The 56,310-nt window shown below is 62.5% G+C and carries 52 protein-coding genes (2 of these 52 only partly in view); 19 read left to right on the top strand and 33 right to left on the bottom strand.

Annotated features, from left to right (window positions below):
* Both cysS and LQ249_RS19800 read left to right on the top strand, forming a co-directional pair.
* On the top strand, positions 1-1,318 hold the 3' portion of the coding sequence (gene cysS / locus LQ249_RS19805) for a cysteine--tRNA ligase (RefSeq protein ID WP_017848094.1). Its footprint begins 71 nt before the window's first position; the window shows 1,318 of its 1,389 coding nt (coding positions 72-1,389); its start codon lies off the left edge, out of view; its stop codon occupies positions 1,316-1,318.
* A gap of 229 nt (positions 1,319-1,547) precedes the next feature.
* The gene (locus LQ249_RS19800; protein WP_046385231.1) at positions 1,548-2,006 is read left to right on the top strand and encodes an HIT family protein; all 459 of its coding nucleotides are present in this window, start codon (positions 1,548-1,550) and stop codon (positions 2,004-2,006) included.
* Positions 2,007-2,133: 127 nt separating this feature from the next.
* On the opposite strand, the gene LQ249_RS19795 is transcribed toward LQ249_RS19800, so the two are convergent.
* The 7 genes from LQ249_RS19795 to LQ249_RS19765 form a co-directional block, all read right to left on the bottom strand.
* Entirely contained in the window at positions 2,134-2,472 is a 339-nt protein-coding gene (locus LQ249_RS19795; RefSeq protein WP_108525079.1) for a Na+/H+ antiporter subunit G, read from the bottom strand.
* Entirely contained in the window at positions 2,469-2,747 is a 279-nt protein-coding gene (locus LQ249_RS19790) for a K+/H+ antiporter subunit F (protein WP_017848091.1), read from the bottom strand. Before LQ249_RS19790 ends, LQ249_RS19795 begins: the two co-directional genes overlap by 4 nt.
* A complete protein-coding gene (locus LQ249_RS19785) occupies positions 2,744-3,232 on the bottom strand; it encodes a Na+/H+ antiporter subunit E (RefSeq protein ID WP_017848090.1) in 489 nt (162 codons plus the stop codon). The genes LQ249_RS19790 and LQ249_RS19785 overlap by 4 nt, the downstream gene beginning before the upstream one ends.
* Positions 3,229-4,911, bottom strand: coding sequence for a monovalent cation/H+ antiporter subunit D (locus LQ249_RS19780; RefSeq protein ID WP_201021185.1), 1,683 nt, complete (start codon positions 4,909-4,911; stop codon positions 3,229-3,231). Before LQ249_RS19780 ends, LQ249_RS19785 begins: the two co-directional genes overlap by 4 nt.
* The gene (locus tag LQ249_RS19775; RefSeq protein WP_007986256.1) at positions 4,908-5,252 is read right to left on the bottom strand and encodes a Na+/H+ antiporter subunit C; all 345 of its coding nucleotides are present in this window, start codon (positions 5,250-5,252) and stop codon (positions 4,908-4,910) included. The genes LQ249_RS19780 and LQ249_RS19775 overlap by 4 nt, the downstream gene beginning before the upstream one ends.
* The gene (locus LQ249_RS19770; RefSeq protein ID WP_169864367.1) at positions 5,252-8,173 is read right to left on the bottom strand and encodes a monovalent cation/H+ antiporter subunit A; all 2,922 of its coding nucleotides are present in this window, start codon (positions 8,171-8,173) and stop codon (positions 5,252-5,254) included. Before LQ249_RS19770 ends, LQ249_RS19775 begins: the two co-directional genes overlap by 1 nt.
* 211 nt (positions 8,174-8,384) lie before the next feature.
* Entirely contained in the window at positions 8,385-9,314 is a 930-nt protein-coding gene (locus LQ249_RS19765) for a DMT family transporter (RefSeq protein WP_017848087.1), read from the bottom strand.
* 92 nt (positions 9,315-9,406) lie between these two features.
* On the opposite strand from LQ249_RS19765, the gene LQ249_RS19760 reads away from it, so the two are divergent.
* From LQ249_RS19760 to LQ249_RS19745, 4 genes are all read left to right on the top strand, one after another.
* Positions 9,407-9,970 carry a helix-turn-helix domain-containing protein gene (locus tag LQ249_RS19760; RefSeq protein ID WP_017848086.1) on the top strand — a complete coding sequence of 188 codons (564 nt, stop codon included), beginning with the start codon at positions 9,407-9,409 and terminating at the stop codon, positions 9,968-9,970.
* 155 nt (positions 9,971-10,125) lie between these two features.
* Positions 10,126-11,322 (top strand): SfnB family sulfur acquisition oxidoreductase, encoded by a 1,197-nt coding sequence (locus tag LQ249_RS19755; protein WP_046382884.1) that lies wholly within the window; start codon positions 10,126-10,128, stop codon positions 11,320-11,322.
* 12 nt (positions 11,323-11,334) lie between these two features.
* Positions 11,335-11,694 (top strand): acyl-CoA dehydrogenase, encoded by a 360-nt coding sequence (locus LQ249_RS19750; protein WP_046382885.1) that lies wholly within the window; start codon positions 11,335-11,337, stop codon positions 11,692-11,694.
* Positions 11,694-13,094, top strand: a complete 1,401-nt coding sequence (locus tag LQ249_RS19745; RefSeq protein ID WP_057004437.1) for an LLM class flavin-dependent oxidoreductase — start codon at positions 11,694-11,696, stop codon at positions 13,092-13,094. Before LQ249_RS19750 ends, LQ249_RS19745 begins: the two co-directional genes overlap by 1 nt.
* A 71-nt stretch (positions 13,095-13,165) precedes the next feature.
* Here the strand turns inward: LQ249_RS19745 and LQ249_RS19740 are convergent, their stop codons facing one another.
* The gene (locus LQ249_RS19740; RefSeq protein ID WP_057004436.1) at positions 13,166-14,065 is read right to left on the bottom strand and encodes a hypothetical protein; all 900 of its coding nucleotides are present in this window, start codon (positions 14,063-14,065) and stop codon (positions 13,166-13,168) included.
* A 380-nt stretch (positions 14,066-14,445) separates the two neighbouring features.
* Between LQ249_RS19740 and LQ249_RS19735 the strand changes: the two genes are divergently transcribed.
* Genes LQ249_RS19735 through LQ249_RS19705 form a run of 7 tightly spaced genes read left to right on the top strand, consistent with a single transcriptional unit; the run spans position 14,446 to position 21,595 of the window.
* Positions 14,446-15,357, top strand: coding sequence for an AMP-binding protein (locus LQ249_RS19735; RefSeq protein ID WP_232565824.1), 912 nt, complete (start codon positions 14,446-14,448; stop codon positions 15,355-15,357).
* Complete coding sequence (locus LQ249_RS19730) at positions 15,354-16,124, top strand: ABC transporter ATP-binding protein (RefSeq protein WP_046382889.1); 771 nt, start codon at positions 15,354-15,356, stop codon at positions 16,122-16,124. Before LQ249_RS19735 ends, LQ249_RS19730 begins: the two co-directional genes overlap by 4 nt.
* On the top strand, positions 16,124-17,005 hold the full coding sequence (locus LQ249_RS19725) for a branched-chain amino acid ABC transporter permease (protein WP_079444202.1): 882 nt from the start codon (positions 16,124-16,126) through the stop codon (positions 17,003-17,005). The genes LQ249_RS19730 and LQ249_RS19725 overlap by 1 nt, the downstream gene beginning before the upstream one ends.
* Positions 17,006-17,009: 4 nt before the next feature.
* Positions 17,010-18,059 (top strand): branched-chain amino acid ABC transporter permease, encoded by a 1,050-nt coding sequence (locus LQ249_RS19720; protein WP_108525093.1) that lies wholly within the window; start codon positions 17,010-17,012, stop codon positions 18,057-18,059.
* A gap of 17 nt (positions 18,060-18,076) precedes the next feature.
* Positions 18,077-19,417: an ABC transporter substrate-binding protein gene (locus LQ249_RS19715; RefSeq protein ID WP_046382892.1), complete on the top strand. Its 1,341-nt coding sequence runs from the start codon at positions 18,077-18,079 to the stop codon at positions 19,415-19,417.
* Between the two features lie 3 nt (positions 19,418-19,420).
* Positions 19,421-20,188, top strand: a complete 768-nt coding sequence (locus LQ249_RS19710) for an ABC transporter ATP-binding protein (protein WP_046382893.1) — start codon at positions 19,421-19,423, stop codon at positions 20,186-20,188.
* Between the two features lie 12 nt (positions 20,189-20,200).
* Positions 20,201-21,595: an FAD/NAD(P)-binding protein gene (locus LQ249_RS19705; protein WP_201021183.1), complete on the top strand. Its 1,395-nt coding sequence runs from the start codon at positions 20,201-20,203 to the stop codon at positions 21,593-21,595.
* A 22-nt stretch (positions 21,596-21,617) separates the two neighbouring features.
* On the opposite strand, the gene LQ249_RS19700 is transcribed toward LQ249_RS19705, so the two are convergent.
* From LQ249_RS19700 to LQ249_RS19685, 4 genes are read right to left on the bottom strand one after another with little or no spacing between them, the layout of a single operon-like run.
* Entirely contained in the window at positions 21,618-22,871 is a 1,254-nt protein-coding gene (locus LQ249_RS19700; RefSeq protein ID WP_079444198.1) for an efflux RND transporter periplasmic adaptor subunit, read from the bottom strand.
* Complete coding sequence (locus LQ249_RS19695; protein WP_046382896.1) at positions 22,861-24,342, bottom strand: TolC family protein; 1,482 nt, start codon at positions 24,340-24,342, stop codon at positions 22,861-22,863. The genes LQ249_RS19700 and LQ249_RS19695 overlap by 11 nt, the downstream gene beginning before the upstream one ends.
* Positions 24,335-25,534 (bottom strand): ABC transporter permease, encoded by a 1,200-nt coding sequence (locus LQ249_RS19690; RefSeq protein WP_232565823.1) that lies wholly within the window; start codon positions 25,532-25,534, stop codon positions 24,335-24,337. The genes LQ249_RS19695 and LQ249_RS19690 overlap by 8 nt, the downstream gene beginning before the upstream one ends.
* On the bottom strand, positions 25,531-26,238 hold the full coding sequence (locus LQ249_RS19685) for an ABC transporter ATP-binding protein (protein ID WP_057004427.1): 708 nt from the start codon (positions 26,236-26,238) through the stop codon (positions 25,531-25,533). The genes LQ249_RS19690 and LQ249_RS19685 overlap by 4 nt, the downstream gene beginning before the upstream one ends.
* A gap of 356 nt (positions 26,239-26,594) precedes the next feature.
* Here LQ249_RS19685 and LQ249_RS19680 point away from each other — a divergent pair, with 356 nt between their 5' ends.
* Positions 26,595-27,347: a TetR/AcrR family transcriptional regulator gene (locus LQ249_RS19680; protein ID WP_017848076.1), complete on the top strand. Its 753-nt coding sequence runs from the start codon at positions 26,595-26,597 to the stop codon at positions 27,345-27,347.
* 168 nt (positions 27,348-27,515) lie between these two features.
* Here LQ249_RS19680 and LQ249_RS19675 read toward each other — a convergent pair whose 3' ends face one another.
* Positions 27,516-28,577, bottom strand: a complete 1,062-nt coding sequence (locus tag LQ249_RS19675) for an FUSC family protein (protein ID WP_057004491.1) — start codon at positions 28,575-28,577, stop codon at positions 27,516-27,518.
* A 23-nt stretch (positions 28,578-28,600) separates the two neighbouring features.
* On the bottom strand, positions 28,601-30,217 hold the full coding sequence (locus LQ249_RS19670) for an NADP-dependent glyceraldehyde-3-phosphate dehydrogenase (protein ID WP_017848074.1): 1,617 nt from the start codon (positions 30,215-30,217) through the stop codon (positions 28,601-28,603).
* 138 nt (positions 30,218-30,355) lie between these two features.
* Between LQ249_RS19670 and LQ249_RS19665 the strand changes: the two genes are divergently transcribed.
* From LQ249_RS19665 to LQ249_RS19650, 4 genes are all read left to right on the top strand, one after another.
* Positions 30,356-31,219, top strand: coding sequence for a Dyp-type peroxidase (locus LQ249_RS19665; protein WP_017848073.1), 864 nt, complete (start codon positions 30,356-30,358; stop codon positions 31,217-31,219).
* Between the two features lie 176 nt (positions 31,220-31,395).
* A complete protein-coding gene (locus tag LQ249_RS19660) occupies positions 31,396-32,760 on the top strand; it encodes an MFS transporter (protein WP_232565822.1) in 1,365 nt (454 codons plus the stop codon).
* Positions 32,761-32,830: 70 nt separating this feature from the next.
* Positions 32,831-33,961 carry an MFS transporter gene (locus tag LQ249_RS19655; RefSeq protein WP_057004425.1) on the top strand — a complete coding sequence of 377 codons (1,131 nt, stop codon included), beginning with the start codon at positions 32,831-32,833 and terminating at the stop codon, positions 33,959-33,961.
* A 43-nt stretch (positions 33,962-34,004) separates the two neighbouring features.
* On the top strand, positions 34,005-34,445 hold the full coding sequence (locus LQ249_RS19650) for an MEKHLA domain-containing protein (protein ID WP_232566618.1): 441 nt from the start codon (positions 34,005-34,007) through the stop codon (positions 34,443-34,445).
* Here the strand turns inward: LQ249_RS19650 and LQ249_RS19645 are convergent.
* Both LQ249_RS19645 and LQ249_RS19640 read right to left on the bottom strand, forming a co-directional pair.
* Positions 34,442-34,963: a DUF3087 domain-containing protein gene (locus LQ249_RS19645; protein ID WP_046382904.1), complete on the bottom strand. Its 522-nt coding sequence runs from the start codon at positions 34,961-34,963 to the stop codon at positions 34,442-34,444. The two genes, LQ249_RS19650 and LQ249_RS19645, sit on opposite strands and share 4 nt — an antisense overlap.
* A gap of 224 nt (positions 34,964-35,187) precedes the next feature.
* Positions 35,188-35,424, bottom strand: coding sequence for a DUF6555 family protein (locus LQ249_RS19640; RefSeq protein ID WP_046382905.1), 237 nt, complete (start codon positions 35,422-35,424; stop codon positions 35,188-35,190).
* Between the two features lie 120 nt (positions 35,425-35,544).
* Here LQ249_RS19640 and LQ249_RS19635 point away from each other — a divergent pair, with 120 nt between their 5' ends.
* Positions 35,545-36,369, top strand: coding sequence for an arylamine N-acetyltransferase family protein (locus LQ249_RS19635; RefSeq protein WP_108525103.1), 825 nt, complete (start codon positions 35,545-35,547; stop codon positions 36,367-36,369).
* A gap of 88 nt (positions 36,370-36,457) precedes the next feature.
* Here LQ249_RS19635 and nuoN read toward each other — a convergent pair whose 3' ends face one another.
* The 17 genes from nuoN to LQ249_RS19550 form a co-directional block, all read right to left on the bottom strand.
* Positions 36,458-37,921, bottom strand: coding sequence for an NADH-quinone oxidoreductase subunit NuoN (gene nuoN, locus LQ249_RS19630; protein WP_017848066.1), 1,464 nt, complete (start codon positions 37,919-37,921; stop codon positions 36,458-36,460).
* 7 nt (positions 37,922-37,928) lie between these two features.
* Positions 37,929-39,461, bottom strand: a complete 1,533-nt coding sequence (gene nuoM / locus LQ249_RS19625; protein WP_010566880.1) for an NADH-quinone oxidoreductase subunit M — start codon at positions 39,459-39,461, stop codon at positions 37,929-37,931.
* A 55-nt stretch (positions 39,462-39,516) separates the two neighbouring features.
* Entirely contained in the window at positions 39,517-41,370 is a 1,854-nt protein-coding gene (nuoL, locus tag LQ249_RS19620) for an NADH-quinone oxidoreductase subunit L (protein ID WP_232565821.1), read from the bottom strand.
* The gene (gene nuoK / locus LQ249_RS19615; protein ID WP_026140165.1) at positions 41,367-41,675 is read right to left on the bottom strand and encodes an NADH-quinone oxidoreductase subunit NuoK; all 309 of its coding nucleotides are present in this window, start codon (positions 41,673-41,675) and stop codon (positions 41,367-41,369) included. Before nuoK ends, nuoL begins: the two co-directional genes overlap by 4 nt.
* Positions 41,676-41,677: 2 nt before the next feature.
* Positions 41,678-42,181: an NADH-quinone oxidoreductase subunit J gene (gene nuoJ / locus LQ249_RS19610; RefSeq protein WP_017848063.1), complete on the bottom strand. Its 504-nt coding sequence runs from the start codon at positions 42,179-42,181 to the stop codon at positions 41,678-41,680.
* Between the two features lie 9 nt (positions 42,182-42,190).
* Positions 42,191-42,739 carry an NADH-quinone oxidoreductase subunit NuoI gene (nuoI, locus tag LQ249_RS19605; protein ID WP_003174725.1) on the bottom strand — a complete coding sequence of 183 codons (549 nt, stop codon included), beginning with the start codon at positions 42,737-42,739 and terminating at the stop codon, positions 42,191-42,193.
* 11 nt (positions 42,740-42,750) lie between these two features.
* On the bottom strand, positions 42,751-43,758 hold the full coding sequence (gene nuoH, locus LQ249_RS19600; RefSeq protein ID WP_017848062.1) for an NADH-quinone oxidoreductase subunit NuoH: 1,008 nt from the start codon (positions 43,756-43,758) through the stop codon (positions 42,751-42,753).
* Positions 43,755-46,469 carry an NADH-quinone oxidoreductase subunit NuoG gene (nuoG, locus tag LQ249_RS19595; RefSeq protein WP_108525105.1) on the bottom strand — a complete coding sequence of 905 codons (2,715 nt, stop codon included), beginning with the start codon at positions 46,467-46,469 and terminating at the stop codon, positions 43,755-43,757. The genes nuoH and nuoG overlap by 4 nt, the downstream gene beginning before the upstream one ends.
* A 135-nt stretch (positions 46,470-46,604) precedes the next feature.
* Positions 46,605-47,960, bottom strand: a complete 1,356-nt coding sequence (gene nuoF, locus LQ249_RS19590) for an NADH-quinone oxidoreductase subunit NuoF (protein ID WP_017848060.1) — start codon at positions 47,958-47,960, stop codon at positions 46,605-46,607.
* Complete coding sequence (gene nuoE / locus LQ249_RS19585) at positions 47,957-48,454, bottom strand: NADH-quinone oxidoreductase subunit NuoE (protein WP_017848059.1); 498 nt, start codon at positions 48,452-48,454, stop codon at positions 47,957-47,959. The genes nuoF and nuoE overlap by 4 nt, the downstream gene beginning before the upstream one ends.
* Positions 48,455-48,456: 2 nt before the next feature.
* The gene (nuoC, locus tag LQ249_RS19580; RefSeq protein ID WP_017848058.1) at positions 48,457-50,241 is read right to left on the bottom strand and encodes an NADH-quinone oxidoreductase subunit C/D; all 1,785 of its coding nucleotides are present in this window, start codon (positions 50,239-50,241) and stop codon (positions 48,457-48,459) included.
* A gap of 72 nt (positions 50,242-50,313) precedes the next feature.
* Positions 50,314-50,988: a NuoB/complex I 20 kDa subunit family protein gene (locus LQ249_RS19575; protein WP_003219572.1), complete on the bottom strand. Its 675-nt coding sequence runs from the start codon at positions 50,986-50,988 to the stop codon at positions 50,314-50,316.
* Between the two features lie 10 nt (positions 50,989-50,998).
* Positions 50,999-51,412 (bottom strand): NADH-quinone oxidoreductase subunit A, encoded by a 414-nt coding sequence (locus tag LQ249_RS19570; protein ID WP_003219575.1) that lies wholly within the window; start codon positions 51,410-51,412, stop codon positions 50,999-51,001.
* Between the two features lie 658 nt (positions 51,413-52,070).
* Complete coding sequence (aceA, locus tag LQ249_RS19565; protein ID WP_024076175.1) at positions 52,071-53,396, bottom strand: isocitrate lyase; 1,326 nt, start codon at positions 53,394-53,396, stop codon at positions 52,071-52,073.
* A gap of 492 nt (positions 53,397-53,888) precedes the next feature.
* Positions 53,889-54,626 carry a secretin N-terminal domain-containing protein gene (locus tag LQ249_RS19560; RefSeq protein WP_017848056.1) on the bottom strand — a complete coding sequence of 246 codons (738 nt, stop codon included), beginning with the start codon at positions 54,624-54,626 and terminating at the stop codon, positions 53,889-53,891.
* Positions 54,627-54,865: 239 nt separating this feature from the next.
* Positions 54,866-55,288, bottom strand: a complete 423-nt coding sequence (locus LQ249_RS19555; protein ID WP_017848055.1) for a GNAT family N-acetyltransferase — start codon at positions 55,286-55,288, stop codon at positions 54,866-54,868.
* Positions 55,281-56,310: the 3' portion of a ribosomal protein uL16 3-hydroxylase gene (locus LQ249_RS19550; RefSeq protein WP_017848054.1), read on the bottom strand. Its footprint extends 140 nt past the window's final position; only the last 1,030 of its 1,170 coding nucleotides appear in the window; its start codon lies beyond the right edge, outside the window — the gene reads right to left on this strand; its stop codon occupies positions 55,281-55,283. Before LQ249_RS19550 ends, LQ249_RS19555 begins: the two co-directional genes overlap by 8 nt.

Here is a 56,310-nt window from a genome sequence, read left to right as displayed (position 1 = left end):
CATGTACGTGTGCGGCATGACCGTGTACGACTACTGCCACATCGGCCACGGCCGCAGCATGGTCGCCTTTGACCTGGTGACCCGCTGGTTGCGTTTCAGCGGCTACGACTTGACCTATGTGCGCAACATCACCGACATCGACGACAAGATCATCAACCGCGCCAAGGAAAACGGCGAGCCGTTCGACGTCCTGACCGCGCGCATGATCGCCGCCATGCACGAGGACGAGGCGCGCCTCAACATCCTTAAGCCGGACATGGAACCGCGTGCCACGGACCATATCCCGGGCATGCACGCGATGATCCAGACCTTGATCGACAAGGGCTACGCCTACGCTCCAGGCAATGGCGACGTGTACTACCGCGTCGCCAAGTTCATGGGCTACGGCAAGCTGTCGCGCAAGAAAATCGAAGACCTGCGCATCGGCGCGCGCATCGAAGTCGACGAAGCCAAGCAAGACCCGCTCGACTTCGTGCTGTGGAAAGGCACCAAGCCCGGCGAGCCAAGCTGGGAATCGCCTTGGGGCGCCGGGCGTCCGGGCTGGCACATCGAATGCTCGGTGATGTCCACCTGCTGCCTGGGCGAGACCTTCGACATTCATGGCGGCGGCAGCGACCTCGAGTTCCCGCACCACGAAAACGAAATCGCCCAAAGCGAAGCCGCCACCGGCAAGACCTACGCCAACGCCTGGATGCACTGCGGCATGATCCGCATCAATGGCGAGAAGATGTCCAAGTCCTTGAACAACTTCTTCACCATCCGCGACGTGCTGGAAAAGTACCACCCGGAGGTGGTGCGCTACCTGCTGGTGTCCAGCCACTACCGCAGCGCGATCAACTACTCGGAAGACAACCTCAAGGACGCCAAAGGCGCCCTGGAGCGTTTCTACCACGCGTTGAAAGGCCTGCCCTCCGTGGCCCCGGCCGGCGGCGAAGCGTTCGTGGCCCGGTTCACCGAAGTAATGAACGACGACTTCGGCACACCGGAAGCCTGCGCGGTGCTGTTCGAGATGGTGCGCGAGATCAACCGCCTGCGTGAGAGCGATCTCGACGCAGCGGCCGGTCTGGCTGCACGCCTGAAAGAACTGGCCAGCGTGCTGGGCGTGTTGCAGATGGAAGCCGACGACTTCCTGCAAGCCGGCGCCGAAGGGCGTGTGGATGCGGCTGAAGTGGACGCGCTGATCCAGGCGCGCTTGACGGCGCGGGCCAACAAGGACTGGGCGGAGTCCGACCGGATCCGTGACCAACTGACCGCGATGGGTGTGGTGTTGGAAGACGGCAAGGGTGGGACGACGTGGCGCTTGGCTGATCAGGCTTGATAAGTAAACGCTGAATGAAAAACGCCCCGACTGGTTCGGGGCGTTTTTCATTTTGGGTTCAGCGAAACATGCGCGAAGGGCCGGTCTTCGTAACGCTGTCGGAACACGGCTTCGAGCGGTAGCCAACCTGCGACGTTCTGGAAAAAGCCCATTTGCTTTGACGCCCGCCCAATCCTGGCTTTAGATGGTCGACCAGACCAAGCCCATGATGAAACTGACGGTGATTCAAATGGATTGTATTTTCTGCAGCATTGTCCGAAAAACCTCCCCGGCCCATATTCTGTGGGAAGACCAACAGCATATGGCCTTCCTGTCTATTTTCCCCAACACACCCGGTTTCAGCGTGGTGATCCCCAAGCAGCACTACGGAAGCTACGCCTTCGCCCAGTCGGATGAGGTGCTGGCAGGTCTGGTGGTGGCGGCGAAGAAAACCGCGCAGCAGATCGACCGGGCGTTTCCCGATGTGGCGCGCACGGGGATGATTCTGGAAGGCTACGGGGTGGATCACCTGCATGCGAAGCTGTTTCCCATGCATGGGACGGGGCAGGACAGTGACTTCAAGCCCATCAGTTCCAGGGTCGACAAGTTCTTTGATCGCTACGAGGGGTACATCTCGTCCCACGATTTTGTGCGGGCGGATGATGCCGAATTAGCGGAGTTGGCGGCACACATCCGATCCTTCGCCTAGCCTCGATCCAAATGTGGGAGGGGGCTTGCCCCCGATAGCGGTGTGTCAGCGACAGCTGCATTCACTGACACCCTGCTATCGGGGGCAAGCCCCCTCCCACATTTTTTTGACCGTGTCGCATCAGAACTCAGCGACGGCTGCTGACCTCGGCGGGCACATCGTCACCGGCCATGCGCTTGCGGAACAGCGCGGTGCGCGCCAGCAGCAGCGTCGTCACCGGCACGGTGATCGACAGCAAAATCGGGATCAACCACCCGTGCAACACCGGCCCGGACTTGAGCACCGAAAAGTAGATAATCGACGCCAACGCCACGCTCCACGCACCCAACGTCGAGGCCAGTGCCGGCGGGTGCATGCGCTGGAAGAAATCCTTCATGCGCAGCAACCCGATTGCGCCAATCAGGGCAAACGCGCTGCTCAGCACCAGCAACACGGCCACGCACACTTCAACCCATAACGGCATCATTCGATCACCTCGCCACGCAGCAGGAATTTGGCCAGGGCAAATGACCCGACAAAGCCAAACAGCGCAATCAACAGCGCCGCTTCGAAGTAGGTATCACTGGCATACCGAATGCCCAGCACCAGCATCATCAGCATCGCCAGGATGTACAGGTAGTCCAACGCCAGGACCCGGTCCTGGGCCGATGGGCCTTTGAACAGGCGGACCAGTGTCAGCGCCATGGCCAGCGAGAACAGGAACAGGCTGAACAGGATCGCATTGGAGAGCAGGGCGCTCATTCGAAGATCTCCATCAAGGGCCGTTCGTAGTCGTGTTTGAAGTGCTGGATAAACTGCGCTTCATCGTCCAGGTCGAAGACGTGCAGCAGCAGGATGCTGCGGTCCAGGGCGAGTTCCGACCAGACGGTGCCGGGGGTCACGCTGGTGATCATCGACAACACGGCCAGGCCGTTGGCGTCGCGCAGGTCCAGGGGGATTTTGATAAAGCGCGAACGCGGTGGCCGCGAGCCGCACACCAGCACGCCCCAGGCGACTTGCAGGTTGGAGATGATCACGTCACGCCCCACCCGGAAGAACAGGCGGATGATCACCCCAGGGCGGCGGATGCGGATCGGCAGCGGGCGCAGCGGCGCCATCAGCAGCGGCGCGAGCAAACCCAGTAGCGCGCCCAGTAACAGGTTGCCGGGGCTGATCGACAGGTTCAGCAGCAGCCACAACACCCACAACGCCAGCGATAACCACGGGGCCGGGAACAGGCGCTTCATGGCTGCACCTCCAGCGCTGCGGTCTTGGCTTCAGGGCTGGGCACCGGGCGCGTGGCCATGACCGCCATCACATACTGTTCCGGGTTGTTCAGGCTCTTGGCGGTGTCCAGGGTGTAGCGCATCAGCGGCTCGGCCTTGAAGGTCAGCAGGATGCTCAGGCCGAGCAGGAAGAAGATCGGCACGCACTCATAACGGCGCAGCAGCGGTGACGGGCGTTCTTCCGGGGTCCAGAAGCGTTGGATGCCCAGGCGGGCGAAGGCGATCAGCGAGGCCAGGCCGGACAGGATCAGCAACGTCACCAGGCCCCACGCGGCAGGGCGGACAGGCTCATCCAGCGCATGGCCCAAGCCCGGCGGATTGACCAGCGCGCTCAACAGGCTGAGCTTGCCGATAAACCCCGACAGCGGCGGCATGCCGATGATCAGCAGGGCGCAGGCGACAAAGCTCAAGCCGAGGAAGGCCATGGTCCAGGGAATCACCTGGCCGACCACGGCTTTCTGTTCGTCATCGAGGTTCACGCCGGGGCGCGGATGCAGGGATTCCATGGCTTTGGGCAGCGCATCGATCTCTTCATCCAGCGGCAGGTCGTTGGCCGAGCGCGAGCGTTCGATCAATTCGGCCAGCAGGAACAGCGCACTCAACGCCAGCGTGGAACTGACCAGATAGAACAGTGCTCCGGCTGTCAGGCTCGGCTGGGCGAACCCCGCCGACGAGAGCAGGATGCCGGCCGAGACCAGGATGCTCAAGCTGGCCATGCGCTCCAGGCGCTGCGCCGCCAGCATCGCCAGCGCCGCGCAGATGATGGTCGCCATGCCGCCGTACACCAGCCAGTCGCCGCCGAACAGCGCCGACGCCCCGGCCTGGCCGGAGAACAGCAGGGTCCACAGGCGCAGCACGGTGTACACGCCGACCTTGGTCATGATCGCGAACATCGCTGCCACCGGCGCGCTGGCCGATGAGTACGCCGGCGCCAGCCAGAAGTTCAGCGGCCACATGCCGGCCTTGGCCAGGAATGCGGTGGCGAGGATCGCCGCACCCGCGTGCAACAGGCCGCGATCGGCCTCTGGCACCAGCGGGATTTTCAGCGCCAGGTCCGCGAAGTTCAGTGTGCCGGTGACGCCATAGATCATCGCCGCGCCAATCAGGAACAGCGACGAGGCCAGCAGGTTGATCGCGATGTAATGCAGCCCCGACGACACCCGCGCCCGGCCGGAACCGTGCAGCATCAAGCCATAGGAGGCCGCCAGCAACACCTCGAAGAACACGAACAGGTTGAACAGGTCGGCGGTGAGAAAGGCACCGTAGAGGCCCATCATCTGGATCTGGAACAACGCATGGAAACTGGTGCCCGCACGGTCCCAGCGCGCCATAGCGAACAGCAACGCACTCACGCCGATGATCCCGGTGAGCACCAGCATCAGCGCCGACAGTTGGTCCACCACCAGCACGATGCCGAACGGCACTTGCCAGTTGCCGGGCAAGTACACGCCGATCGAACCGGGGCCGCCTTGTTGCGTCCAGTACAACAGCAAGATGGCGATAGCGAGGCCGAGCATGCTCGAGAACAGGTTGATACGCGCCTTGAGCGGGCGGTGCTTCTCGCCGAGCATCAGCATCAGCGCGGCGGTCAGCAACGGCAGCAGGATTGGCGCGACGATCAGTTGGTTGACCCAGGTCATTCCTTGGGCTCCCGGCCGTCCACATGGTCGGTGCCGGTCAGGCCCCGCGACGCCAGCAGTACCACGAGGAACAGCGCGGTCATGGCGAAGCTGATCACGATCGCCGTCAGCACCAGCGCCTGGGGCAGCGGGTCGGTGTAGTGCAGCAGGTCTTGCGGCACGCCGTCCTTGATGATCGGCTCCTTACCGATAAACAGGCTGCCCATGCTGAAAATGAACAGGTTGACCCCATACGACAACAGGCACAGACCCATCACCACCTGGAACGTCCGTGGCCGCAGGATCAACCAGACGCCGGAGGCCGCCAGGACCCCAATGGCAATTGCGATGACTTCTTCCATCAGGCGGCTCCTTCCGGTGTGGCAACGGTTTTCGGCTGGTTGCTCGGTTTATGGGCCCGCACCGATTGGTGACCGAGGGCGGTGAGCATCAGCAGCGTCGAGCCGACGACCATGGCGTACACGCCGACGTCGAAGAACAGGGCGCTGGCGATATGGATGTCGCCCAGCACCGGCAAGCTGAGATGCCAGGTGTGGGTGGTGAGGAACGGGTAGCCGGCGAACAATGCGCCGAGCCCGGTCAGGGTCGCCGAGAACAGGCCGAAGCCCATCCAGCGCATCGGCCGCAGACTCATCTGCGCCTCGACCCACTGGGTGCCGGCGACCATGTATTGCAGGATAAACGCCACCGACATCACCAGGCCCGCGACGAAACCACCGCCCGGTTGGTTGTGGCCGCGCATGAACAGGTAGAACGACACCACCAGCGCAATCGGCAGCAGCAGGCGCACCAGCACCGCTGGCACCATCATGTAGCCCAGGGCGGTGTCGCTGGCCTGGCGCGGGTTGATCAGGTCGGTGGCCACGTCCGGCGCGAGTTGGCGCTGTTGCGCGGGCAGTTGCATGCTTTCCTTGGAGGGGCGGAAGCGTCGCAGCAGGGCATACACGGTCAGCGCCACGGCGCCGAGCACGGTGATTTCGCCGAGGGTGTCGAAGCCACGGAAGTCCACCAGCATCACGTTCACCACATTGCTGCCGCCGCCTTCGGGGAGGGCGCGGCTCAAGTAGAACGAGGAAATGTCGTTAGGCGTCTGGCGGGTCAGCATCGCGTAGGACAGCAGCGCCATGCCGCCACCGACCACGGTGGACAGCAGGAAGTCGCGCAAGCGGCGAATGCGTGCCTTGCGCAGCGTACTGGGCAGTGGCGACACTTCTTCGATCCGCCGTGGCAGCCAGCGCAGGCCCAGCAGGATCAGCACGGTGGTCACCACTTCCACGACCAGTTGCGTCAGCGCCAGGTCCGGCGCCGAGAACCACACGAAGGTGATGCAGGTCATCATGCCGCACACGCTGACCATGGTCAGGGCCGCCAGCCGGTGGTACTTGGCCTGCCAGGCGGCGCCGAGGGCGCAGGCAATCGCCAGCAGCCACAGGGTGACGAACACGATGGAGCCCGGGATCTTCGGCCGGTCGCCCCAACTGAGGCCGCTGTTGAGCAGCGGGATCAGCCCGCCGATCACGGCGACCAGCACCAGCAGGAACAACTGCGTCTGCAGGCGCTTGGTGCTGATGCGTTTCTCGATTTTGCGCGCGCCGCGCATCATCAGCACCAGGCAGCGCTCGAAGCCGCGCTTGCCGTTGAAGTAGCTGATCACCGGCGGGTACTTGAAGCGCCCGCGCTTGAGTTGCTTGCGCAGCAGCAGATAGAGCAGCACCCCGCCGCACATCGCCACCAGGCTCATGATCATCGGCGCGTTCCAGCCGTGCCAGATGGCCAGGCTGTATTGCGGCAACACGCCGCCGACGACCGGCAGCGCGGCGGCGGCGAGGATCGAGCCGACCACCTGGGCCGGGAAGATCCCCACCAGCAGGCAGGTGAACACCAACAGCTCCACCGGCGCGCGCATCCAGCGGGGAGGCTCGTGCGGGATGTGGGGCAGGTCCGTCGCGGGCGGGCCGAAGAACACATCCACGGTGAAACGCAGCGCGTAGGCCACGCTGAACGTGCCGGCGATGGTCGCGATCACCGGCAGGGCGATTTCCACCCAGGCGGTCGACGAGATGAATACGGTTTCAGCGAAGAACATCTCTTTGGACAGGAAGCCATTGAGCAACGGCACGCCGGCCATGGACGCACTGGCCACCATCGCCAGGGTCGCGGTAAACGGGATCAGGCGCACCAGGCCGCTGAGCTTGCGGATATCGCGGGTGCCGCTTTCGTGGTCGATGATGCCGGCCGCCATGAACAGCGAGGCCTTGAAGGTAGCGTGGTTGAGGATATGGAACACCGCGGCGACAGCGGCCAGTGGGCTGTTGAGGCCGAGCAGCAGGGTGATCAGGCCGAGGTGGCTGATGGTGGAGTAGGCCAGCAGGCCCTTGAGATCGTTCTGGAACATGGCGCAGTAAGCGCCGAGCAGGAGGGTCAGGGCGCCGGCGCCGCCGACGAGCCAGAACCATTCTTCGCTGCCGGACAGCGACGGCCACAGGCGGGCCAGCAGGAACACGCCGGCCTTCACCATCGTCGCCGAATGCAGGTAGGCCGACACCGGTGTCGGTGCCGCCATGGCGTGGGGCAGCCAGAAGTGGAACGGGAACTGCGCGCTTTTGCTCAGCGCGCCGATCAGCACCAGGGCCAGCATGACCGGGTACAGCGAGTGCGCGCGAATCTGATCGCCCGCCGCGAGGACCAGGTCCAGGTCATAGCTGCCGACGATATGCCCCAGCAGCATCACGCCGGCCAGCAGGCACAAACCGCCCGCGCCGGTGACCATCAACGCCATGTAGGCACCGCGCCGCGCATCGGCGCGGTGGTGCCAGTAACCGATCAGCAGGAACGAGAACAGGCTGGTCAGTTCCCAGAAGAACACGATCTGGATCAGGTTGCCGGAGATCACCAGGCCGAGCATGGCCCCCATGAATGCCAGGAAAAACGCAAAGAAGCGCGGCACCGGATCGTCCGGCGACATGTAGTAACGCGCATACAGCGACACCAGCGTGCCGATGCCGAGCACCAGCATCGAGAACAGCCAGGCGAAGCCGTCCATGCGCAAGACGAAATTCACGCCCAGGCTGGGCAACCACATGAATTCTTCGCGGATCACCCCGCCGTGGGCGATTTGAGGGTAGAGCAGGGCGACTTGAACAGTACCGATCAGGGCGATGAGGCCGGCCAGCAAGGATTCGGTGTTACGTGCGTTGTGCGGCAGCAAGGCCGCCAGACAGCTGCCGATAAAAGGCAGAAGCAGTAGAACTATCAGGGACATAGGCTTCTAATCTGCGGGAGTTTGGGATGCATCATACGTGCCGCTTTCTTGATCACCAAACGGCAACGTGTGGCAGGATCCTACAAGGTAGGCTGAAAACGCCCATTTGGCATTGTTTCAGCTAACCCTCACCCACGCGCTCCAGCGCCTGATCGTGGACGCTGGGCGTGCCCGGGATGGCGATTTGACAGCCACCGCCCGGGCTAGGACCTTACCCCTGCTGTTCCTGTTCCCGCGCATTTTGCAATTCGATCGCCTTCTGCCCGCGCGTCTTCAACTCACTCACCACCACCGCCGCCACGATCAACGCCGCCCCGACCATGGCAATCGGCGGGAACCGCTCCCCGGCAATCCGCCCAACCACGCCGGCCCACACCGGTTCCCCGGCATAAATCAATGTGGCCCGCGTCGGCGAAACGCTTTGCTGCGCCCAGTTCATCGCCACCTGGATCACCGCGCTGGTCAAGCCCAGGCCCACCGCGCTGAACAACAGCAACCAGGAGAACCCCGGCAACGCCTCGCCCATCGGCACCACCATGAGGAACGACAACAACGACGCCGTGGCCAGTTGCACCACGGTCACCCGACGCACGTCCACTTGCCCGGCAAATGCGCTGATCAGGATGATCTCGGCGGCAATCGCCACCGCGCCGATCAGCGTGGCGATCTCGCCGGGGCTGAAATTCAGCGAAGCACCGGCCGGGCCGGTCAACAGCATCAACCCGGCGAACGCCAGCATGATGCCAATGCTCGGCATCAACCCTGGCCGACGACCCAGCACCAGCCATTGCAACAACGGCACGAACGGGACATAGAGCGCGGTAATGAATGCCGACTGGCTGCTCAGAATCGTCTGCAGGCCGATGGTCTGCAGCCCGTAGCCAAACATGATCGCCACGCCGATAAATACGCCGGCTTTCAACTCGAACAGGGTCAGGTCGCGCAGGGTGCGCAAAGAGAAAAAACCGACCGCGATCGTCGCCGCAGCAAACCGCAGGCCCACGAAAAACATCGGCCCGCTGACCGTCATGGCGTGCTGCACCAGCAAAAAGGTGCCGCCCCAGATCATGGTGATGAACACCAGGATGCATTCGGCTTTGCTGAAGCGGTTGAAACGCGAGGGAGCATTCGGGGTGGTCATGGCGGCTCAGTCTTGCAAGGGAAGGGCGCGGACCGCACAATGCGCCGCACGCTGGGCAGTATACTGCGCACACCCACCCATTGAGCAATATAGTGCACAAAGAAAATCCGCAACGGGCCTCGGTCCTGCAGCATGTCAGCCAGAATGTTCGTCGCCTGCGTCATGCCGCCGACTTGAGCCAGACCGCGCTCTCGGAAAAGTCCGGAGTCAGCCGACGCATGCTGGTGGCCATCGAGGCTGGCGAGAAAAACGTCAGCCTGTCCACCCTCGACCGCGTCGCCGAAGCGCTGGATGTGGCTTTCAGCGACCTGATCCAGGCCCCGGATGCACCTGACCATAGCCGTATCAACGAACTGGCCTGGGCCGGTGACATCCCCGGCAGCAAAGCTGTATTGCTTGCCAAGGCCACGGCGCGGCGTGAAGTCGAGCTGTGGGAGATGCGCCTGGAGCCGGGCGATTGCTACAGCCCCGAGCCGGACCCGGATGGCTGGAGCGTGCAGTTGTTCGTGTTCGAAGGCCGCCTGACATTGGTGCTGGATGGTCAGGAAAAACCGGTCGGCGCCGGTGAGTTCTTCATGTTCGCCAGCCGCCAGGCCCACGCCTATCGCAATGACGGCGACGTGGCGGTGCGCTTTGTGCGCAATGTGGTGATCTAACTGTTGACCCGCCAACAGCGGATGGACACTTTGCTCGATCGCAGGCGGGTTCCCCTGCATTGAAATGACGGCAACCTACTGATCTTATTGAAGATTGGTTTCGGGCACGACTCCTGCAATCACTCCAGTATCCCCTTGGACTCTGGAGTCGGCCCATGTCAGCCCACCCTCAACACCCTGCTCATATCATCCGATCAGACGCCGAAGCCATCGCGGTCGCCACGCGCCTGGCCGAACGCTTCGCCGTCGAGGCCAGCGTGCGCGACCGCGAGCGGCGCCTGCCGGTCGCTGAACTCGACGAATTTTCCGCCAGCGGCCTGTGGGGCATCACCATCCCCAAGGCCTATGGCGGCGCCGAGGTGTCCTATGTGACGGTGGCAGAGGTGATCAAGTTGATCGCCGCCGCCGATCCGTCCCTGGCGCAGATCCCGCAGAACCACCTGGGGGTGGTGGATATCCTGCTGCAAACCGGCAGCGAGGAGCAAAAACTCCACTACTTCGGCAAGGTCCTGGCCGGCTACCGTTTCGGTAACGCTTTCTCCGAAGCCAAGAGCAAGAACGCCGGCACCTTCGACACGCAGATTCGCGTTCACGCCGATCATGCGCAGATCAATGGCGAGAAGTTCTACTGCACCGGCGCGCTGTTCGCCCATATCGTGCCGGCGGTGGGCACCAACGAACAGGGCAAGGCCTTGATTGCCTTCGTCGAGCGCGATGCGCCGGGCCTCACGGTCATCGACAGCTGGGACGGCTTCGGCCAGCGCACCACCGCCAGTGGCGGCGTGACCCTCGATGGCGTGACGGTGCCGCTGAGCGCGGTGATTCCCGCGCACCTGGCGTTCGACCAACCGACCGCTGACGGCCCGATCTCGCAGATCATCCAGGCCGCGATCGACACCGGCATCGCCGTGGGTGCCCTCGAGCAAGCGAAAGTCTTCGCGCGCCAGGCCCGCCCATGGATCGACAGCCAACAGGATCACGGCTGGCAGGACCCATTCACCATCGCCGCCATCGGTGATCTGGAATGGCGCGTACACGGCACCGAAGCGATTCTCGCCAAGGCCGGCAAGGCGGTCGACCAGGCCCTCGCCGAACCGAACGAAGACACCGTCGCCAACGCCTCGCTGATCGTCGCTCAGGCCAAAGTGCTGTCGGCCGAAACCGCGTTGCTCGCCAGCAGCAAGCTCTTCGAGCTGGGCGGCACCCGCTCGGTGACCGGCAAGCACAACCTCGACCGCTTCTGGCGCAACGCGCGCACCCACACCCTGCACGACCCGGTCCGCTGGAAATACCACCTGATCGGTAACTTCGTGCTCAACGGCGTCAAACCCGCACGCCATGCCTGGAACTGAGGAGCCTGCCCCATGAATGCACTGACCCAACCCACCGCGCTCGACCAGGCTCGCCAATTGCTGGAGAGCACCCGACGTGTGCTGCAAAAAAGTGATGACCCTTATGTAATCAGCCGCTTCGGCGACTGGCAGATCCGCGTGGAGGTGGCCGCCGCCTTGCTGGAATACGCCGAAACCCACCCAACGCCTGTCGCCGCCACCGAAGCGCAGATCGCCGCCGCCGAAGCCTTGCTGTTCGCCAGCGCCGCCGAATTCGAACTGACCGGCCAGCGCAGCGCGTTGCCGTCGCCCCTCGAAGAGCCGCTGCGCTGGAAGTACCAGCTTGTCGGCAACTACCACCTCAACGGTGTCGCCCCCGGGAGGACTGCTTGATGTCCCGTGAAATCCGCTTGAATGCCTTCGACATGAATTGCGTCGGCCACCAATCCCCCGGCCTGTGGGCACACCCGCGTGATCGCTCGTGGCAGTACAAGGACCTGGAGTACTGGACCGACCTGGCGAAAATCCTCGAGCGCGGCAAGTTCGACGGCCTGTTTATCGCCGATGTGCTGGGCATCTACGACGTGTACAACGGCAATGGCGACGCGGCGATCCGCCAGGCCACTCAAGTGCCGGTCAACGACCCGCTGTCGCTGATCGCGCCGATGGCGCTGGTCACTGAACACCTGGGTTTTGGCCTGACTGCGTCGTTGTCCTTCGAACACCCGTATCCGTTCGCTCGACGCCTTTCCACGCTCGACCACCTGACCAAAGGCCGTGTCGGCTGGAACATCGTCACCTCTTACCTGGAAAGCGGCGCCAAGAACCTCGGCCAGAACGCCCAGACCGAACACGATGCGCGCTACGACTACGCCGAGGAATACCTGGAGGTTTGCTACAAACTCTGGGAAGGCAGCTGGGAAGAGGGCGCCGTGCTGCGTGACCGCGAGCGGCGGATTTTCAGTGACCCGAGCAAGATCCACGAGATCCGCCACGTCGGCAAACACTTCCAGGTGCCCGGCATCCACCTGTGCGAGCCGTCGCCGCAACGCACGCCGTTGCTGTACCAGGCGGGCGCGTCCAGCCGTGGCAAGCAGTTCGCTGCCGAGCAGGCCGAGTGCGTGTTTGTCGCCGCACCGTCCAAGACGCTGCTGAAAAACACTGTCGCCGACATTCGTCGCCGCGCGGCCGAGGCCGGGCGTGATCCGCGCAAGATCCTGATCTTCAACCTGCAGACGGTGATCGTCGGCGAGACCGACGCGAAGGCCAAGGCCAAGTTCGACGAGTACAAATCCTACGTCAGCTACGAAGGCGCCATGGCGCTGATCTCCGGCTGGACCGGCATCGATTTCAGCCAGTTCAAGCCCGACGAACCGCTCAAGCATGTGCATACCAACGCGATTCAGTCGGCGGTGGAAGCCTTCTCCACGGCGGACCCGAGCAAGGTCTGGACGCCCAAGGAACTGGCCGACTGGGTCGGTATCGGCGGCTTTGGCCCGCTGTTTGTCGGCAGCCCGGAGACGGTCGCGGACTTGTTGCAGGAGTGGGTGGAAGACACCGATGTGGACGGCTTCAACCTGGCCTATGCGCTGACCCACGAAACCTTTATCGACGCGGTGGAACTGCTGGTGCCGGAGTTGCAGAAGCGTGGGGTGTACAAGAAGGAATACGCCCAGGGCACGTTACGCGAGAAGTTGTTTGGTGAAGGTGCAAGGTTGCCCGAGTCCCACCCAGGCAGCGGTTATCGCGTATTGGCAAATGTGCAGAAAGATAGAACTGCTGCGCGTGCCTGATTCAACCGAGCGAAAGGGCCCTCGGGTGTTGCGCATGACACGCAACACCCGAGGGAAGATGACAAATACGTTTATTGTTCCAGGTTGAAGCTTCCATTGTCAGCTCTTAAAACGAGTTGGCTGCCATCACCAAGTTCGGCGGTGCCGACAAAGTTGAATGTTCCAGAAAGTTTGCCTTTAATTGCCTCGAAATCTGGAATTGAATTGAATGTGACCGTACCGCTTTCAGCGCTCCAAACGAAACCTTCAAGGATATGGAAGAAAAACAGACGGACCTGTTTGCTTTCAGGACTAAAGCTGTAGGTGCCGCGTGAAAGGCCTTCGGCTATGTTGATGGATAATACATAGTCCTTAAAGTCGGGTTTCGATGTGAACTGTCGTGACCAGGCCTGTAGATAGGCAGGGAAACTACCCGTCTCTCCTCTTTTATTAAACCCTGTCTCATTAGACTCATAGCGCTCATTAATCGACTCGCTGAGGTTACACGCCACCAAACCGCTGGCTCTGGCTTTCTTGTCCTCGGTAAATCCTTGGAGTTTCATCTCGCCCTGGGTAAGAGAGACTGTTTTTGAACCGCTTTGTGCTGCAAATTCGAAGGTTGACTCCACTGTCTGCAGGGTGCTGTTCAGCGTGACCGTCACACTTCCGCTGATGGCGGTGTAAGGGCGAAATGACGAGGAAGTTGCTTTTGTCCATGACGCATTGGCTTTCCCCTGCGCACCATGGTCGTCAACGATTGCGTAGGTTTTTTTTACAACGTCACCCTCGTTAGGCAACCACAGCGAAATATATTGATATTGACCAAGATGGTCTTCATCGCTTGCGCCTGAGATATACCATCTGTTTGTTTGTTCATCCAGATAGAAATAGAAGCGTGTGCCCTCGAAACTGTTAAAGTCCTCGTCGTCATTCACTATTGCACTGGCTGTGCCTGAAGTGGCTTTTGGCTTGGTTTTATTCGAGCTGCTCATAAGCGGCTCTCCTTTGTTGTGACGTGGGTTCGGCTTGAGTCTATTAAGCGGGCAACACAATATCTACTGTCAAAAATGACAGGTATAACGTGATCGTTTCTAATAGCGAAAGTGGTTATTCGGAACACATGTTTGAATGCCGGTGACTTATCAATTCCGACCCCGCTCGGCAGGGTGTTCGCTGTTGCTACAGCAACAGCGAAGAAGCACTTTGTGCTGTGTCAGCTTCATAACTGTTGATGAACGCCTGGGTTATACGGCGTTTTATATCGGCATGGTTCCTGCTTAGTCTTTATATCAACGCTATCGACTTTCCGTTCAATCCTCATTCAGCCAGCGGACCACCGCACGCTTACCCACCCAATAGGAGCATCACCCCTATGAGCGTGCATGTACTCAAACCTCCGCCGGCTCTGGAATGGCCGGCCGAGTTGCTCGGTCAGTTGCCCACGGCCCTGGAACAACTGCGCCATTGGGCACAGATCACGCCGCTGCACACCGCCCTGCGCCACAAGCGCCAGGGCCAGTGGTACGCCTGGCGCTGGATCGATGTGTTGCGCGATGTCGAGCGCCTGGCCGATGGCCTGCGTCAGCACGGGTTCAGCGAACAATCGCAACTGGCGCTCAGCGGGGCTTTCGAGCCCAACCTGTTATTGCTGGCGCTGGCCGCCCAATCGGTCGGCGGCCAGGTACTGACCCTGGCCGATGACTTGGAGCCCGAGGCGCTGCGCCAACAACTCTGGCGCATTCGCCCGAGCCATTCCTACGTGCAGGGGCGTCAGCAGCAGCGGCACTGGCAGTCGGCCAACCTGGTGGATTTCGCCCAAGTGCTTGGTGCGACCGACCCGGCCCGGCACCTCAGCCGCTGGTGGCAGCCGGCCGGCGAGAGCGTGCTGTGGAGCGAGGAGGGCACTCACTGGCAAGGCGGCCTGGCGGTACTGCTGGCGCAATGGCTGAACAGCGGTCACGGGCTGGCCTTCCCGGAAAGCCTGGCATCGGCCCGGCGTGATCGCGGCGAAGCCGCGCCCACCGGCTTGCTGTTGTCACCTGCGCGCCTGCAGCACTTGGCCGACGACATCGAAAGCCGCCTGGCGCCCCACGGCACCTGGCGCCGACGCCTGTGTGAGTGGGCCATCGCCCAGCCGCACAGCGGCCTGCGCCGTCTGCTGAAAAACCGCGTGCGCAAACTGCTGGGCTTTCAACGCCTGGCCTCTATCTGGCAGCCACCCGGCACGGGCAAGTCCGTTGTCGAGCCGGTGTGGCTGGCTGAATTCAAACGGGACATCGCATGAGCCAAGCCATTCTCCAGGTGCGGGATATCTCGCTGTCGTTCAAAGGGGTCAAGGCGATCAACGCGCTGTCCTTCGATGTCCAGCGCGGCGAAATCTGCGCGCTGATCGGCCCCAACGGCGCCGGCAAGAGTTCGCTGCTCAATGTGCTCAACGGCGTGTATCGCTTCGATGCCGGCGAGATCGTGTTCGAGCAGCAGCACTTCCACCGTATCGACCCGTTGGGCGCCGCGCGTCGCGGCATTGGGCGGACCTTCCAGAACAACGCGCTGTTCAAAAAGATGAGCGTGCTCGACAACATCCTCACCGGCCTGTCGCGGCATATGAGCACCCGCTTTATCGAACAGGCCCTCGGCTTGCCCCGCGCACGGCGCGAGGCCGAGGCGTTCCGCCGGCGTGCCCAGGGCATTCTCGAGTTTCTTGAGTTGCAGGCCCACCGTGATGTGGCGGTCGGCAACTTGTCCTACGGCCTGCAGAAACGCGTGGAACTGGGCCGGGCGCTGATCGCCGGGCCCAGCCTGCTCCTGCTGGATGAGCCCATGGCTGGGATGAACGCCGAGGAGAAACAGGAAATGGCGCGCTTTGTCGCCGATGTGAACCGCGACCTCGGCACCACCGTGGTGTTGATCGAACACGACATGGGCGTGGTCATGGGCCTGTCCGACCATGTGGTGGTGCTCGACTACGGGCGCAAGGTCGGCGACGGCACACCCGCGCAAGTGCAGGCCAACCCCGACGTGATCGCGGCGTACCTGGGAGTGGTCCACTGATGACGTTCTTTTTCGAAACCCTGCTCGGCGGCCTGCTCGCCGGCACCCTGTACTCGCTGGTCGCCATCGGCTTCGTGCTGATCTACAAGGCCAGCGGCGTGTTCAATTTCGCCCAGGGTTCGATGCTGCTGTTTGCCGCCCTGACCTTCGTCAGCCTGCACGAGCAGGGCGTGCCGTTTGCCCTGGCGCTGTTGCTGACGGTGGTGGTGATGATCGTCGGCGCCTTGCTCATCGAACGCCTGGTTCTGCGCCCGCTGGTGAACCGTTCGCAGATCACCCTGTTCATGGCCACCCTGGGCTTGTCGTTCATTGTCGAGGGCCTGGCCCAGGGCTTGATGGGCTCGCAGGTGCGTGCGCTGGACTTGGGCATCGACGACGTGCCGCTGTTCGTCGGGCCGCTGATGCTCAGCCAGTTCGACCTGATCGCCGCCGCAGCCGCCGTGGTGCTGGTGACGGTGCTGGCGCTGCTGTTCAACAAGACCCGCATCGGCGTGTCGTTGCGCGCCGTGGCGGATGACACCACGGCGGCGCTGTCCATCGGCATCAACCTCAACCGTATCTGGCAGATCGTCTGGGCGGTGGCCGGGACCGTCGGGCTGGTGGCCGGGCTGCTGTGGGGCGCGCGTCAGGGCGTGCAGTTTTCATTGTCGCTGGTGGTGCTCAAGGCCTTGCCGGTGTTGATCATCGGCGGCTTTACCTCGATTGGCGGGGCGATTGTCGGCGGGCTGATTGTCGGCGCGGCGGAGAACCTTGCCGAGGTGTATATCGGCCCACTGCTCGGCGGCGGCATCACGCCGTGGTTCGCCTACGCCCTGGCCCTGGCCTTCCTGTATATCCGCCCCGCCGGCCTGTTCGGCGAGCGTGCCATCGAGCGAGTCTGAAACCATGTCGATCCCTGTTGTGCAAGAAACCGCGCCATTGCGGCTGATTCAGCGGCGTGTGCCCTGGGGCCTGCTCGGCCTGTTGGCGCTGGCGTTTGTCGTAGTGCCGCTGTGGGGCAATGATTATTGGCTCAATGCGATCCTGATCCCGTTCCTGGTGCTGTCCCTGGCCGGGCTGGGCCTGAACCTGTTGACCGGCTACACCGGGCAGACCTCGGTGGGCGCGGCCGGCTTCATGGCGGTCGGTGCGTTTGCCACCTACGGCTTTCTGCTGCGCCTGCCGGAGCTGGGCTTGCCGGTGGCGTTGCTCGGCGGCGGCATTATCAGCGCGCTGGTCGGCTTGCTGTTCGGCCTGCCCAGCTCGCGGATCAAGGGCTTCTACCTGATGGTCACCACCCTGGCCGCGCAGTTTTTCCTCGAGTGGCTGTTCGTCAAATTCCCCTGGTTCTACAACTACGGCTCGTCCGGCACCATCTCCGCGCCGAAGCTGGCGTTGCTCGGTTATGACCTCAACACGCCGCTGGGCCGTTACTGGCTGACGTTGCTGACCGTGCTGCTGTTGACCTGGACCGCCGTCAACCTGGTGCGCAGCCAGGTGGGGCGCAACTGGATGGCGATCCGCGACATGGACACCGCCGCCGCCGTGGTCGGCATCCCGGTGGTGCGCTACAAGCGCCTGGCGTTTGCGGTCAGCTCGTTCTACCTGGGCATCGCCGGCGCGCTGTGGGCCTTTGCCTACCTGGGCACGGCCAGCGCGAGCAGCTTCGATATCAATCGCTCGTTCCAGATTCTGTTCATCATCATTATCGGTGGCATGGGCAGCATCGCCGGCAACTTCGTCGGCGCGGCGTTTATCAGCTTGCTGCCGATCTTCCTCAGCCATGCCGGGCAGGCGCTGTTCGGCGGTTCGGTGGATGCGGGGCAATTGCAGAACCTGCAGAAAATCATCTTTGGCGTGCTGATCATCGTGTTCCTGATCAAGGAACCCGAGGGCTTGATTCGTCTGTTGCACAACTTTCGCGATCGGCTGCGTCAGTGGCCCCTACGGTTTTGACCTCTATGAGAACTCCCATGCGTGCATCCTTGAAACGTTCCCTGGCCGGCGCCGCCTTCGCGCTGGCCACCCTGGCCGCTGCAGTGCCCCAGGCCGTGGCTTCGGCCGACCAGCAGTTCTTTCCGTTGGCCACCTACCGCGTCGGCGCCTATGCCTCCAGCGGCGTGCAGGTGTGGGCCGGGATGATCGACTACCTGCGTTATATCAACGAGGTCGAAGGCGGCATCAATGGCGTAAAACTGGTGTGGCAGGAATGCGAGACCGAATGGACGGCAGAGAAGGGCATCGAGTGCTACGAGCGCTTCAAGAACGGCCTGGATGGCGCGCCGGTCGCGGTCTACCAGCCTAATGGCGCACCGGCGGCCTACGCCCTGAGCGAGCGCGCCGAGGTGGACAAGATCCCGTTGATCACCCTCGGTTACGGCCGCACCGAAGCCACCGACGGCACCGTGTTCCCGTACAACTTCCCGGTGATGCTGACCTTCTACAGCGAGGCGTCGAGCCTGGTGAACTACATCGCCCAGCGCGAAGGCGGTTTCGACAAACTCAAGGGCAAAAAGATCGCCACGGTCTACCACGACTCGGCCTACGGTCGCGAAACCCTCGGCCCGCTGAAGCTGCTCGCCGAGCAGTACGGCTTCGAGAATATCCAGATTCCGGTGGCCGACCCGGGCAACGAACAGTCCGCGCAATGGCGCCAGGTGCGCCAGGCCAACCCGGACTGGGTGTTCCTGCGCACGTGGGGCGTGTCCACGCCGGTCGCGGTGAAAACCGCGGCACGCTTTGGCTTCCCGGTCGACCATATCATCGGCGATATCTGGGCCAGTTCCAGCGAAGACGTATTGCCTGCCGGCACCGCTGCCAAAGGCTACCTGGCGCTCACCCCATACCCGGCCGGCGCCGATTTCGAGATCCACAAGCGCCTCAAGCAATACGTCCTCGACAAGGGCCACAGCGACCTCAAGGACCTGAAAAACTTCGGCAGCGTCTACTACAACTCAGGCCTGGTGAACGCCGCCGTGGCGGTGGAAGCGATCCGCACCGCCCAGGCCAAATTCGGCCAGCGCCCGCTCAATGGCGAAGAAGGCCGCTGGGGCCTGGAGCACCTGAATATCGACGACGCGCGCCTCAAGGCCATGGGCTACCTGGGCCTGATGCAGAACCTCAAGTTGTCGTGCCGTGACCACGAAGGTGGCGGCTCGGCGCGGGTGCAGCAGTGGGACGGCGCCAACTGGACGCTGGTCAGCGACTGGATCGCCGCCGACCGCGCGCTGTTGCGCCCGCTGATCGACGAAAAGTCCGCCGCGTTCGCCAAGGAAAAAGGCCTGACGCCACGCACCTGCACCGGAGATGAATAAACCATGAGCCTACCTGCCAGTGAATCCGCACACGCCGCGCTGCTGACGGTCAACGACATCGAAGTGATCTACGATGGTGCGATCCTCGCCGTGGCCGGGGTGTCGCTGAGCGTGCCCAAGGGCGCGATCGTCGCCCTGCTCGGCGCCAATGGCGCCGGCAAGAGCACCACGCTCAAGGCGATCTCCGGGCTGGTGCGCGCCGAGCGTGCCGAAGTCAGCCGTGGCGTGATCGAATACGCCGGCCATGACCTGGCCGGCGTCGACCCCAGCCAACGGGTGCGCCAGGGCATGGTGCATGTACTCGAAGGTCGCCATGTGTTCGGCCAGCTCACGGTGGAAGACAACCTGCGCAGCGGCGGCTTCGTGCGCCGCCTGAGCCGCAGGGCCATGGAGGCCGATCTGGAACGCATCTACGCCTGGTTCCCCAGGCTCAAGACCAAGCGCCACACCCGCGCCGGCCTCACCTCCGGCGGCGAGCAGCAGATGGTCGCCATCGGCCGGGCGTTGATGACCCGTCCTACTTTGGTACTGCTCGACGAGCCGTCCATGGGTTTGGCGCCTATGATCGTGCAGGAGATATTCGAGATCGTCGCGCAGCTCAACCGCGAGCAGCAGGTGAGCTTCCTGATCGCCGAGCAGAACATCAACGTCGCGCTCAACTATGCGTCCCACGGCTACGTGCTGGATACTGGCCGCGTGGTCTTGAGCGGCAGCGCCGCTGAACTGTTGGCGCGGGGCGATTTGCATGACATCTATCTGGGTAAACAGTAAAGGCGAACAGGCATGACTGAATCCATCCGCAACGCCGATGTCCTGATCATCGGCGGCGGCCTGAGCGGTACGATGCTGGCCGTGCAACTGCTGCGCCTGCCCGGCTCGCGGCAGATCCTGGTGATCGAACCGCGCGCCGAACTTGGCCGCGGCGAGGCCTACAGTGCGGTCGAGCTGGGCCATACCTTGAACGGCAATGCGGCGCGCATGAGTGTCGACCCGGACAACGCCGACGACCTGACCCAATGGCTCACCGACTACATCGGCGCTGGCGGCTGGCCGGAGTCGGACCAGCAGCATGTGCCGATCAGCGAGCTGTTCCCGCCGCGCGGGATGTTCGGGTTGTACGCGCAGCAACGCTTGGCCGAGGCCAAGGCGCTGTCGACGTCTACCGTCGAGCATATCCGCGCCGAAGTGGTCGACCTGCAAGTGGACCCCGCCTCGACGCTGCTGACCCTGGATAACGGCCAGCAACTGCGCGGCGCCCAGGCGGTGTTGGCGACCGGCATGTTCCCGGCGGCGCGCACGCCGCAGACCGAATCCAGCGGTTTGAACGCCGCCGCAGTCGACCCGTGGGACGTGCAGGCCATGAGCCAACTCGACCCGCGCGCGACGGTGCTGATCATCGGTTCCGGGCTGACCATGGTCGATGCCGTGGTGTCCCTGGAACAGGCTGGGCACCGGGGCCCGATCGAGGTGTTCTCGCGCCACGGCCTGCTGCCCCATGTGCGTCGACAGCCACCGGGCTGGGACGATTTTCTCGCCGCCGACCACCGCCTGCGTAGCCCTCGGCAGTTGCTGCGCGAGGTGCGTCGGCAGTGTCGCATCGCGACGGCGCAGGGCATCGATTGGCAGGCGCCGCTGGACACCGTGCGCGCGCATATCGGCCGTTTGTGGAGCCAGGCCAGCGAGCGCGAGAAGCGCCAGTTCGTGCGGCATGTGCGGCCGTGGTGGGAAAGTCATCACCACCGTTCGCCGCCGCTGAGTGCGCAGTTGGTGGCGCGTCTGCATGAGGAAGGGCGCTTGCGCATTCGCGCGGCGTCGTTCAAGGGCTTGGCGCCTGCGGTCAACGGCGTCAGCATCCGCTTGCGTTACCGTGGCGAGCAAGCGATCACCCAGGTTGCGGGCGCGGCACTGATCAATTCCAGCGGCATCGAATACGACTGGCGCCGCGTAGCCCGGCCGTTGCCCCAGCAGTTGCTCAAACGCGGGTTGATCCAGCCCGGGCCGCTGGCGCTGGGGATCGCAGCGGATGCCTCGGGGGCGGTGCTGGATGCCCAGGGCCAGGCCAGCCGGCGCCTGTTCGCCATGGGCCCGCCGCTGCGCGGGATGTGGTGGGAGAGCACGGCAGTGACCGATGTGGCGCTTCAGGCCAAGGCGCTGGCGTTGAAGCTGACAATGATCTAAAGGTGGGAGGGGGCAACTTCCTCTACCTAGGGGTCTTCACAAAACCGGGTTTTAGGCCAAATACCTCGACACCCTGCGGCGTCGATTGCCCGGTGGTCACGGTCACGCGTTCCACCGGCTGGTCCATCGTCGGCCGATATTCGACGGTCATGTCCGGCTGGATCGCCTGGCTCGGAATCACGATCGCCTGCGCGTTGTTGTAAGTGACGATGGTCAGTCGCGCACTCATCCCCAGCCGTACCCGCTGCAGTTGCTGCGGGGTCAGCCTGGGGATCGACAGGGTTACCGGGAACTGCGCGCTGCCCTGGGTATCGCCGGCAATCGCCAAGCCGCTGACCACACTCACCGAGCCGCTCAACCGTTCGCCGTCGAAGCCATCGCCCATCACTTCCACCGCCTGGCCCTGGTGCAGTTGGTTGATGTCCAGCTCGGAGACCCTGGCGACGATTTTCAGCCGTTCGATATTGGCCAGGCCGAACAGCACCTGGCCCTGGCTGACCTTGCTGCCGGCCTGCACCGGGGCGTTGGTGTTGCCAGCGCCTGCTGCCGCGTTGCTGCTTCCGGGTGCGGGCACCACGATGCCGGAGAAGGGCGCCTTGACCTCCTTGTCTTCGAGCTGTCGGTAGAGCGCGTCGTACTTCACCGTGGCATTGGTCAGCTCCATCTCGGCGATCTGTCGGTATTCGCCCTTGCCTTGCTCCAGTGCCTGTTGCAGTTCATCGCGTGCGGCGATCAGGTCCAGTTGTTGCTGCTGGGTCTGTTGCTTGAGGTCGTCCAGTTCGTTGCGCGGGATGATGCCGCGCTGAAACAGGTTTTCACTTTCGGTGAGTTTGCGCTGGGTGTTGTCGGCGCTCATTTGCGCGGTGCGCAGGCTGCGGCGTGCACGGCTGACGGTGGGGCTGCTGTCCCAGTCTTGCATTTCCTGCACGGTGCGCCGGGCCTTGAGTTGCGCGGACAGTGCATCGCGCAGTTGCACTTCGAGCAGGGCCGGGTCCATGCGCAGCAACACTTGCCCGGCGTCGACGCGTTGGCCTTGCTCCACCAGGTTGGCCTGCACATTGCCGTCGAACGGCGCGGTGAGGGTGAGGGTGGTGTCGGGCTCGATCTTGCCCACCAGGCCGATCTGATGCACCAGCGCGCCAGGCGTCACCGCCAGCCACTGTTCGGTCGGGAGGATCGGGTCGGCGGCGCTGCGATGGCTTTGCACCGCAACGCCGGCGGCCGCCAGCAGCACGATCAATCCAGCCGCCAGCAGGCGTTTTTGGTTAGTAGTCATTGAGGGCGATTTCCCAGCTTTCCAGCGTCATGCCCAGGGTCAGATCGAGCTGGGTCTGGGCGTTCAAATAAGCGATCAGCGCATTGAGCTGCGTGTTTTCGGCGTTGCGCAGGTCGGTCTCGAAACTCAGCACCTGGAAGTTGGTGGAGCGCCCGGCGCTGAGTTTTTCGCGTTCGATCTCGATCTTGCGCCGCGACAATTCCACGGCGCGCTGGGAGATTTCGTACTGGCGCCAGCGCGTGCCGAGGTCGCGCACCACGTTGTTCACGCTGCGTTCCAGTTCCTGGCGGGCGTCGGTGATGCGGATGGCCTGATCCTCCACATTCACCCGTGCGCGCACTTCGGCCTGGCGCGTGCTGATGTCGCCGATGGGGATTTGCACCTGCACCCCGGCGTAGCTGTCCCAACTGCGGTTGTTGCCGCTGCCGGTGTCGTTGTCGTAGTTGTTGCGTATCTGGTTCGCCCCGGCCACCAGGTCCACTTGCCAGCGCCCGGAGTCTTTGGCGATCACCAGGTTGAGGTCGGCCTGCTGGCTGCCGAGCAGGGTGGCGAGGTACTCCGGTTGCTGGTTCTGCGCCAGGTTGAAGGCCTCGCGTTTGTCGATCTGCATGGGCTTGGCCTCCAGGGCTTCGGTGGCGCGGATCGGCGTCGACAGGTCGAGGGCCAGCAGGCGCAGCAAGGCCAGGCGGCTGGTGTCGAGTTGGTTCTGCGCTTCTTCCACGCCCAGTTGCTGGGTGGCGATATCGGCTTCGGTCTGCACGATCTCGAACTCGGCCATGCGCCCGGCGCTGATCAGCGCCTTGTTGACTTCCAGCAAGGTGTTGGCGCGTTTCAGCGCGTCCTGGACGATGCTCAGTTGCTCCTGGGCGCGCAGCAACTCGCGGTAGGTGGCGATGATCTGGCTGATGGTTTGTGCCACTGTGGCCTTGAGGTTCAGGCGGTTGGCCTGCTCCGACAGGCGCGACAGGCGCAGCGGCGCGGTGGTCGCGTCCCAGCCGGCGCCGCGCATCAGCGGTTGGATGAGCGCCAGGTCGAGGCCGTCGCTGCGGTAGCGACCGGCCCGGTTGGCGTTATTCAGTTGCTGGGTCCAGGCCATGCTCAGGCGCGTGCCGTACTCGCCCAGCAGGCTGGTGGCAGGGGCCACGTTGGTATTGCGTGCATTGTCGGCGGAACCGCGGGAGCTGCGGTAATAGCTGTTGAGGGTGAGCTTGGGGTTGAACACGTCTTCGGCCACGCGCAGGTCGAATTTCTGCGCGACCCGCTGCAGGTAGGCGCTGCGAATCGCCGGATTGTTGCGCAGGCCCAGGTACACCGCGTCGCCCAGGGTGATGGCGGTGACCTGGGCATTCAGCGAGACGCCGCGATCATAGCCACTGCGCGTGGTGCTGGGCGCCGTGGGCCGGATCAGCATATCGGCGGCGACACTCGGCAGGCTGATCAGCGCCAGGAGCAGCAGCAGGCGTTTATTCATCGCGCAACGCCTCCACCGGCTGCAACCGCGAGGCCGAGACCGCCGGGTAAATGCCGAAGAACAACCCCACCAGCAAGGTGCTGCCCACCCCCAGGGGCAGGGCGGCGACCGCCAGGGCGAAGGCCCAGCCCGACAGCCAGGCGTAGAGCCACGCGGCGGTCATGCCGAGCACCGCGCCGCACAGCGCGCCGACGGCGGTGAGGGTGATGGCTTCGAGCAGGAACAGGTTGCGGATATCCCGCTGGCGTGCGCCGAGCGCCATGCGAATGCCGATCTCGCGGCGGCGTTCGGAGACGTTCATCAGCATCACGTTCATCACCCCGACACCGCCGCCCACCAGCGAGATCGCGCCCAGGGCCAGCAGCAGGTAGGCGAAGGTGCGGCTCTGCCGGGTCATGCCGTCGATCATTTGCTGGGGCACCGTGATGTCGACGCTGTGCTCGGTCAATTGGCGTTGCAGCGCGGCGGCGGCGTCCCGGGCGATGCGTTCCATGTCCTGGCCCGGCGCGGCGCGGATGATCACGTTGCCGATTTGCGGGCTGGCGTAGATGCGGCGCATGCCGTCGGCGGGAATGAACAGCGATTCGTTGGCCTGCACCGGCATCAGCATCGCCCGGGGCTGGTGGTGCAGGATGCCGACCACCTGGAACAGGTAGTCGTTGATACGCACGCGGTCGCCCAGCTTTAACGGCGCGCCGGGGGTGCCAAGGGCCTGGGCGATCTGGTCGCCGATCACGCCGTAGGTTTCGTTGGCATCGAACGCCGACAGGAAGCGCCCCTCGCGCAGCGCCAGGCGCAGGGCCGCGGGGATATCCGCTGTGCTGCCGACGAAGTTGGCGTTGACGCTGCGGCCCTGGAACACGATGGGGCCGCTGAACAGGCTCAGCGCGCCGATGTGCGCGATCCCGGGCACGGCCTGGCGCACGGCGTCGAGGTCGAGGCGGGCACGCATCGGTGCGCTGCTGTCGGCTTTGGGCGGAAACTGCGCGACCAGGGTGTCGGTGCCCATGTCCTTGAAAATCAGCGCGGCATCCACCGCCGCGTTATGCCCGATATTGATCAGCGCCACCACCGACGAACTGCCGATCACGATGCCCAGCAGCGCGAGGATCGAGCGCTTGCCCAGGGTGCGCAGGCTGACGAACGCTTCATGCAGCAATTGGCTCAGGCTCTGCTCGACCCGCAGGCTCATGGGCGCCCGGCCTCATGCACCACGCCGTTGCGCACCAGGATCTTGCGCTCCAGGCGTTCGGCGATGTGCGCGTCGTGGGTGACGATGATCAGCGTGACCTGCTGCTCGCGGTTCAGCGCCAGGAGCAGGTCCATGATGTCCTGGGCGGTGCTGCTGTCGAGGTTGCCGGTGGGTTCGTCGGCCAGGATGACCGAGGGCTTGCCCACCAGCGCCCGCGCAATCGCCACACGTTGGCGCTGGCCGCCGGAGAGGTCGGCGGGGCGATGGTGCGCGCGCTCGGCCAGGCCGACTTGTTCGAGCATGCGCAGGGCCTGCTCCACCGACTCGTGGCGCGACACGCCGCGATAACTCAGGGGCAGGGCGACATTGTCCAATGCGCTGAGGCGCGGCAGCAGGTTGAAACTCTGGAACACGAAGCCGATCTGCTGGTTGCGGATCGCCGCCAGTTCATCCGGGCTGGCGCTGAAAATGTCGTGGCCGGCAAAGCGGTACTGGCCGCAGTTGGGCAGATCCAGCAGGCCGAGGATGTTGAGCAGGGTACTTTTGCCGGAGCCGGAGGCGCCGAGGATGCCGCAGCTGTCACCGCGGGCGACGGACAGGCACACATCATTGAGGATGGACAGGTGCTGTCCGGCGAGCTGATAGCGTTTGCCGATGCCTTGCAGGGAGATCAAGCCTGGGTGCGCGGGGGTATCTGTCATCATGACTACGCCTGCAGTCTCGACGCTGCCGTGCTGCCCCGGTAAAAATTTGTAACAAGTTCGGGAGCTGCCTGGGACACGTCACGGACTGGTTTGATTTCTTGTTTTTAAAATATTCTTTGAATACTAACCGCGTTCAACCGGCTCCGCCAGCCATCGTTGTAGAGGGTTTTTACCCTTTGAAATAAATGCACCGGGGGCAAAACCCACCGCGCAAAAATCCTTTGGTCAGCCTCGACGGGCCCGTCTGCCAAGGCTTGCGCTGATATGGCGCAGTGTCACTACTTGCTTTCGAGCGGTGGCCCCGGTATAAAAAATCAAATTTATTTTTAAAACAATATTTCCCGCGTGGAACTTTTATGGTCGTGAAGAAAGTCAGTTCTCCAAACGTTACCAAGACTCGATTGCTGGATGCGACAGAGGCTCTCTTCATCAAATACGGGTATGACGCTGTTTTGTTGCGGCAGATTACCGAGCGTGCCCAGGTGAACCTGGCTGCCGTGAACTATCACTTCGGGGACAAGGACGCCCTGATGAAAACCCTGCTGATGCAGCGCCTGGAGCCGCTCAACGAGCAGCGCCTGGAACTGCTGGCACGCTGCGAAGCCGAATCCGACGGCCCCCTCGATTGCGACACGCTGCTCGGCGTGCTGTTCGCCCCGGCCATGGGCCTGGAGCGCAGCGACCCGGCGAGTGGGGAAGGGCGTTCGTTCATTCGTTTCCTGGGGCGGGTCTACAGCGACACCTCGCCGTTTATCCAGGAATACCTCAAGGTCCATTACCAGCCGGTGTTCCAGCGCTTCTTCGAAGCCTTCGCCCTGGCCTTGCCGGACTTGCCGCGCAACGAACTGGGGGTACGCCTGCAATTTGCCCTCAAGGCGATTTCCGGTGTGATGGCCGGCACCGAACTGCGCCTGCTGATGAACTCCATGAGCCTGGGCCGCCCGGCCACGGATGCCGAAGTAATGGCCAAGTTGATCACGCTGGTCTCGGCGGCGATTCGCGTGCCGCAGCAAAGCCCCGAGGCGCAAGTGGCGTTGGCCAAGGTGCTCGATACCCAGCGCGCCATTCGCGAGCAAGCGTCCGCGCCCGCCGGCAAGGTGGCGCGCTAGCTCGAATCCGGGACAAAAAAAAGCCCGCTGGGGCGGCGGGCTTGATGTGCAACGTTTGTAACGGATGAGGCTTCACCCTACGTCCCGCGATGTGAATAAGTCGTGAAAAATATGTAAGAAGAAGTGTGAATGTGTTGGCGCAGGTAAACGCGCTAAATGCCCTCAGGTTCAGATCTTCCAGCGGCCAGCACTTTTGGCCAACTGCTGGCGCATCTCATCCACATTTGCCGCCAATTGCACGGTCAGCAACCGATACCCATCCAACGCACTGTAGACCGGCGCATCCAATGTCGGCTCGGTAGCCGTGGCCTGGCTCGGCCGCTCCAACCGTGGTGTCACGCCCGACCTCAGCGCGCGCGCCATGCCCACCAATTGCACGCGAATCTGCCGATGCTCGCCCTTCAACATCACCTGCATCCGCGCCATTGCCTGTTCGTCGCGAGGGTCTGGCCGGGTGTTGCCCAGAATCTCCAGGGTGCTGATGCACATGCGCAAATGCCGCTGGATCGTGTCCAGCTGGGTCATGGAGATCCGTACCTCCTTGGACACCGAAGGCATCAACGAACGCAGTTGCAGCATCGCTGTATTCACGCGGCTGAGCAGTTTGAGGTGTTCGTCATCAGTGACCGATTGACCGCTGATGATGCGGTTATAGATCGCGGCACAGTCGCGCAAGGCACTGGCCAGGTTGTAGCGCCAGGAGTACACGGCATACAGCGGCAAGGCGAAGGAAAACGCCAGGGCCAACGCAATACCGATCAGGATATCGACCGTGCGCCACAGCCCGTCCGACAGCGGATTGTCACCATGCCCGGCGACGATAAACACGGTGATCGCCGACAACAAGGCGGTGTATCCGCCCTTGCCGATGGCGTGATACGAGAAGAACCCGCACACCACCGACATCAACAAGTAGGTCAGCAGCGGCTGCCCCACATACGTCTCCTGCACCACCAGCAGCAAGCCGACGCTGGCGCCGATCAGTGTGCCGTAGGCGCGTTCCATGGCTTTCTTGCCGATATTGCCGTGGTGCTGCAGGCCGCCGATCACCACCAGCATGGTCACCGACGCCCACTCGCCGTGGGGCAGGTTGATGCCGGTGGTCAGCAGGATCGTCGCCAGCAAGCCGATGGACACGCGCACGGCGTGGATCAGCTTGGCATGGCGATAGCGGCGGTAAGGGTCGAGCAGCGGGCGCAACAGGCGCCGGGCAAATACAGGCAAGTGCAGGTTAATCAACGGCGAGGCGTCCTCTAGAAAATGTAGTCAGTGGTCAAGAAGCTCGAGTTGCGGTTGTGCAGGATCTCGCTGAGCAGTGCCTTGTTGCTGTCCTGGAACTTGGTCGCCACCAGGGTGCGGATCGAGAACACACGCAAGGCGTCATGTACCGACAGTGTGCCTTCGGCCGAGTTCTTGCGGCCGTTGAAGGGGAAGGTGTCCGGGCCGCGCTGGCACTGGGCGTTGATATTGATGCGGCCGACCTGATTGGCGAAGGTGTCCACCAGCCGTCCGATTTCGGCCGGGTCGGTGCCGAACAGGCTCAGTTGCTGGCCGAAATCCGATTCCAGTACGTAATCGATCACGGTCTCCAGGTCACGGTAGGGCACGATCGGCACCACCGGGCCGAACTGTTCCTCGTGGTACACGCGCATCTGCGGGTTGACCGGGTACAGCACCGCCGGGTAGAAGAACGAACCGCGACTGACGCCGCCATGGGCATTCATCACGCGGGCGCCGTGTTGGGCTGCATCGGCCACCAGTGCCTTGAGGTAATCGACCTTGCCCACTTCCGGCAGCGGCGTCAGCGCCACGCCGTCGTCCCACGGCATGCCGGGCTTCAAGGTCGCCAACTTGGCGTTGAATTTCTGGATGAAACTGTCGACCACGTCTTCATGCACAAACAGGATTTTCAACGCGGTGCAGCGCTGGCCGTTGAACGACAGCGAGCCGGTGACCGCTTCGCTGACGGCGTTGTCCAGGTCGACCTGGGGCAGCACGATGCCAGGGTTTTTCGCGTCCAGGCCCAGGGCTGCGCGCAGGCGGTGCGGGCGCGGGTGCAGTTTTTTCAGGTCGCTGGCGGCCTTGTTGGTGCCGATGAACGCGAAAATATCGATCTTGCCGCTGGCCATCAGCGCGCTGACGGTTTCGCGGCCGCTGCCATAGATCACGTTGATCACCCCGGCCGGGAAGCTGTCGCGGAATGCCTCCAGCAGCGGGCGGATCAACAGCACGCCGAGCTTGGCCGGCTTGAACACCACGGTGTTGCCCATGATCAGCGCCGGGATCAGCGTGGTAAACGTCTCGTTCAGCGGGTAGTTGTACGGCCCCATGCACAGCGCCACGCCCATCGGTACGCGGCGGATCTGGCCGAGGGTGTCCTGTTCCAGCTCGAAGCGGCTGCTGCGGCGGTCGAGCTCCTTGAGGGCATTGATGGTGTCGGTGATGTAGTCGCAGGTGCGGTCGAACTCTTTCTGCGAGTCCTTGAGGTTCTTGCCGATTTCCCACATCAGCAGCTTGACCACCGCATCACGCTGTTCGCGCATGCGCCGCAAAAACGCTTCGACGTGGCGGATGCGGTCGACCACGCGCATCGTCGGCCATTCCCCCTGGCCACGGTCATAGGCGCGCACGGCGGCGTCGAGGGCGCTGAGGGCGGTGTCGGCATCCAGCAGCGGCGTGCTGCCGATTTGTACGCGCTCGTCGCCCAGTTGCACCGGGCTGAGGACTTGGGCCAAGGGGCCGTTCCACACCCGCAACTGGCCGTCGACCAGGTAATCGCGCTGTTCGATGGGCGCTCCCAGGCGGAATTGCTCGGGAATATCGGCGGCGCAGGAAGGAAACAGCTGGGCGAGCAGGTTATCGGTGGTCATGTCGCTACCCCTGAAATAGTTGCAAAACATGACTAGAGAGTCACCCAACAACGGGTTCTGTGGCAAGGCTTGCGCGCTTTCTTGTACGCACGGCTGCACATGGCGGGTAAACTGCGAGGCTTTCTTGAAGGAGTTCACATGAGTCAGTACCAGCCGGGCATTCTTGCCGCACCGGTGCCTTTACAGGCACGCCATCTGTTTTTTGCCGTGGACTCCCTGGCCGCTGTACCTGCTGCGTTGAACGCATTGGTGCAGTGGGCGGATTCGGCCGCAGTGGTCGGTCTGGGTGAGCCGCTGGTCAACGCACTGGGCGCGCAGATCGAAGGGCTGCGCGCATTCCCAGCGGTCAGCGCGCCGGGCGCGCACAACCCCTCCACGCAGCAAGCATTGTGGGTGTGGCTGCATGGCGTGGATCGCGGCGAATTGCTCTTGCGCAGCCGCGCGCTGGAGAAAGCCCTGGCCCCGGCGTTCCGCCTGGTGCAGTCGACTGAAGGCTTCCGCTACAAGAGCGGTTTTGACCTGACCGATTACGAAGACGGCACCGAAAACCCCCACGACGATGCCGCCGTCGAAGCCGCGCTGACCGACAGCGGCGCCAGCTTCGCCGCGATCCAGCAATGGCAGCACGACCTCGATGGTTTCGCCGCGTTGCCTGCCCAGGAACGCGACCACATCATCGGCCGCCGCCACGGCGACAACGAAGAACTGGAGGACGCGCCCGAGTCCGCCCACACCAAACGCACCGCTCAGGAAAGCTTCACCCCGGAAGCGTTCGTGGTGCGCCGCTCGATGCCCTGGGCAGAAAACGGCCAGGCTGGCTTGATGTTCCTCGCGTTCGGGCATTCCTTCGATGCGTTTGAAGCGCAACTGCGCCGCATGAGCGGGTTGGAAGACGGCATCGTCGACGGCCTGTACCGCATCAGCACACCGTTGACCGGCGGCTATTACTGGTGCCCGCCGCTCAAGGACGGGCGCCTGGACCTGAGTGCCGTGTCGATCTGACCAGGCGTTTGCCTGGGTCATTGCGTCAGCCCACGCGCCATCACCGATACGGAGTTGGCGCGTTTTTTTTACGGCTGCAGGCAACATGAAGATGTTGACAGCCAACGCATTGGCGACTGGAAAAAATCGTCGCAGCCCGTAATCTAGAAGCCTTTTGTCACCTGTGCGGATTGTGCATGTCTTCTGTTGCCGATGGGCTGCCCCTGAATAAACGCCTGCCGGCGGTGATCGCCATTTCCCTGGGCATCGGCATGGCGACCCTGGACACGGCCATCGTCAACACGGCGCTGCCGACCCTGGCCGACGGCATTGGCACCGACTCCGCGTCGGTGATCTGGGTGGTCAATGCCTACCAGTTGGCGATCATTGCCACGGTGTTGCCCTTCGCTTCGCTGAGCGATGTGCTCGGGCACCGTCGGGTGTACCTCGGTGGCTTGTTGCTGTTTATCGTATCGTCGCTGTTTTGCGGGATCGCCGGGTCGCTGGTGACGCTCACGGCGGCGCGGGTGGTGCAGGGGCTCGGTGCGGCCGCGATCATGAGCGTCAACACGGCGTTGCTGCGGCATATCTATCCGTCGTGCATGCTCGGGCGCGGCCTGGGCTATAACTCGCTGGTGGTGGGGCTGGCGTTCACGCTCGGGCCGACGGCGGCGTCGGCGATCCTGTCGGTGGCGAGTTGGCACTGGCTGTACCTGATCAACGTGCCGCTGGGCTTGTTGGCGCTGCTGTTGGGCTTGCGCTCATTGCCGGTCATTCCCATGGCCGGGCATGCCTTCGATCGCCTCGCCGCGTTGTTGTGTGCTGGGCTGTTCGCCTTGCTGGTACTTGGCCTGGGGACGGCGGTGCATGGCGCCCAAGGTGCGTTGACCCTGGGCCTGATCGCGCTGGCGCTGGTCTGCGGCGCGCTGCTGCTGCGCCGCCAGGCCGGGCACCCGGCGCCGATGCTGGCAGTGGACTTGTTCAAGCGCCCGGTGTTTGCGCTGTCTTCGCTCACGGCGATCTGCGCCTTCAGTGCCCAGGGCCTGGCCTTTGTGTCGCTGCCGTTTCTGCTGCAGGCAGTGCTCGGGCACAGCCAGGTGGAGACCGGCTTTCTGATGACGCCCTGGCCTGCGGTCGTGGCGGTGATGGCCTTGGTCGCCGGGCGCCTGGCCGACCGCGTGTCCCTCGGCCTGTTGTGTGGGATCGGCCTGTTGATGCTGAGCGTGGGCATGGCGGCCCTGGCGACGTTGCACAATGATGCGTCGGCGTTCGAGATCGGCTGGCGCATGGCCTTGTGCGGAGCCGGTTTCGGGTTCTTCCAGTCGCCCAACCTCAAGGCATTGATGACCAGCGCGCCCTTGGCCCGCAGCGGCGGGGCCAGTGGCATTGTGGCGATCTCGCGGTTGCTGGGGCAGACGCTGGGAGCGTCGCTGGTGGCGTTGTGTTTTCACTGGTCCCTGGGCAGCGGCCCGCACTACGCGTTGTGGCTGGGCTGTGCGTTTGCGTTGGTGGGCAGTGTGGCCAGCGGCCTGCGGTTGTTGCCGTATGACAAAAAGGTTTAATCGAGCGTTGTAAAAAGCCGTTCGAGAAGGCTACGGTGGCGACCTGAATATTTCGGGATGTTTCAGATTTATGGCAAGCCAGGCCCAACGCACTGCCGACATCACCTCCCGCCGCGCCGCGCTGACCTTGGCTTTATGCCTGCCCAGTGACGTGTTGCTTTATCTGCTGCTGCCCATGGAATCCCAGGCGTTCGGCATCACGCTGGCCCAGGCCGGGGTGCTGCTGGCGGCCAACCGACTGGTGCGGATTTTCGGTTACCGCCACGTGCTCAATTTCTATGCCCGCCACGGCGATCGTCTGACCTGCATGATCGCCGCCGGTGCCGCGACGCTGTGTGCCTTGGGTAACTCGATGCTGTCGGGCTTCGCTGCATTGCTGGGCTTGCGGCTGGTCTGGGGCCTGTGTTTTGCCGCGTTGAACCTGTCGACCCAAGTGCTGGCGACCGCCGAGCCGACGGGTGCCGCACGCCGGGCAGGGCGGTCGCGGGCCTTGATCGCCCTCGGGCCGATGCTCGCATTGCCGCTCGGCGGCTGGCTGACCTTATGGGCCGGACCGCGTCCGATCTTTCTGATTCTCGCCGGATGCTGCCTGCTGGGCTTGTGGATGGCGCGGGGGTTGCCTACTGTCGGCCATGATTTGCACAGCAGTCCGGGGCGCCGTTTCAAGTGGCCCGACAGCGTGGCGCTGTGGTCGTTTATTGAAGGCGTGGCGCTGGATGGGCTGTTTATCTTTGGTCTGTCGATCCAGGCACAGAAGCTTCTCGGGGGCGACGCGGTGCTGATCGCCGGTGCCTTGATGGCCTTGCGTTATGTCTCGGAAATGCTCCTGAGCCCGCTGGGCGGTCGCGCCGCGCAACGCTTCGGCGCCACGTCGATGCTGTTGTTGTTTTCGTTCCTGAGCGCTTTGGCCCTGGCGGCATTCGGCAGTTATTGGGTGATCGTCGGCGCGGCGGCAGTGCTGGTGTTGCGGGCGTTGCAGTTGCCCCTGGTGACGACCTTGGTGGCCGAACGCAACCCCGGTTCGATGCGCGTGTCGGCATTGGCCTCCAACGCGGTATGGCGCGATATCGGCGCCGGCCTCGGGCCGCTGCTGGCGGGGTTGTTGCTGCCGGTCGCCGCGGCCCCTTGGGTGTTTGGCCTGGCGGGCGCCGCGATAGCCGTCAGCGCCGTGTTCTGCTGGCGGGCAAAGCGTTCCAACTGACAATGTGAGGTAGTGTGTGACCCGACAAGAAGACTGTGTACGCGTGCTGGATGACGCCTATCGACACTGGACCGGCCAGGGCTTGCCGGCGCCCGAGCATCTGGACGCACAGCAACGCCTGACCTGGCTGCATGCCCATGCGCCCTACAGCCTGCTGGCCCACGATGGCGCGGCGGACCCGCGGTTTAACTACGCCAATGCGTGCGCCTTGGCGTGCTTCAAATACCCGCGCGAGACCTTCATCGGCATGCCGTCACGCTTCAGCGCCTCGGAACTCGACCGCGCCGCGCGCCAGGTGTTATTGGAGCACGTCAGCGCCAACGGCATCGCCCATGGCTACAGCGGCTGGCGGGTGGATGCAGATCAGCAGCCGTTCATGATCCATGCCGGTGTGGTGTGGACGTTGCTCGATGCCGCCGGCCTGCCGTGTGGGCAGGCGGCGCTGTTCTGGCCGGATGCGCAGCGTATCGGGGTGTTGGCTTAAGCGCCTTTGAAACTGTCCAGCCAGGACGGGTCGAAACGGGTTTGCTCGGTATCGAGCCCCAACGCTTGCATCTTCGCCCTATGTGCCTCGATCTCGCCGACCAACTGCACCTGGGCGCTGGAGTTGGCGTCCAGCTCATGCATCTGCGTCAGCCCCAGGTGATAGAACCGCAGCACCTTGAGCGCCGTCGGGTCATTGGCTTGCACGCGGTCGGTGACCTTGTGCATCACGTTGGTCACGCGCATCAGGTTGCGCTTGAGCTGCCAGCCATACACCGCCGGCGCCAGCCATGGCTGGGTCCAGAACGGGCCACGTACCAGGGCGAGGGTGATCAACACCCCGGCAAACACCCCACCCACGTTGTAGCGAAAGTTGTCGCCGCCGGCTTCGCCAAACAGCATCACCGCCAGGCTCGACAACAGCATCGCCAGGGCCACGAACAACACGGCCACGATCAACGTACTGCGACGGGTCTGCTGGCGGTAGGTGATGGGGTCGCAGGGTTTGAGTTCGAACATCCGGGGAAAATCTCCTTGGCGTTTGTAGGGGATAGGGCAGGGCGGCATCTTCTCATGCTTGGCGATGAGGTGTGCGGTAAACACGTTGAGCGAAGGCGTGTGGGGCGTTCTCGATGATCGATTACAAGCAGCCCCGGCCCGGATCGCACACGCAATGCCCCGAAAGAGCGTGAGCAACCAAATGCTGTCGAAAAAAAAGCCCCGTCGTTGAACGGGGCGTTTGTTTATTTGGGCGGTACCCAGTTGACGTCGGTGATGCCGTACTTCTCGGCCCAGGGCCGGGTGGTTTTTTTCACCTGTTCGTGGCCGACCCGACCGATGCGGCTGACATGCGCAATATCGGCATCAACGGCCGCCCAGTGCCAGGCCTCGGCGTTATTCATCACTTCGGCACGCACCACGAAAGACTTCGGTTGACCGTGCAGTTGATAGGTAATGGTGTAGATTTTTGCGCTACTCATGTTGCCTCCCTGTCTTGTTATAGATGGATAGGAAAGCGTTTAAAAAGGTTCATTCGAAATGACAAATTGCCGGTCCGGACGGCATAGTGGGGCCTTCGCCACGCGCCCAAGGATCGCGTCATGTCCCGCCTGACCCAAAGCCACCTGTACCTGCAACGCCTGGGCTACGCTGCGCCGCCGCCGCCGACCCTGCAAACCTTGCAGGACCTGCAATTGCGGCATGTGTGTACGTTCGCCTTTGAAAGCCTGTCGACCCTGCTGCGCTTGCCGGTGCCGATCGACCTGCCCAGCGTCGAACAAAAAGTCTTGCTCGATGGACGCGGCGGGTATTGCTATGAACTGAACCAACTGTTCCTGGAACTGCTGCAGGAGCTGGGCTTCGACGCACGCGGCATCACCGGACGGGTCGTGATGGGCGGGCCACCGGACGCACACACCGCGCGTACCCATCGCCTGAGCCTGGTGACGGTGGACGGTGTGCGCTATATCTGCGACGTCGGCTTTGGCGGCATGGTGCCGAGCAGCCCGTTACGCCTGGACAGCGAAGCGATCCAGGCCACCGCCCACGAACCCTTTCGGCTGACCGTTAAGCACGGCAGCTACACCCTGTGGGCCGACGTCGGCGGGGAGTGGCGTGGCTTGTATGTGTTCGACCTGCAGGTGCAGGCAGACATCGACTATGAAATCGGCAACTGGTACGTCTCCACCCATGCGGGCTCGCCGTTTCTCGGTCAGTTGAAAGTGGCACTGCTCGCGCCGGGTAAGCGTCACACCTTGAACAACGGCCACTACGCGATGCACTCCCTGGACGGTCCCAGCGAAAAACGCGCGATAGCCAGTGCCGATGAATTGCTTGATGTGCTGCGCGGCACCTTTGGCCTTCGCTTGCCGGTGCATCAGCGGCTTCGCGAAACGCTCGATGGTTTAGTGTCGGCCAATCTTTAGACGCATTGAGGCCGCATCTTCTCTGCCCCATAAACGCAAAAACGGCACCCGAAGGTGCCGTTTCTGTTTACTGCATACCGCTAAGCGATCAAACGCCCAGTACCGCGTGCTGCACCAAAGTGAGCAACGGTTGTGGGTACACGCCGAGGAAGAAGGCGAGCACGGCGATGGCCAGCAGCATCACGCCACCGGCTTTCTGTTCCCAGTGCAGCTCGGCATCCACACGACGCAGGTTTGGCTCGATCAGGTACAGGGTGACCATCACGCGCAGGTAGTAGAACACGCCGATGGCGCTACCCAGGATGAGCGAGGCAACCAGCCACCATTGATGCGCTTCAACGCCGGTCGCGATGATGTAGAACTTGCCGATAAAGCCTGCAGTCAGCGGGATACCGGCCAGGGACAGCATCATCAGGGTCAACACGGCGGTCAGGTACGGACGGCGCCAGAACAGGCCGCGGTATTCGTACAGGGCGTCGGCGTCACGGCCTTTGTAAGGCGAGGACATCAGGGTGATGACACCGAAGGCGCCGAGGCTGGTGATCACGTAGGTGACCAGATACACGCCGATCGCTTCCAGAGCCAGGCCTTTGCTCGCCACCAGGGCGATCAGCAGGTAGCCGAAGTGGGCGATGGACGAGTAACCCAGCAGACGCTTGAGGTTGTTCTGGGTCAGCGCCAGCAGGTTACCGAACAGGATCGAGGCAACGGCGATCACGCTCAGTACGTCGCTCAACACACCGGTGTTGGCCGCCGGGGAGATCTGGAACAGACGCACCACCACCGCAAACACCGCAACTTTCGTCGCCGTGGCCAGGAACGCGGCCACCGGCGCCGGAGCGCCTTCGTACACGTCCGGTGTCCACAGGTGGAAGGGCACCAGCGACAGTTTGAAAGCCAGGCCGATCAGCATCATCGCCAGGCCCAGTTGGGCGATCGGCGCAGGCATGCTGGTGGCCGCCAGGGCGTGGCCGATACCGGTGAAGCTCAGGCTGCCGGCTTCGGCGTAGAGCAGGGCCATACCGAACAACAGGAACGCGGAACCGGCGGCCGACAGCACCATGTACTTGATGCCGGCTTCCAGGGAGCGCTTGTTGAAGAAGGCGTAGGCCACCAGGCCGTAGGTCGGGATCGACAGCAGTTCCAGGCCGATGAACAAACCGGCCAGGTGCTGCGCGCTGACCAGCACGATGCCGCCGGCCGCAGCCAGCAGGATCAGCAGGTACAGCTCTTCGCGGTTGCCCGGGTAGCCGGTGCCGCCTTCGCCGAGGTAGGCGTGGGCGAGGGTGACGCAGGCCAGGGTGGCGACGAGGATCAACGCGATATACAGCAGCGCGAAGTCATCGATCATCATCAGCGGGGTCACCGCCAGGGGCGCGACCTTGAGTGCCGGGATGATCGACAGCAAGGCCAGGTTCAAACCCGCACAGGACAGCAGGAAGGTTTGCGCATGATTGCGACGCCAGGCGATCGACAGCATCACCACCACAATGGTGAGGCTGGTGATCAGCAGCGGCGCAAGCGCGATAAAGTGTTGGATCGTGAATTCCATAGCGCTCTTACCGGGCCGAAGCGAGTTGAGAGAAGGCGGTGCCGAACCACTGCTGCACGCCATGCATCGTTGCGGCAGAAGTGTCCAGGAACGGTTGCGGGTACACGCCGATGTAGATCAGCAGGACCGCCATACCGAGCACCATGATCAGTTCGCGAGCATCCATCCCGCGCAGGACGGTGTCGGACTTGGCCGGACCGAAGTACGCACGGTGGATCATGATCAGCGAGTAGACCGAACCGAATACCAGGCCGGAAGTAGCGATGGCGCTGATCCACGGTGTCTGCACGAAGGTCCCCATCAGGATCAGGAACTCGCCGATGAAGTTACCGGTGCCCGGCAAGCCCAGGGACGCGGCGGCAAAGAACAGGCTGATCGCCGGCAGGTAGGCGATGCGCGACCACACGCCACCCATCTCACGCATGTCACGGGTGTGCAGACGCTCGTACAACTGACCACTGAGGATAAACAGTGCGGCGGCTGAAACACCGTGCGCCAACATCTGGATCACGGCGCCTTGCAACGCCACCTGGCTGCCGGAGTAGATACCGATCAGTACGAAACCCATGTGGGAAACGGACGAGAAGGCAACCAGACGCTTGATGTCGGTTTGCGCGAAGGCCAGGAACGCACCGTAGAAGATCCCGATCAGACCCAGGGTCATGGCGATCGGCGCGAACTCGGCCGAGGCATTCGGGAACAGCGGCAGGGCGAAACGCAGCAGGCCGTAGGCCGCCGTCTTCAGCAGGATACCGGCCAGGTCCACGGAACCGGCGGTCGGCGCCTGGGCGTGGGCATCCGGCAGCCAGGAGTGGAACGGCACCACCGGCAGTTTCACCGCGAAGGCGATGAAGAAGCCCAGCATCAGGATGTACTCGGTGGTCAGGGACATCTTGGTTTTCAACAGATCGGCGTAGTTGAAGGTAATCACGCCCGTGCTGTTGAAGTTGACCAAGACCAGACCGAGGATCGCCACCAACATGATCAGGCCGGAAGCCTGGGTGAAGATGAAGAACTTGGTCGCCGCGTAGATCCGGGTTTTCTTGCCGTCCGAAGAACTATGACCCCAGAGCGCGATGAGGAAGTACATCGGCACCAGCATCATTTCCCAGAAGAAGAAGAACATGAACAGGTCGAGGGCGAGGAACACGCCGACCACGCCGCCCAGGATCCACATCAGGTTCAGGTGGAAGAAGCCCACGTGACGCTGGATCTCTTTCCAGGAGCAGAGTACCGAGAGGACACCCAGCAGGCCGGTCAGCAGGATCATCAGCAACGACAGGCCGTCGAGGGCCAGGTGTACGTTGATGCCGAAGCGCTGGATCCAGACGTGCTTGAACTCAAGCGCCCAGGTCGGATCGGCGCCAGGCGCCGGAGCAAATGAATAGTCGCCATGGGCCCACAGCCAGAGGCCGAGCGCGAGTTCCAGGGACATGGTCAGCAACGCAATCCAGCGGGGGAGGGTGGCGCCGAAGCGTTCACCCATCCAGCAGAGCAGGCCGCCGATAAAGGGGATCAGGATTAGCCAGGGCAGAATCATGACGGGCTCGTTTCCTTTCGCAAGTTCGCAAAGTTCGCAATGTACTTAGACATGGTCAGACCGCTACCACAACGATGGCGCCGATCACCAGAACGGCACCGGCCGCCATGGAAGCTGCATACCAACGTAATTGGCCAGTCTCGCTGCGGCTCAGGGCGGTGTGGCTAGCCTTGGCGGCACGCGGGATCAAACCGATGGTCTGGTCGAGCGGGTCTTTGCGCAGTACGTGGCTGATCGCAAGGTAAGGCTTGACGAACAGTTTGTCGTAGATCCAGTCGAAGCCCCAGGCGGCGAACCACCAGGCCGAAAGGAAACGGCCGATGCCACTGTTGGCGACGGCAGTGACGAAGCGACGCTTGCCGAGGAACAGCAGGGCCGCCAGCAGGATACCCGCGATGGCAATGGCGCCCGAGGCGATTTCCAGGCTGTGCTGGGCGTCGCCGCCGGCATGGCCGACGCTTTCCGGCAGTACGCCGGCCAGTGGCGGGGTGATCATGGCGCCGATGAAGGTCGACAGGATGATCAGCACCGACAGCGGCAGCCAATGGGAGATGCCGTGGCCTGCGTGTGCTTCGGTCTTGGCTTCACCGTGGAAGGTGATGAAGATCAGGCGGAAGGTGTACAGCGAGGTCATGAACGCACCCACCAGGCCTGCGTAGAGCAGGTTCTGGTTACCGCTGGCAAAGGCTTCCCAGAGGATTTCGTCTTTCGAGTAGAAACCGGCGGTCACCAATGGCAGGGCTGCGAGTGCGGCACCGCCGACGATGAAGCTGGCGTAGGCCAGTGGCAGTTTCCTCCACAGGCCGCCCATCTTGAAGATGTTCTGCTCGTGGTGGCAGGCGACGATCACCGCACCGGAGGCGAGGAACAGCAGGGCCTTGAAGAACGCGTGGGTCATCAGGTGGAAGATCGCCGCGTCCCAGGCGCCGACGCCCAGGGCCAGGAACATGTAGCCGATCTGGCTCATGGTCGAGTAGGCGAGGATACGCTTGATGTCGGTCTGCACCAGCGCGGCGAAGCCGGCCAGTACCAGGGTCACGCCGCCGACCACGCCCACCAGGTGCAGGACGTCCGGCGCCAGGGTGAACAGGCCGTGGGTACGGGCGATCAGGTAGACACCCGCGGTCACCATCGTTGCGGCGTGGATCAGTGCCGAAACAGGTGTCGGGCCGGCCATCGCATCCGCGAGCCAGGTTTGCAGCGGCAGTTGCGCGGATTTACCGACAGCGCCGCCCAGCAGCATCAGGGTCGCCAGGGTGATCCAGAAGTCGCCGACCTGGAATTTCTGCGGTGCCAGCACCAGCAGTTCCTGGATGTTCAGCGTGCCCACCTGTTGGAACAGGATGAACAGGCCGATGGCCATGAACACGTCGCCGATCCGGGTCACGATAAAGGCCTTGAGTGCCGCGTTACCGTTGTTGCGGTTGCTGTAGTAGAAACCGATCAACAGGTACGAGCACAGGCCCACGCCTTCCCAGCCGAAGTACAGGAACAACAGGTTATCGCCCAGCACCAGGAACAGCATGCTGGCGATAAACAGGTTGGTGTACGCGAAGAAGCGCGAGTAACCGGCTTCACCGCGCATGTACCAGGACGCGAACAGGTGGATCAGGAAACCTACACCCACCACCACGCCGAGCATGGTGATCGACAGGCCGTCGACGTAGAGGGCGAAGTTGGGCTTGAAGCCCTCCACCGACATCCACTGCCACAACACCAGGGTGTAGTGGCCGCCTTCCGGCGGCGCGACGTTGAATTGCCAGATGACGTAGGCGGCGACAATCGCCGACAGGCCGATGGAGCCTACGCCGACCAGGGCCGAGAGGTTTTCCGACCAGCGTCCGCGAGAGAACGACAGCAGCAGGAAACCGATCAGGGGAAATACGAAAGTCAGAAAGATCATGTTCATCCGCGCATCTCACTGGCAGCGTCGATATCAAGCGTGTGGAAGCGACGATACAGTTGCAGCAGGATCGCCAGGCCAATACTGGCCTCGGCGGCTGCCAGGCTGATCACCAGGATGAACATGACTTGTCCATCTGGCTGGCCCCAACGGCTACCTGCCACGATGAACGCCAGTGCCGCAGCGTTCATCATGACTTCCAGGCTCATCAACACGAACAAAATGTTACGGCGAACCATCAGGCCGACCAGGCCAAGGCAGAACAGGATGCCGGCGACCGCCAGACCATGCTCCAAAGGGATAGCAGGCATCATCATTGCTCCTTGGCTTCGTTACGGCCCAAGTGGAAGGCGGTGATGACTGCGGCGAGCAGCAGCATCGAAGCCAGTTCGACCACCAGCAGATACGGGCCGAACAGGCTGACGCCCACGGCCTTCGCGCCAACGGTGGTGTGGCCGATGGCCTGGCCGCTCTGGTGAGCGAACAGGACATACAGCAGTTCAGCCAGCAGCAGCGCGGCGAGGACCACCGGGCCGAGCCAGATGCCCGGCTTGAGCCAGACGCGTTCCTGGGCGACCGAGGCCGGCCCGAGGTTGAGCATCATCACCACAAACACGAACAGCACCATGATGGCGCCAGCGTAGGCGATCACTTCCAGTACACCGGCGAACGGTGCGCCGAGGCTGAAAAAGGTCATGGCCACGGCGATCAGCGAAATGATCAGGTAGAGCAGGGCGTGCACGGGGTTGGTGTTGGTGACCACGCGAAGCGTGGACACCACTGCAATACCCGATGCGAAATAGAAAGCGAATTCCATCTTTCTTCCTTAAGGCAGCAAGCTCTTCACGTTGATCGGCTCGGCTTCGTTTTGTGCGGCGCCTTTCGGCTTACCGGCAACGGCCATACCTGCAACACGATAGAAGTTGTAATCAGGGTTTTTACCGGGACCAGAGATCAGCAGATCTTCTTTCTCGTACACCAGGTCCTGACGTTTGAACTCGGCCATCTCGAAATCCGGTGTGAGCTGGATCGCGGTGGTCGGGCAAGCTTCCTCGCAGAGGCCGCAAAAAATGCAGCGCGAGAAGTTGATGCGGAAGAAGTCCGGGTACCAGCGACCGTCTTCGGTTTCAGCTTTCTGCAGGGAGATGCAACCCACCGGGCACGCCACGGCGCACAGGTTGCAGGCTACGCAACGCTCTTCGCCATCGGGGTCGCGGGTCAGTACGATGCGGCCGCGATAGCGCGGCGGCAGGTACACCGCTTCTTCCGGGTATTGCAGGGTGTCGCGTTTGCGAAAGCCGTGACCGAACACCATCACCAGGCTTCGCAACTGGGTACCGGTACCCTTAACGATGTCGCCAATATATTTGAACATGGGTCAAATCCTCACTGAACCGCGCCCGCGGGCGTGTTCAACAACACAACGGCAGCCGTCACCAGCAAATTGATCAGGGTCAGCGGCAGGCAGAAGCGCCAGCTGAAATCCATCACCTGGTCATACCGTGGACGCGGAATGGAAGCGCGCAGCAGGATAAACAGCATGATGAAGAACGCGGTCTTCAGTAAGAACCAGAAGATCGCCAGCTGCGGCAGGATGCCGAACGGACCGTGCCAGCCGCCGAAGAACAGCGTGACCAGCAGGGCCGAGATCAAGATGATGCCGATGTACTCACCGACGAAGAACATGCCCCATTTCATGCCGGCATATTCAATGTGGTAACCGTCGGCCAGTTCCTGTTCCGCTTCCGGTTGGTCGAACGGGTGACGGTGAGTCACGGCGACGCCAGCGATGAAGAACGTACAGAAGCCAAAGAACTGCGGAATGATGAACCACAGGTTCTGCGCCTGGTACTCGACGATGTCGCGCATGTTGAACGAGCCGACCTGCACCACGATGCCCATCAGCGCGAGGCCCATGAACACTTCGTAGGACACGGTCTGGGCCGAGGCCCGCAAGCTGCCCAGCAGGGCGAACTTGTTGTTACTGGCCCAGCCGGCGAACAGCACCGCGTAGACCGACAAACCGGCCATGGCGAAGAAGAACAGCAAGCCGATGTTCAGGTCCGCCACGCCCCAGGTCGGGGTGATCGGGATGATCGAGAAGGCGATCAGCAAGGCGCTCATGGCCACGACCGGTGCCAGGGTGAAGATCACCTTGTCGGCAAACGGTGGCGTCCAGTCTTCCTTGAAGAACATTTTCAGCATGTCGGCAGCGATCTGGAACATGCCGAACGGGCCAACGCGGTTCGGACCGTAACGGTCCTGCCACCAGCCCAGCAGGCGACGTTCGACGAAGCTGAGCAAAGCGCCCGCCACGACCACGGCCAACAGGATCACGATGGCCTTGACGACCGCAATGATCACATCGATGACTTCAGGGGTGAACCAGGTCATTGCGCTGCCTCCTGCAGACCGTCAACGGTTTGGCCAAAGATCGACGGTGGAATACCGGCGATGCCTTTTGGCAGTGCAACCAGGCCGGCACCCAACTCGTCGTTGATACGCAGCGGCAGACGCAGGGTCTTGCCAGCGACGTTCAGACTGAGCAGGGCACCATCGTTGACGCCGAGACGGTCGGCTTCGGACTTGGCCAGGGACACGTAGGCAGCCGGGATGCGTTCTTGAACCGGTGCGGCTTTGGACGAGGTCTCGTCGCTGCCGAACAGGTGGAAGAACGGCACAACCTGCCAGGTGCCCTGGGCCGGGTTGAACGGACGCGGTACGGCGGCGAACCAGTTCAACGCATCGCCCTGGGGTTCGATCAGGCGGGTGCCCGGGTCGCCAGCGCGGATGTGACCACCGACTTCGTCCTGGAACTTGTTCCAGGCCTGCGGCGAGTTCCAGCCCGGCGACCAGGCAAATGGCACTTGCTGACGCGGCTCGACCGAACCCGAGTAACCTTCCATGGAGAAGGCGAACGCGGTGTCGTTGTCTTGCGGAGTACGCGGTTCATGCACGCTGATGTCGGCCCGCATGGCGGTACGACCGGAGTAGCGCAGCGGCTCACGGGCGAGTTTCATGCCCTTGATGCGGAACGCGGCGGACGGTGCAGCGTCGACGATACGCGCCAGTTGCGGGGCGCTCGCCGCGACGGCTGCGGTGACGTGGTCGAGTTGAGTCCAGTCGATCGGCTGATTGAGCAGAGTCGAGCGCAGGGCATGCAGCCAGCGCCAGCCTTCGTGAACCAGGATGCTGGCATCCATGTACTTCGGATCGAACACCTGGAAGAAGCGCTGGGCGCGGCCTTCCTGGCTGACCAGGGTGCCATCGCCTTCGGCGAAGGTCGCGGCCGGCAATACCAGGTCGGCACGCTCGCTGGTAGCGGTCTTCTGGTGGTCGGCGACGATCAGCACTTTGGCAGCGTTCAGCGCGGCGTCGACCTTGGCCGAATCCGTGCGGGTGTACAGGTCGTTTTCCAGCACTACCAGGGCGTCGGCTTTGCCGTCGATCACGGCTTGCAGGGCGCTGTCGACGGAGTCGCCACCGAGCATGGCCAGGCCGAGGCTGTTGGCTTCCGGCACGATCAGGCTGATGGAACCGTTCTTCTCGCGCAGCTTCAAAGCCTTGGCGATGTTGGCTGCCGCTTCGATCAGCGCCTTGGAACCCAGCGAGGTGCCGGCGATGATCAGTGGGCGCTTGGCCGCCAGCAGGGCGTCGGCGATGCGTTGGGCAAGTGCCACGGCTTCAGCGTCCAGACCTTCGACGGCCGGCGCGCTGGCGTCAAGGGCGTGGGCCACGGCGAAACCGAGGCGGGCCAGGTCATCTGGCGCTGCGTGTACGCATTCTTCGGCGATGTCGTCGAGCTTGGTTTCGGCCAGGCTGGCGATAAACAGCGGGTTCAGCGCGTGCTGGCCGATGTTTTTCACCGCGGCGTCGAGCCAAGGCTGTACGCGCATGGCGTCGGCCATGGCTTCGGCCTTGCCTTTGACCGACTGGCGCAGCGACAGGGCCATACGTGCGGCGGTCTGGGTGAGGTCTTCACCGAGCACGAAGATCGCATCGTGGTCTTCGATGTCGCGCATGTTCGGCACTGGCAGCGGGCTGTCGTTCAGCACTTGCAGGACCAGGCGGATGCGCTCCAGTTCAGCGGCTTCGATACCGCAGTAGAAGTGCTCGGCGCCGACCAGTTCGCGCAACGCGTAGTTGCTTTCGAGGCTGGCACGCGGCGAACCGATGCCGACGATGTTGCGACCGCGCAGCAGGTCGGCGGCTTTATCCAGGGCTTCGTCGGTGTTCAGCTTCGCGCCGCCGGCCAGCAGTGGCTGGCGTGGGCGGTCTTCGCGGTTGACGTAGCCATAGCCGAAACGGCCACGGTCGCACAGGAAGTACTGGTTGACCGAACCGTTGAAGCGGTTTTCGATGCGACGCAGTTCGCCGTAGCGCTCGCCCGGGGAGATGTTGCAACCGCTGGAGCAGCCATGGCAGATGCTCGGGGCGAACTGCATGTCCCACTTGCGGTTGTAGCGCTCGGAGTGCGTCTTGTCGGTGAACACACCGGTCGGGCAGACTTCGGTGAGGTTGCCGGAGAATTCGCTTTCCAGTACGCCGTCTTCAACGCGACCGAAGTACACGTTGTCGTGGGCGCCGAAGACGCCGAGGTCGGTGCCGCCAGCGTAGTCTTTATAGAAGCGCACGCAGCGGTAGCAGGCGATGCAGCGGTTCATTTCGTGGGAAATGAACGGGCCCAGTTCCTGGTTCTGGTGGGTGCGCTTGGTGAAGCGATAGCGGCGCTCGTTGTGGCCGGTCATCACCGTCATGTCTTGCAGGTGGCAGTGGCCGCCTTCCTCACAGACCGGGCAGTCGTGAGGGTGGTTGGTCATCAGCCATTCGACGACACTGGCGCGGAACGCCTTGGATTCTTCATCGTCGATGGAGATCCAGGTGTTGTCGGTGGCTGGGGTCATGCAGGACATGACGATGCGACCACGGGTGTCGTTCTCGTCGGTGTACTGCTTGACCGCACACTGGCGACAGGCACCGACGCTACCAAGAGCGGGGTGCCAGCAGAAATAAGGGATGTCGAGGCCTAGTGACAGACACGCCTGTAACAGGTTGTCTGCCCCATCGACTTCGAGCGCTTTGCCGTCTACGTGGATAGTGGCCATGGTTCAAAGATCTTCGTTGGCCCGTTGTCAGCGGGCGTGGCTAATGGAATCTTGTTATTCATGTGCATCAACACAGCCTTGACGGCGTCAGCACATGACGAGGCGAAGGGCACGGACCCTTCGCCTGTTTAAGCGTTACGCGCCGACTACGATCGGCCTCGCCAGAGGCGGGACGGCGGCGCTGGTAGGCGCGATGCCGGCTTCGAACTCCGAGCGGAAATATTTGATTGCGCTGCCCAATGGCTCCACGGCGCCCGGTGCGTGAGCACAGAAGGTCTTGCCTGGGCCGAGGAAACCGACCAGCCCCAGCAGGGTTTCGATGTCACCCTCGCGGCCTTCGCCTTTTTCCAGCGCCATCAGCAGCTTGACGCTCCACGGCAGACCGTCGCGGCACGGGGTGCAGAAACCGCAGGATTCGCGGGCGAAGAACTGCTCCATGTTGCGCAGCAGCGAGACCATGTTCACGGTGTTGTCCACCGCCATCGCCAGGCCAGTACCCATCCGGGTGCCCACCTTGCCGATGCCGCCGGCATACATCTGTGCGTCGAGGTGCTCGGGGAGCAGGAAGCCGGTACCGGCGCCGCCTGGCTGCCAGGCCTTGAGGGTGTAGCCGTCGCGCATGCCGCCGGCGTAGTCCTCGAACAGTTCGCGCGCGGTCACGCCAAACGGCAGTTCCCACAAGCCAGGGTTCTTGACCTTGCCGGAGAAGCCCATGAGCTTGGTGCCCATGTCTTCACTGCCTTCGCGGGCCAACGATTTGTACCAGTCCACGCCGTCGGCAATGATCGCCGGCACGTTGCACAGGGTTTCGACGTTGTTCACGCAGGTCGGCTTGCCCCACACGCCGACGGCGGCAGGGAAGGGCGGCTTGGAGCGCGGGTTGGCGCGGCGGCCTTCGAGGGAGTTGATCAGTGCGGTTTCTTCACCGCAGATATAACGCCCGGCGCCGGTGTGTACGAACAGTTCGAAGTCGAAACCCGAACCGAGGATGTTCTTGCCCAGCAGGCCCGCAGCCTTGGCTTCTTGCACGGCACGGTTGAGGTGCTTGGCGGCGGTGGTGTATTCGCCACGCAGGAAGATGTAGCCGCGGTAGGTTTTCAGCGCGCGGGCGCTGATCAGCATGCCTTCGATCAGCAGATGGGGCAGTTGCTCCATCAGCATGCGGTCTTTCCAGGTGTTTGGCTCCATTTCATCCGCGTTGCACAGCAGGTAGCGGATGTTGATGGATTCGTCTTTGGGCATCAGGCCCCACTTCACGCCAGTGGGGAAGCCTGCGCCGCCGCGGCCCTTGAGGCCGGCGTCCTTCACGGTCTGGACGATATCGTCCTGGGCCATGTCGGCGAAGGCTTTGCGCGCAGCGGCGTAACCGTTCTTGGCCTGGTACTCCTCGAGCCATACCGGCTCGGCATCGTCACGCAGGCGCCAGGTCAGCGGGTGAGTCTCGGGCGACCGCTTGATGCGGTTGGCCGGGCCGAAGGAAGTCAGGGTCATGGGTAGCCCTCGAGCAATTGGGTCACGCCAGCAGGCTGCACGTCACCGAATGTGTCGTCGTCGATCATCAACGCCGGCGCCTTGTCGCAGTTGCCCAGGCAGCACACCGGCAGCAGCGTGAAGCGGCCGTCCGGGGTGGTCTGGCCGAGGCCGATGCCAAGCTTGTTCTGGATCTCGCTGACCACCGACTCGTGACCACCGATGTAGCAGACCATGCTGTCGCATACGCGAATGATGTGGCGGCCCACGGGCTGGCGGAAGATCTGGCTGTAGAACGTGGCCACGCCTTCAACGTCGCTGGCGGGGATGCCGAGGATCTCGCCGATGGCGTAGAGGGCGCCGTCCGGCACCCAGCCACGTTCCTTCTGGACGATCTTCAAGGCTTCGATCGACGCCGCGCGCGGGTCTTCGTAGTGATGCAGCTCGTGCTCGATGGCCGAGCGCTCGGTTTCACTCAAGGTGAAACGGTCTGTCTGGATAAGCGTGTTATTCATGCTTAGCGGTCCACGTCGGCCATAACGAAATCGATACTACCCAGGTACGCAATCAAGTCCGCGACCATCTCGCCTTTGATCACCGAAGGGATCTGCTGCAAGTGCGGGAAGCTTGGAGTACGAATCCGGGTGCGGTAGCTCATGGTGCCGCCATCGCTCGTCAGGTAATAACTGTTGATACCCTTGGTCGCTTCGATCATCTGGAAGGATTCGTTGGCCGGCATCACCGGGCCCCACGAAACTTGCAGGAAGTGCGTGATCAGGGTTTCGATGTGCTGCAGCGTGCGCTCTTTCGGCGGCGGCGTGGTCAGCGGGTGATCCGCCTTGTACGGGCCGGCCGGCATGTTGCGCAGGCACTGGTCGATGATCTTGATGCTCTGGCGCATCTCTTCGACGCGGACCATGCAGCGGTCATAGGCATCGCCGTTCGCAGCCAGCGGTACTTCGAATTCGAAGTTCTCGTAGCCGGAGTACGGACGGGCCTTGCGCAGGTCGAAATCGCAACCGGTGGAGCGCAGGCCGGCACCGGTGACGCCCCATTCCAGGGCCTCTTTGGTGTTGTAGGCGGCGACGCCGATGGTCCGACCCTTGAGGATGCTGTTGTCCAGGGCGGCCTTGGTGTATTCGTCGAGACGCTTGGGCAGCCAGTCGACGAATTCCTTGACCAGTTTTTCCCAGCCGCGCGGCAGGTCGTGGGCCACACCGCCGATGCGGTACCAGGCCGGGTGCAGGCGGAAACCGGTGATGGCTTCGATGACTTTGTAGGCGCGCTGACGGTCGGTGAAGGTGAAGAACACCGGAGTCATGGCGCCGACGTCCTGGATGTAGGTCCCCAGGAACAGCAGGTGGCTGGTGATCCGGAAGAACTCGGCCATCATGACGCGGATGGTGTCGACGCGGTCGGGCACCTTGATGCCGGCCAGCTTCTCGACCGAGAGCACGTAAGGCAGGTTGTTCATCACGCCGCCGAGGTAGTCGATACGGTCGGTGTACGGGATGAAGCTGTGCCAGGACTGGCGTTCGGCCATCTTCTCGGCACCACGGTGGTGGTAGCCGATGTCCGGCACGCAGTCGACGATTTCTTCGCCGTCCAGCTGCAGGATGATACGGAAGGCACCGTGCGCCGAAGGGTGGTTCGGGCCCAGGTTGAGGAACATGTAGTCCTCGTTGGTGCCGGAACGCTTCATGCCCCAGTCTTCCGGACGGAAGCGTGCGGCTTCTTCTTCCAGTTGCTGTTTGGCCAGGGTCAGGCTGAACGGGTCGAATTCGGTGGCGCGGGCAGGGTAGTCCTTGCGCAGCGGGTGACCTTCCCAGGTCGGCGGCATCATGATGCGCGACAGGTGCGGGTGGCCCGGGAAGTCGATACCGAACATGTCCCAGACTTCACGCTCGTACCAGCTGGCGTTGGGCCAGATGCCGGTGACGGTCGGTACGCTCAGGTCGCTTTCGGAGAGGGCGACCTTGATCATCACGTCGCTGTTACGTTCGATCGACAGCAGGTGATAGAACACGGTGAAGTCGACGCCGCTCGGCAGCCCCTGGCGCTTGGTGCGCAGACGCTCGTCCACGCCATGCAGGTCATAGAGCATGACGTACGGCTTGGGCAGGTTGCGCAGGAAAGTCAGGACTTCGACGAGCTTGGCGCGCGCCACCCACAGCACCGGCATGCCGGTACGTGTGGCCTGGGCGGTGAAGGCGTCAGGGCCAAAACGGTTATTGAGTTCGACGACCACATCCTGGTCGTCTGCCTTATAAGGCGGGATGTACAGAGCACTGCCTGTAGTCATGGTTTTTTATCGCTTTCGGTCAACGTAAAGAATGAAGCCAGGTTTTCGTTCTATAAAAGAAGCGGCTCTGGATCAGACTTCGTCGGGGCTGCGCAGGTTGGTGACCTGAATACGCTGTTCGCGGCGCTGTTCCTTTTGTGACGGCATCTCGGCGCGGTAAACGCCTTGATCTCCGACAACCCAGGAAAGTGGGCGACGCTCCTTGCCAATCGATTCCTGCAACAGCATCAAGCCTTGCAGAAATGCTTCGGGGCGGGGCGGGCAGCCAGGCACGTAGACGTCCACGGGCAGGAACTTGTCCACCCCCTGAACAACGGAGTAGATGTCGTACATGCCACCGGAGTTGGCGCACGAACCCATGGAGATAACCCACTTCGGCTCGAGCATTTGCTCGTAGAGACGCTGAATGATCGGCGCCATCTTGATAAAGCAGGTACCGGCGATAACCATGAAATCCGCCTGACGCGGCGAGGCCCGGATCACTTCGGCGCCGAAGCGCGCGATGTCGTGGGGCGCCGTGAAGGCGGTGGTCATTTCCACGTAGCAGCAGGACAGACCGAAGTTGTACGGCCACAGGGAGTTTTTACGCCCCCAGTTGACCGCGCCGCTCAGCACGTCTTCCAGCTTGCCCATGTAGATGTTTTTGTGGACTTGGTCTTCTAACGGATCGGAAACGGTTTCCCGTTCGCCGATGGGGTACTGCTCGTTAGGAGCATCCGGGTCGATCCTGGTGAGATTGTATTGCATCGCCAAAGCCTCATTGTTTCAGCTTCGCTTGCCGCTTGCGACGAGCTTCCGGAGCCCAATCAAGGGCGCCCACTCGAAATAGGTAGACAAGGCCTGCCAACAGAATTGCTATGAAAACGAGGGCTTCGACGAATCCGGTCCAGCCGCTTTCGCGGACGGACACAGACCAGGCAAAGAGAAAGAGGGCTTCGATATCGAAGATCACGAAGAGCATCGCGACCAGATAGAATTTGGCTGAGAGCCGCAAGCGGGCGCCACCTGTGGGCAGCATGCCGGACTCGAACGGTTCGTTTTTGCTGCGGCCCCAGGCTTTTGACCCGAGTAGGCTGGAGACGCCGAGCATGAAGGCACAGAGGCCGACAACACCGAGGAGGAAAATGGCAAAGCCCCAGTTGTGGGCCATGAGTCCTGTCGCTTCGGTCATGCTGGTAATCCTTAGCAGAGAGCAAAGGTCTCTGAGCTCGAAAAAGTAACAATGCAGTGACGATATGTCGCAGCGCAATCAATCGCGGTGATTTTATGGCTAAACACCGGGCAAGTAAAATTCATATAGCGAAATTATTCGGTGGAATAAGCACATAGTACGCCTCCGTAGGGCTGCAGCCCTTGAGTTACGGGCATTAGCGGGCTTTTTATCAAATATGTTTTGTTTAACCTGTAACGACGCTTTCATGGTCCAAATGATAATGAATGTTATTTGGGTGGGCGTTAAGCGGGTGGTTGCGGTGTGGTGCAGGAAGTTGTCGTTACTTGCTTGATTACCGCTAGTTGCCGGAGCGCATCTTTTAACTGATTTATCTGAACCAAATACCGCTTTGGATCAATGTTTCACACAAATTCTTCTGGTTGGCCCATTCCTCGATGTGGGAGGGGGCTTGCCCCCGATGGCGGTGGATCAGCAGCAGAGGTATTGACTGGCACACCGTAATCGGGGGCAAGCCCCCTCCCACATGTTTGATCTTTGTGGTGTCAGGGGGGATTTTCTTCGGGCAAAAAAACGCCCCGAACCAGTCGGGGCGTCAGGTCGTGCGGCATTGCGGTTAGCTGTTTACTGGGGTCGCAATGGCCGTTTGCTCAGTCACTCAGTGGAACTGTTCTTCTTCGGTCGAACCGGTCAGCGCGGTCACGGACGAGGTGCCGCCCTGGATCACGGTGGTCATGTCGTCGAAGTAGCCGGTGCCCACTTCCTGCTGGTGAGCCACGAAGGTGTAACCCTTGGCGGCGTCAGCGAATTCCTGCTCCTGCAGTTTCACGTAGGCGGTCATGTCGTTGCGGGCGTAGTCGTGCGCCAGGTTGAACATGCTGTGCCACATGTTGTGAATGCCGGCCAGGGTGATGAACTGGTGCTTGTAGCCCATGGCGGACAGTTCGCGCTGGAACTTGGCGATGGTCGCGTCGTCCAGGTTTTTCTTCCAGTTGAAGGAAGGCGAGCAGTTGTAGGACAGCAGTTGGTCCGGGTATTCCTTTTTGATCGCTTCGGCGAAGCGACGGGCTTCTGCCAGGTCCGGCTTGGCGGTTTCGCACCAGATCAGGTCGGCGTAAGGCGCATAGGCCAGGCCGCGAGCGATGGCCTGGTCGAGACCGGCGCGCACTTTGTAGAAGCCTTCCTGGGTACGTTCGCCAGTGACGAACGGTTGGTCATACGGGTCGCAGTCCGAAGTCAGCAAGTCGGCAGCGTTGGCGTCGGTACGGGCCAGGATGATGGTCGGTGTGCCGGCAACGTCAGCCGCCAGACGGGCAGCGGTCAGCTTCTGTACAGCTTCCTGGGTCGGTACCAGTACCTTGCCGCCCATGTGGCCGCATTTCTTCACCGAGGCCAGTTGGTCTTCGAAGTGAACGCCGGCGGCGCCTGCTTCGATCATGCTCTTCATCAGCTCGTAGGCGTTCAACACACCGCCGAAACCGGCTTCGGCGTCAGCCACGATCGGCGCGAAGTAGTCGATGTAGCCTTCGTCGCCTGGGCCTTTACCGGCTTTCCACTGGATCTGGTCGGCGCGACGGAACGAGTTGTTGATGCGCTTGACCACGGTCGGTACGGAGTCCACCGGGTACAGCGATTGGTCGGGGTACATGGATTCAGCGGAGTTGTTGTCCGCTGCCACTTGCCAGCCGGACAGGTAGATCGCCTGGATACCGGCTTTTACCTGTTGGACTGCCTGGCCACCGGTCAGGGCGCCCATGCAGTTGACGAAATCTTTGTCGGGACGGAAGGATGGCTTGGCGCCCTGGGTGACCAGGTTCCACAGCTTCTCGGCGCCGAGTTTTGCAAAAGTGTGCTCAGGTTGAACCGAGCCACGCAGGCGGACGACGTCAGCAGCGGAATAAGCGCGGGTCACGCCTTTCCAGCGTGGGTTTTCAGCCCAGTCTTTTTCAAGGGCTGCAATTTGCTGTTCGCGTGTCAGTGCCATGGAGATAAACCTCGTCGCATAGGTCTGGGTGGAAAATTCCGTTTGCCAGCCACGTATACAGTGCGTGGGCTTGGCTGCTCGCTGACCAGAAGCACAGGTGTTCAAGTCAAGTCTGGCGGGGAAGCGACGGGATGAACGAATGACGAGGGGGGAGTAGGGCAGGTAGGGGCGAACTGCGAACGGTCTTCGGGCGTCGTGGGCCTTGGGGCGATTCATCAGTGTGTAGCCGGGTTACCTGGTTAGCTTCCGTCCCTCGGGACAACTTCGTTCCAGTCGCAACCTCGTCAAACACACCTTGTGGGCGGTACAGACACGAATCGGCTCAGTTGGGTAGCTTAGAGCGACGATCCGAAGGCCCTTGCCAGGGCCTCTGATTAGCGGGAGCGAGGCCATCATGCCCATGCTTTTTTGGATCGTCAAATGTTTTGTAGTGCTTTTTTTCAGGCACTACATCTTTAGTCTTATACGACTCATTAGTCAGTTATCGGTGCTTCAGTTCAAGGTGTCGACTTTAACCCGTAAAGTCAGGTCGTCGCGGCCCTGGGTAGCGTAAGTGCGGGTCGTAGAGGATTTGTCGGCCTGGGTTTCGCGATTGATGCCGGCCAGCGGAATCCACTCGCCCAGGCGGCCGCTGACGGTTGTGTCGGTGCTTTGCACGTTCACTACATCGGGACGCTCCTGGCTCATGCGGTCACGGTTGGTGCTGATCGCCAGGTGTACGGTGTCGCCGGTCACGCTAGCGGTCACGTAGAACCCCTGGGTGACGTTGCGGTATTGGGTCTGGTTCTGCGGGCGGCCGTAGGCATCGGGCTGGGTGGTGGTCAGTGGCACGCTCTGGCCTACCTGGATCAGTGCGGGCACGCCTTCACTGGCCTGGATCTGCTGGATGCCGCCGTCGCGGCTGGCGGTGCCGTAGCTGATGATGCGGGTCTGGCTGTCGCCGCTGCTTTGCTGGTTGTTTTCGTTGGTGTCGACGGTGATCAGCAGGCGCTTGGCCGGTATGTCCAGTTGCGAGAGCAGGGTGCGCAGGTCCTGGATCCTGACGGGGTCGGCATTGACGATCAGTTGATTGCCGTAGGCGCTGACGGTGCCGTCCTTGCCGAGGAAGTTCTGCGCCACGGGCAGCAGGTCGGCGCTGGTGCGGTGGCTCAAATTGACGACTTCGGTGTCGGCCGCCGCTGTGAAGCTGGCGGTCAGGAGGAGGGCGGTGAGCAGGGTGCGTAGGGACATGTCCGTTATCTCTGCGAGTCATAAGGCTTGATAGTGCCAGTTTGTCGGCCTGGCGGGTCGCAAGTTGAATCGTAGACGGCAAAACACCCTGGCATCGGTGGATGGCAGGGTGTTTTGGGGTGCTGCTGGTAATGCTATCGGGGGCAAGCCCCCTCCCACACTTGACGGCATTCCAAGGGATGCTCTCGGTCAAAATGTGGGAGGGGGCTTGCCCCCGATAGCAACGACGCGGTCCCGGATCAGCCCTCGCGCACCATATCGACGTGCGGAATCCCGACTTCAAGGAATTCCTCGCTGACGATCTTGAAACCCAGTCGCTCATAGAACGGCGCGGCATAAACCTGTGCACTGAGGAACTGTTTGTTCTGGCCGCGCTTCTCGGCTTCGCCAATCACGGCTTCCATCAGCTTGTCGCCGACTTTAAGCCCGCGCCAATCCTTGAGGACCGACACGCGGCCGATCTCGCCGCTGGGCAGCAGGCGGGCGGTGCCAATCGGAAAGTCGCCCTCGAACGCGAGGAAATGCACGGCGTCCGCGTCGTCTGCGTCCCATTCCAGTTCGGGTGGGACCGATTGTTCGGCGATAAATACCGCTTCACGAATGCGCCGAATCTCGGCGATATCCTTATGCCAGTTCGCGACATTGACGTGAATCTTATTCATCGGCAAACCCCAGGCTTCCCTGCTTGACCAGCTCGCACAGCAGGTCGCGGGCATCGTCGTCCGCCAGCCATTCGCTCAGGTTGTCGATGTGCAGAGCGTCGGCTGCGCAGATCATTTTCAGCAGTTCGCGCAGTTTGCCCGGCAGGTAACGGCTCTGGCCGCTGGCGAACAGCAGCAGGTCGTCGTCGACTTCGGACCAGGCCATGCGCGCGCTTGGGTTGCGGATCAACACGCCGCCATCTTCCAGGCTGCCGACCACGTCTTCTTCCAGCAGCTCTTCCGGGCCGGCGACCAGTTCCGGGTAGCGCGGCTCGGTCATGAACTGGCCGAACCAGGTCAGCAGCATGCGCTCGTCGCTCATGTGCTCTGCCAGCAGGCTCTTGAGGCGGTCGAGGGCATCGCTCTGGATCTGGTGTGGATCGCTGGCCGGTTGGATGTCGGCGTCGGTGTAACGCTCTTCGTCGGTCAGGTACTGGCTGAGGAAGTCGGTGAAGTGGGTCAGTACTTCGGCGGCGCTTGGCGCGCGGAAGCCGACCGAGTAGGTCATGCAGTCATCTTCGGCAATGCCATAGTGGGCCAGGCGTGGCGGCAGGTAGAGCATGTCGCCCGGTTCCAGCACCCATTCGGCGATCTCTTCGAATTCGGCGAGGATGCGCAGGTCGGCGTGTTGCAGCATCGGGCTGTCAGAGCTGCACATCTGGCCGATCTTCCAGTTGCGCTTGCCATGGGCTTGCAGCAGGAACACGTCGTAGTTATCGAAGTGCGGACCCACGCTGCCACCGGGCGCGGCGAAGCTGATCATCACGTCGTCGATGCGCCAGCTGGGCAGGAAGCGGAACTGTTCGAGCAGTTCGGCGACTTCCGGCACGAACTGGTCGACCGCCTGCACCAGCAGGGTCCACTCGCGCTCGGGCAGGGTGCTGAAGGTGTCTTCGGCGAACGGGCCGCGGCGCAGTTCCCACGGACGCTCGCCGTGTTCGATCACCAGGCGCGACTCGACTTCTTCTTCCAGGGCCAGGCCG

It is taken from the genome of Pseudomonas sp. 7-41, assembly GCF_021233075.1.
Classification (GTDB): domain Bacteria; phylum Pseudomonadota; class Gammaproteobacteria; order Pseudomonadales; family Pseudomonadaceae; genus Aquipseudomonas; species Aquipseudomonas veronii.
The sequence above is the reverse complement of the archived record's forward strand: the minus strand, read 5'-3'. Positions and strand labels throughout refer to the sequence as shown.

What these genes read in the sequence shown, in the direction of transcription:
- LQ249_RS19800 (WP_046385231.1), top strand. Translation starts at nt 1,548, where the DNA reads ATGGATTGTATTTTCTGCAGCATTGTCCGAAAAACCTCCCCGGCCCAT.
- LQ249_RS19795 (WP_108525079.1), bottom strand. Translation starts at nt 2,472, where the DNA reads ATGATGCCGTTATGGGTTGAAGTGTGCGTGGCCGTGTTGCTGGTGCTG.
- LQ249_RS19790 (WP_017848091.1), bottom strand. Translation starts at nt 2,747, where the DNA reads ATGAGCGCCCTGCTCTCCAATGCGATCCTGTTCAGCCTGTTCCTGTTC.
- LQ249_RS19785 (WP_017848090.1), bottom strand. Translation starts at nt 3,232, where the DNA reads ATGAAGCGCCTGTTCCCGGCCCCGTGGTTATCGCTGGCGTTGTGGGTG.
- LQ249_RS19780 (WP_201021185.1), bottom strand. Translation starts at nt 4,911, where the DNA reads ATGACCTGGGTCAACCAACTGATCGTCGCGCCAATCCTGCTGCCGTTG.
- LQ249_RS19775 (WP_007986256.1), bottom strand. Translation starts at nt 5,252, where the DNA reads ATGGAAGAAGTCATCGCAATTGCCATTGGGGTCCTGGCGGCCTCCGGC.
- LQ249_RS19770 (WP_169864367.1), bottom strand. Translation starts at nt 8,173, where the DNA reads ATGTCCCTGATAGTTCTACTGCTTCTGCCTTTTATCGGCAGCTGTCTG.
- LQ249_RS19765 (WP_017848087.1), bottom strand. Translation starts at nt 9,314, where the DNA reads ATGACCACCCCGAATGCTCCCTCGCGTTTCAACCGCTTCAGCAAAGCC.
- LQ249_RS19755 (WP_046382884.1), top strand. Translation starts at nt 10,126, where the DNA reads ATGTCAGCCCACCCTCAACACCCTGCTCATATCATCCGATCAGACGCC.
- LQ249_RS19750 (WP_046382885.1), top strand. Translation starts at nt 11,335, where the DNA reads ATGAATGCACTGACCCAACCCACCGCGCTCGACCAGGCTCGCCAATTG.
- LQ249_RS19745 (WP_057004437.1), top strand. Translation starts at nt 11,694, where the DNA reads ATGTCCCGTGAAATCCGCTTGAATGCCTTCGACATGAATTGCGTCGGC.
- LQ249_RS19740 (WP_057004436.1), bottom strand. Translation starts at nt 14,065, where the DNA reads ATGAGCAGCTCGAATAAAACCAAGCCAAAAGCCACTTCAGGCACAGCC.
- LQ249_RS19735 (WP_232565824.1), top strand. Translation starts at nt 14,446, where the DNA reads ATGAGCGTGCATGTACTCAAACCTCCGCCGGCTCTGGAATGGCCGGCC.
- LQ249_RS19730 (WP_046382889.1), top strand. Translation starts at nt 15,354, where the DNA reads ATGAGCCAAGCCATTCTCCAGGTGCGGGATATCTCGCTGTCGTTCAAA.
- LQ249_RS19725 (WP_079444202.1), top strand. Translation starts at nt 16,124, where the DNA reads ATGACGTTCTTTTTCGAAACCCTGCTCGGCGGCCTGCTCGCCGGCACC.
- LQ249_RS19720 (WP_108525093.1), top strand. Translation starts at nt 17,010, where the DNA reads ATGTCGATCCCTGTTGTGCAAGAAACCGCGCCATTGCGGCTGATTCAG.
- LQ249_RS19715 (WP_046382892.1), top strand. Translation starts at nt 18,077, where the DNA reads ATGCGTGCATCCTTGAAACGTTCCCTGGCCGGCGCCGCCTTCGCGCTG.
- LQ249_RS19710 (WP_046382893.1), top strand. Translation starts at nt 19,421, where the DNA reads ATGAGCCTACCTGCCAGTGAATCCGCACACGCCGCGCTGCTGACGGTC.
- LQ249_RS19705 (WP_201021183.1), top strand. Translation starts at nt 20,201, where the DNA reads ATGACTGAATCCATCCGCAACGCCGATGTCCTGATCATCGGCGGCGGC.
- LQ249_RS19700 (WP_079444198.1), bottom strand. Translation starts at nt 22,871, where the DNA reads ATGACTACTAACCAAAAACGCCTGCTGGCGGCTGGATTGATCGTGCTG.
- LQ249_RS19695 (WP_046382896.1), bottom strand. Translation starts at nt 24,342, where the DNA reads ATGAATAAACGCCTGCTGCTGCTCCTGGCGCTGATCAGCCTGCCGAGT.
- LQ249_RS19690 (WP_232565823.1), bottom strand. Translation starts at nt 25,534, where the DNA reads ATGAGCCTGCGGGTCGAGCAGAGCCTGAGCCAATTGCTGCATGAAGCG.
- LQ249_RS19685 (WP_057004427.1), bottom strand. Translation starts at nt 26,238, where the DNA reads ATGATGACAGATACCCCCGCGCACCCAGGCTTGATCTCCCTGCAAGGC.
- LQ249_RS19680 (WP_017848076.1), top strand. Translation starts at nt 26,595, where the DNA reads ATGGTCGTGAAGAAAGTCAGTTCTCCAAACGTTACCAAGACTCGATTG.
- LQ249_RS19670 (WP_017848074.1), bottom strand. Translation starts at nt 30,217, where the DNA reads ATGACCACCGATAACCTGCTCGCCCAGCTGTTTCCTTCCTGCGCCGCC.
- LQ249_RS19665 (WP_017848073.1), top strand. Translation starts at nt 30,356, where the DNA reads ATGAGTCAGTACCAGCCGGGCATTCTTGCCGCACCGGTGCCTTTACAG.
- LQ249_RS19660 (WP_232565822.1), top strand. Translation starts at nt 31,396, where the DNA reads ATGTCTTCTGTTGCCGATGGGCTGCCCCTGAATAAACGCCTGCCGGCG.
- LQ249_RS19655 (WP_057004425.1), top strand. Translation starts at nt 32,831, where the DNA reads ATGGCAAGCCAGGCCCAACGCACTGCCGACATCACCTCCCGCCGCGCC.
- LQ249_RS19645 (WP_046382904.1), bottom strand. Translation starts at nt 34,963, where the DNA reads ATGTTCGAACTCAAACCCTGCGACCCCATCACCTACCGCCAGCAGACC.
- LQ249_RS19640 (WP_046382905.1), bottom strand. Translation starts at nt 35,424, where the DNA reads ATGAGTAGCGCAAAAATCTACACCATTACCTATCAACTGCACGGTCAA.
- LQ249_RS19635 (WP_108525103.1), top strand. Translation starts at nt 35,545, where the DNA reads ATGTCCCGCCTGACCCAAAGCCACCTGTACCTGCAACGCCTGGGCTAC.
- nuoN (WP_017848066.1), bottom strand. Translation starts at nt 37,921, where the DNA reads ATGGAATTCACGATCCAACACTTTATCGCGCTTGCGCCGCTGCTGATC.
- nuoM (WP_010566880.1), bottom strand. Translation starts at nt 39,461, where the DNA reads ATGATTCTGCCCTGGCTAATCCTGATCCCCTTTATCGGCGGCCTGCTC.
- nuoL (WP_232565821.1), bottom strand. Translation starts at nt 41,370, where the DNA reads ATGAACATGATCTTTCTGACTTTCGTATTTCCCCTGATCGGTTTCCTG.
- nuoK (WP_026140165.1), bottom strand. Translation starts at nt 41,675, where the DNA reads ATGCCTGCTATCCCTTTGGAGCATGGTCTGGCGGTCGCCGGCATCCTG.
- nuoJ (WP_017848063.1), bottom strand. Translation starts at nt 42,181, where the DNA reads ATGGAATTCGCTTTCTATTTCGCATCGGGTATTGCAGTGGTGTCCACG.
- nuoI (WP_003174725.1), bottom strand. Translation starts at nt 42,739, where the DNA reads ATGTTCAAATATATTGGCGACATCGTTAAGGGTACCGGTACCCAGTTG.
- nuoH (WP_017848062.1), bottom strand. Translation starts at nt 43,758, where the DNA reads ATGACCTGGTTCACCCCTGAAGTCATCGATGTGATCATTGCGGTCGTC.
- nuoG (WP_108525105.1), bottom strand. Translation starts at nt 46,469, where the DNA reads ATGGCCACTATCCACGTAGACGGCAAAGCGCTCGAAGTCGATGGGGCA.
- nuoF (WP_017848060.1), bottom strand. Translation starts at nt 47,960, where the DNA reads ATGACCCTGACTTCCTTCGGCCCGGCCAACCGCATCAAGCGGTCGCCC.
- nuoE (WP_017848059.1), bottom strand. Translation starts at nt 48,454, where the DNA reads ATGAATAACACGCTTATCCAGACAGACCGTTTCACCTTGAGTGAAACC.
- nuoC (WP_017848058.1), bottom strand. Translation starts at nt 50,241, where the DNA reads ATGACTACAGGCAGTGCTCTGTACATCCCGCCTTATAAGGCAGACGAC.
- LQ249_RS19575 (WP_003219572.1), bottom strand. Translation starts at nt 50,988, where the DNA reads ATGCAATACAATCTCACCAGGATCGACCCGGATGCTCCTAACGAGCAG.
- LQ249_RS19570 (WP_003219575.1), bottom strand. Translation starts at nt 51,412, where the DNA reads ATGACCGAAGCGACAGGACTCATGGCCCACAACTGGGGCTTTGCCATT.
- aceA (WP_024076175.1), bottom strand. Translation starts at nt 53,396, where the DNA reads ATGGCACTGACACGCGAACAGCAAATTGCAGCCCTTGAAAAAGACTGG.
- LQ249_RS19560 (WP_017848056.1), bottom strand. Translation starts at nt 54,626, where the DNA reads ATGTCCCTACGCACCCTGCTCACCGCCCTCCTCCTGACCGCCAGCTTC.
- LQ249_RS19555 (WP_017848055.1), bottom strand. Translation starts at nt 55,288, where the DNA reads ATGAATAAGATTCACGTCAATGTCGCGAACTGGCATAAGGATATCGCC.